Annotated in this window: 55 protein-coding genes and 2 tRNA genes (1 of these 57 cut by a window edge); 42 read left to right on the forward strand and 15 right to left on the reverse strand. The window is 68.4% G+C overall.

Translation table 11 applies throughout. The features are described 5' to 3' along the window. The 17 genes from glnT to murD form a co-directional block, all read left to right on the forward strand. Positions 1 to 60: the end of a type III glutamate--ammonia ligase gene (glnT, locus tag KUV62_RS11575; RefSeq protein WP_222603845.1), read on the forward strand. The gene continues 1,257 nt to the left of window position 1, outside the view; the window shows 60 of its 1,317 coding nt (coding positions 1,258–1,317); its start codon lies off the left edge, out of view; the stop codon is at positions 58 to 60. 116 nt (positions 61 to 176) lie between these two features. Further along, complete coding sequence (locus KUV62_RS11580) at positions 177 to 1,427, forward strand: sarcosine oxidase subunit beta family protein (protein ID WP_222603846.1); 1,251 nt, start codon at positions 177 to 179, stop codon at positions 1,425 to 1,427. 8 nt (positions 1,428 to 1,435) lie between these two features. Further along, a complete protein-coding gene (locus KUV62_RS11585) occupies positions 1,436 to 1,717 on the forward strand; it encodes a sarcosine oxidase subunit delta (protein ID WP_222603847.1) in 282 nt (93 codons plus the stop codon). Next, positions 1,714 to 4,656 (forward strand): sarcosine oxidase subunit alpha family protein, encoded by a 2,943-nt coding sequence (locus KUV62_RS11590; protein ID WP_222603848.1) that lies wholly within the window; start codon positions 1,714 to 1,716, stop codon positions 4,654 to 4,656. Before KUV62_RS11585 ends, KUV62_RS11590 begins: the two co-directional genes overlap by 4 nt. Further along, positions 4,649 to 5,206 carry a sarcosine oxidase subunit gamma gene (locus tag KUV62_RS11595; protein WP_222603849.1) on the forward strand — a complete coding sequence of 186 codons (558 nt, stop codon included), beginning with the start codon at positions 4,649 to 4,651 and terminating at the stop codon, positions 5,204 to 5,206. Before KUV62_RS11590 ends, KUV62_RS11595 begins: the two co-directional genes overlap by 8 nt. Before the next feature lie 2 nt (positions 5,207 to 5,208). After that, positions 5,209 to 6,093 (forward strand): formyltetrahydrofolate deformylase, encoded by an 885-nt coding sequence (gene purU, locus KUV62_RS11600; RefSeq protein ID WP_222603850.1) that lies wholly within the window; start codon positions 5,209 to 5,211, stop codon positions 6,091 to 6,093. Positions 6,094 to 6,346: 253 nt separating this feature from the next. Then, positions 6,347 to 6,589, forward strand: a complete 243-nt coding sequence (locus KUV62_RS11605; RefSeq protein WP_222603851.1) for an acylphosphatase — start codon at positions 6,347 to 6,349, stop codon at positions 6,587 to 6,589. Between the two features lie 159 nt (positions 6,590 to 6,748). Then, positions 6,749 to 7,369: a Rieske 2Fe-2S domain-containing protein gene (locus tag KUV62_RS11610; RefSeq protein ID WP_222603852.1), complete on the forward strand. Its 621-nt coding sequence runs from the start codon at positions 6,749 to 6,751 to the stop codon at positions 7,367 to 7,369. Next, a complete protein-coding gene (locus KUV62_RS11615; protein WP_222603853.1) occupies positions 7,366 to 8,211 on the forward strand; it encodes an aromatic ring-hydroxylating oxygenase subunit alpha in 846 nt (281 codons plus the stop codon). Before KUV62_RS11610 ends, KUV62_RS11615 begins: the two co-directional genes overlap by 4 nt. Continuing rightward, positions 8,208 to 8,882, forward strand: coding sequence for a glutathione S-transferase family protein (locus KUV62_RS11620; RefSeq protein WP_222603854.1), 675 nt, complete (start codon positions 8,208 to 8,210; stop codon positions 8,880 to 8,882). The genes KUV62_RS11615 and KUV62_RS11620 overlap by 4 nt, the downstream gene beginning before the upstream one ends. 1 nt (position 8,883) lies before the next feature. Next, positions 8,884 to 10,239, forward strand: a complete 1,356-nt coding sequence (locus KUV62_RS11625) for an amidohydrolase (protein WP_222603855.1) — start codon at positions 8,884 to 8,886, stop codon at positions 10,237 to 10,239. 19 nt (positions 10,240 to 10,258) lie between these two features. Continuing rightward, complete coding sequence (locus tag KUV62_RS11630; protein WP_222603856.1) at positions 10,259 to 11,356, forward strand: BMP family ABC transporter substrate-binding protein; 1,098 nt, start codon at positions 10,259 to 10,261, stop codon at positions 11,354 to 11,356. Between the two features lie 7 nt (positions 11,357 to 11,363). Continuing rightward, positions 11,364 to 12,875: an ABC transporter ATP-binding protein gene (locus tag KUV62_RS11635; protein ID WP_222603857.1), complete on the forward strand. Its 1,512-nt coding sequence runs from the start codon at positions 11,364 to 11,366 to the stop codon at positions 12,873 to 12,875. Then, a complete protein-coding gene (locus KUV62_RS11640; protein WP_222603924.1) occupies positions 12,875 to 13,948 on the forward strand; it encodes an ABC transporter permease in 1,074 nt (357 codons plus the stop codon). Before KUV62_RS11635 ends, KUV62_RS11640 begins: the two co-directional genes overlap by 1 nt. Continuing rightward, positions 13,945 to 14,856: an ABC transporter permease gene (locus KUV62_RS11645; RefSeq protein ID WP_222603858.1), complete on the forward strand. Its 912-nt coding sequence runs from the start codon at positions 13,945 to 13,947 to the stop codon at positions 14,854 to 14,856. The genes KUV62_RS11640 and KUV62_RS11645 overlap by 4 nt, the downstream gene beginning before the upstream one ends. A 77-nt stretch (positions 14,857 to 14,933) precedes the next feature. Next, complete coding sequence (locus KUV62_RS11650; RefSeq protein WP_222603859.1) at positions 14,934 to 15,854, forward strand: PHP domain-containing protein; 921 nt, start codon at positions 14,934 to 14,936, stop codon at positions 15,852 to 15,854. 256 nt (positions 15,855 to 16,110) lie between these two features. Continuing rightward, positions 16,111 to 17,514, forward strand: coding sequence for a UDP-N-acetylmuramoyl-L-alanine--D-glutamate ligase (gene murD / locus KUV62_RS11655; protein ID WP_222603860.1), 1,404 nt, complete (start codon positions 16,111 to 16,113; stop codon positions 17,512 to 17,514). 4 nt (positions 17,515 to 17,518) lie between these two features. On the opposite strand, the gene KUV62_RS11660 is transcribed toward murD, so the two are convergent. Both KUV62_RS11660 and KUV62_RS11665 read right to left on the reverse strand, forming a co-directional pair. Beyond that, entirely contained in the window at positions 17,519 to 18,226 is a 708-nt protein-coding gene (locus KUV62_RS11660) for a hypothetical protein (protein WP_222603861.1), read from the reverse strand. Positions 18,227 to 18,280: 54 nt separating this feature from the next. Then, complete coding sequence (locus tag KUV62_RS11665) at positions 18,281 to 19,471, reverse strand: NAD(P)/FAD-dependent oxidoreductase (RefSeq protein ID WP_222603862.1); 1,191 nt, start codon at positions 19,469 to 19,471, stop codon at positions 18,281 to 18,283. Between the two features lie 214 nt (positions 19,472 to 19,685). On the opposite strand from KUV62_RS11665, the gene KUV62_RS11670 reads away from it, so the two are divergent. The 5 genes from KUV62_RS11670 to KUV62_RS11690 all read left to right on the forward strand — a co-directional run bounded on the left by KUV62_RS11670 (position 19,686) and on the right by KUV62_RS11690 (position 24,528). Continuing rightward, positions 19,686 to 20,852, forward strand: a complete 1,167-nt coding sequence (locus KUV62_RS11670) for a putative peptidoglycan glycosyltransferase FtsW (RefSeq protein WP_222603863.1) — start codon at positions 19,686 to 19,688, stop codon at positions 20,850 to 20,852. Between the two features lie 129 nt (positions 20,853 to 20,981). Beyond that, positions 20,982 to 22,115, forward strand: coding sequence for a UDP-N-acetylglucosamine--N-acetylmuramyl-(pentapeptide) pyrophosphoryl-undecaprenol N-acetylglucosamine transferase (locus tag KUV62_RS11675; protein WP_222603864.1), 1,134 nt, complete (start codon positions 20,982 to 20,984; stop codon positions 22,113 to 22,115). Positions 22,116 to 22,144: 29 nt separating this feature from the next. Beyond that, the gene (gene murC / locus KUV62_RS11680) at positions 22,145 to 23,548 is read left to right on the forward strand and encodes a UDP-N-acetylmuramate--L-alanine ligase (RefSeq protein ID WP_222603925.1); all 1,404 of its coding nucleotides are present in this window, start codon (positions 22,145 to 22,147) and stop codon (positions 23,546 to 23,548) included. A 144-nt stretch (positions 23,549 to 23,692) separates the two neighbouring features. After that, positions 23,693 to 23,947, forward strand: coding sequence for a DUF2484 family protein (locus KUV62_RS11685; protein WP_222603865.1), 255 nt, complete (start codon positions 23,693 to 23,695; stop codon positions 23,945 to 23,947). Positions 23,948 to 24,042: 95 nt separating this feature from the next. Beyond that, on the forward strand, positions 24,043 to 24,528 hold the full coding sequence (locus KUV62_RS11690) for a transcriptional repressor (protein ID WP_222603866.1): 486 nt from the start codon (positions 24,043 to 24,045) through the stop codon (positions 24,526 to 24,528). Between the two features lie 118 nt (positions 24,529 to 24,646). Here the strand turns inward: KUV62_RS11690 and KUV62_RS11695 are convergent. Together KUV62_RS11695 and KUV62_RS11700 are read right to left on the reverse strand one after the other, a co-directional pair. Then, a tRNA-His gene (locus tag KUV62_RS11695) sits at positions 24,647 to 24,723 on the reverse strand. Positions 24,724 to 24,789: 66 nt separating this feature from the next. Continuing rightward, positions 24,790 to 25,272: a GNAT family N-acetyltransferase gene (locus tag KUV62_RS11700; RefSeq protein WP_222603867.1), complete on the reverse strand. Its 483-nt coding sequence runs from the start codon at positions 25,270 to 25,272 to the stop codon at positions 24,790 to 24,792. A 99-nt stretch (positions 25,273 to 25,371) separates the two neighbouring features. On the opposite strand from KUV62_RS11700, the gene KUV62_RS11705 reads away from it, so the two are divergent. Beyond that, positions 25,372 to 25,566: a DUF6324 family protein gene (locus KUV62_RS11705; protein ID WP_222603868.1), complete on the forward strand. Its 195-nt coding sequence runs from the start codon at positions 25,372 to 25,374 to the stop codon at positions 25,564 to 25,566. 167 nt (positions 25,567 to 25,733) lie between these two features. Here KUV62_RS11705 and KUV62_RS11710 read toward each other — a convergent pair whose 3' ends face one another. Then, complete coding sequence (locus KUV62_RS11710) at positions 25,734 to 26,201, reverse strand: MmcB family DNA repair protein (RefSeq protein WP_222603869.1); 468 nt, start codon at positions 26,199 to 26,201, stop codon at positions 25,734 to 25,736. Positions 26,202 to 26,311: 110 nt separating this feature from the next. Between KUV62_RS11710 and KUV62_RS11715 the strand changes: the two genes are divergently transcribed. Next, positions 26,312 to 27,715 (forward strand): hypothetical protein, encoded by a 1,404-nt coding sequence (locus tag KUV62_RS11715; protein WP_410000852.1) that lies wholly within the window; start codon positions 26,312 to 26,314, stop codon positions 27,713 to 27,715. Beyond that, positions 27,715 to 28,464 (forward strand): hypothetical protein, encoded by a 750-nt coding sequence (locus KUV62_RS11720; protein WP_222603870.1) that lies wholly within the window; start codon positions 27,715 to 27,717, stop codon positions 28,462 to 28,464. The genes KUV62_RS11715 and KUV62_RS11720 overlap by 1 nt, the downstream gene beginning before the upstream one ends. A gap of 389 nt (positions 28,465 to 28,853) precedes the next feature. Here the strand turns inward: KUV62_RS11720 and KUV62_RS11725 are convergent, their stop codons facing one another. Both KUV62_RS11725 and KUV62_RS11730 read right to left on the reverse strand, forming a co-directional pair. Then, positions 28,854 to 29,108 (reverse strand): hypothetical protein, encoded by a 255-nt coding sequence (locus tag KUV62_RS11725; RefSeq protein ID WP_222603871.1) that lies wholly within the window; start codon positions 29,106 to 29,108, stop codon positions 28,854 to 28,856. 215 nt (positions 29,109 to 29,323) lie between these two features. Then, positions 29,324 to 29,653 carry a hypothetical protein gene (locus KUV62_RS11730; protein ID WP_222603872.1) on the reverse strand — a complete coding sequence of 110 codons (330 nt, stop codon included), beginning with the start codon at positions 29,651 to 29,653 and terminating at the stop codon, positions 29,324 to 29,326. Positions 29,654 to 29,946: 293 nt separating this feature from the next. On the opposite strand from KUV62_RS11730, the gene KUV62_RS11735 reads away from it, so the two are divergent. The 3 genes from KUV62_RS11735 to KUV62_RS11745 are packed head-to-tail and all read left to right on the forward strand — an operon-like array spanning position 29,947 to position 35,589. Further along, entirely contained in the window at positions 29,947 to 31,095 is a 1,149-nt protein-coding gene (locus KUV62_RS11735; protein WP_261395579.1) for an efflux RND transporter periplasmic adaptor subunit, read from the forward strand. A 4-nt stretch (positions 31,096 to 31,099) separates the two neighbouring features. Further along, a complete protein-coding gene (locus KUV62_RS11740; protein WP_222603873.1) occupies positions 31,100 to 34,213 on the forward strand; it encodes an efflux RND transporter permease subunit in 3,114 nt (1,037 codons plus the stop codon). Then, the gene (locus KUV62_RS11745; protein ID WP_222603874.1) at positions 34,210 to 35,589 is read left to right on the forward strand and encodes an efflux transporter outer membrane subunit; all 1,380 of its coding nucleotides are present in this window, start codon (positions 34,210 to 34,212) and stop codon (positions 35,587 to 35,589) included. Before KUV62_RS11740 ends, KUV62_RS11745 begins: the two co-directional genes overlap by 4 nt. A gap of 116 nt (positions 35,590 to 35,705) precedes the next feature. Here the strand turns inward: KUV62_RS11745 and KUV62_RS11750 are convergent, their stop codons facing one another. Continuing rightward, the gene (locus KUV62_RS11750; RefSeq protein ID WP_222603875.1) at positions 35,706 to 36,305 is read right to left on the reverse strand and encodes an outer membrane protein; all 600 of its coding nucleotides are present in this window, start codon (positions 36,303 to 36,305) and stop codon (positions 35,706 to 35,708) included. Between the two features lie 487 nt (positions 36,306 to 36,792). On the opposite strand from KUV62_RS11750, the gene KUV62_RS11755 reads away from it, so the two are divergent. Continuing rightward, a complete protein-coding gene (locus KUV62_RS11755; RefSeq protein WP_222603876.1) occupies positions 36,793 to 37,245 on the forward strand; it encodes a DUF4168 domain-containing protein in 453 nt (150 codons plus the stop codon). 1,053 nt (positions 37,246 to 38,298) lie between these two features. Here the strand turns inward: KUV62_RS11755 and lepA are convergent. Continuing rightward, positions 38,299 to 40,101, reverse strand: coding sequence for a translation elongation factor 4 (gene lepA / locus KUV62_RS11760; RefSeq protein ID WP_222603877.1), 1,803 nt, complete (start codon positions 40,099 to 40,101; stop codon positions 38,299 to 38,301). Positions 40,102 to 40,345: 244 nt separating this feature from the next. Between lepA and KUV62_RS11765 the strand changes: the two genes are divergently transcribed. Beyond that, the gene (locus KUV62_RS11765) at positions 40,346 to 40,690 is read left to right on the forward strand and encodes a hypothetical protein (protein ID WP_222603878.1); all 345 of its coding nucleotides are present in this window, start codon (positions 40,346 to 40,348) and stop codon (positions 40,688 to 40,690) included. A gap of 164 nt (positions 40,691 to 40,854) precedes the next feature. Here KUV62_RS11765 and hisD read toward each other — a convergent pair whose 3' ends face one another. Then, a complete protein-coding gene (gene hisD, locus KUV62_RS11770) occupies positions 40,855 to 42,168 on the reverse strand; it encodes a histidinol dehydrogenase (RefSeq protein WP_222603879.1) in 1,314 nt (437 codons plus the stop codon). Positions 42,169 to 42,258: 90 nt separating this feature from the next. On the opposite strand from hisD, the gene KUV62_RS11775 reads away from it, so the two are divergent. Beyond that, positions 42,259 to 43,227, forward strand: coding sequence for a LysR family transcriptional regulator (locus KUV62_RS11775; RefSeq protein ID WP_222603880.1), 969 nt, complete (start codon positions 42,259 to 42,261; stop codon positions 43,225 to 43,227). Between the two features lie 130 nt (positions 43,228 to 43,357). Here KUV62_RS11775 and KUV62_RS11780 read toward each other — a convergent pair whose 3' ends face one another. Next, positions 43,358 to 44,125, reverse strand: a complete 768-nt coding sequence (locus KUV62_RS11780) for an alpha/beta fold hydrolase (RefSeq protein WP_222603881.1) — start codon at positions 44,123 to 44,125, stop codon at positions 43,358 to 43,360. Positions 44,126 to 44,247: 122 nt separating this feature from the next. Here KUV62_RS11780 and KUV62_RS11785 point away from each other — a divergent pair, with 122 nt between their 5' ends. Continuing rightward, a complete protein-coding gene (locus KUV62_RS11785) occupies positions 44,248 to 44,628 on the forward strand; it encodes a hypothetical protein (RefSeq protein WP_222603882.1) in 381 nt (126 codons plus the stop codon). Positions 44,629 to 44,654: 26 nt separating this feature from the next. Here the strand turns inward: KUV62_RS11785 and KUV62_RS11790 are convergent, their stop codons facing one another. The 3 genes from KUV62_RS11790 to KUV62_RS11800 form a co-directional block, all read right to left on the reverse strand. Beyond that, on the reverse strand, positions 44,655 to 45,347 hold the full coding sequence (locus tag KUV62_RS11790) for an NUDIX hydrolase (protein WP_222603883.1): 693 nt from the start codon (positions 45,345 to 45,347) through the stop codon (positions 44,655 to 44,657). A gap of 37 nt (positions 45,348 to 45,384) precedes the next feature. Continuing rightward, on the reverse strand, positions 45,385 to 45,855 hold the full coding sequence (locus tag KUV62_RS11795) for a DUF983 domain-containing protein (protein ID WP_222603884.1): 471 nt from the start codon (positions 45,853 to 45,855) through the stop codon (positions 45,385 to 45,387). Between the two features lie 219 nt (positions 45,856 to 46,074). Beyond that, entirely contained in the window at positions 46,075 to 46,554 is a 480-nt protein-coding gene (locus KUV62_RS11800; RefSeq protein ID WP_222603885.1) for a fasciclin domain-containing protein, read from the reverse strand. A gap of 148 nt (positions 46,555 to 46,702) precedes the next feature. Between KUV62_RS11800 and KUV62_RS11805 the strand changes: the two genes are divergently transcribed. The 5 genes from KUV62_RS11805 (at position 46,703) to KUV62_RS11825 (ending at position 49,994) form a co-directional block, all read left to right on the forward strand. Beyond that, positions 46,703 to 47,605, forward strand: coding sequence for a LysR family transcriptional regulator (locus KUV62_RS11805; protein ID WP_222603886.1), 903 nt, complete (start codon positions 46,703 to 46,705; stop codon positions 47,603 to 47,605). A gap of 146 nt (positions 47,606 to 47,751) precedes the next feature. Next, positions 47,752 to 48,441 carry an EF-hand domain-containing protein gene (locus tag KUV62_RS11810; protein WP_222603887.1) on the forward strand — a complete coding sequence of 230 codons (690 nt, stop codon included), beginning with the start codon at positions 47,752 to 47,754 and terminating at the stop codon, positions 48,439 to 48,441. Positions 48,442 to 48,523: 82 nt separating this feature from the next. After that, positions 48,524 to 49,108: an RNA polymerase sigma factor gene (locus KUV62_RS11815; protein ID WP_222603888.1), complete on the forward strand. Its 585-nt coding sequence runs from the start codon at positions 48,524 to 48,526 to the stop codon at positions 49,106 to 49,108. Next, a complete protein-coding gene (locus KUV62_RS11820) occupies positions 49,101 to 49,472 on the forward strand; it encodes a hypothetical protein (protein ID WP_261395580.1) in 372 nt (123 codons plus the stop codon). Before KUV62_RS11815 ends, KUV62_RS11820 begins: the two co-directional genes overlap by 8 nt. A 3-nt stretch (positions 49,473 to 49,475) precedes the next feature. Next, positions 49,476 to 49,994 (forward strand): periplasmic heavy metal sensor, encoded by a 519-nt coding sequence (locus tag KUV62_RS11825; protein ID WP_222603890.1) that lies wholly within the window; start codon positions 49,476 to 49,478, stop codon positions 49,992 to 49,994. Positions 49,995 to 50,020: 26 nt separating this feature from the next. On the opposite strand, the gene KUV62_RS11830 is transcribed toward KUV62_RS11825, so the two are convergent. Next, positions 50,021 to 51,430 (reverse strand): diguanylate cyclase, encoded by a 1,410-nt coding sequence (locus tag KUV62_RS11830; protein ID WP_222603891.1) that lies wholly within the window; start codon positions 51,428 to 51,430, stop codon positions 50,021 to 50,023. A gap of 108 nt (positions 51,431 to 51,538) precedes the next feature. Between KUV62_RS11830 and KUV62_RS11835 the strand changes: the two genes are divergently transcribed. The 5 genes from KUV62_RS11835 (at position 51,539) to KUV62_RS11855 (ending at position 54,562) form a co-directional block, all read left to right on the forward strand. After that, entirely contained in the window at positions 51,539 to 51,823 is a 285-nt protein-coding gene (locus KUV62_RS11835) for a DUF3572 domain-containing protein (protein WP_222603892.1), read from the forward strand. Next, the gene (locus KUV62_RS11840; protein ID WP_222603893.1) at positions 51,820 to 52,518 is read left to right on the forward strand and encodes an HAD family hydrolase; all 699 of its coding nucleotides are present in this window, start codon (positions 51,820 to 51,822) and stop codon (positions 52,516 to 52,518) included. Before KUV62_RS11835 ends, KUV62_RS11840 begins: the two co-directional genes overlap by 4 nt. 283 nt (positions 52,519 to 52,801) lie before the next feature. Next, positions 52,802 to 53,419, forward strand: a complete 618-nt coding sequence (locus tag KUV62_RS11845; RefSeq protein WP_222603894.1) for a heme NO-binding domain-containing protein — start codon at positions 52,802 to 52,804, stop codon at positions 53,417 to 53,419. After that, positions 53,416 to 54,393, forward strand: a complete 978-nt coding sequence (locus KUV62_RS11850) for a GGDEF domain-containing protein (RefSeq protein WP_222603895.1) — start codon at positions 53,416 to 53,418, stop codon at positions 54,391 to 54,393. Before KUV62_RS11845 ends, KUV62_RS11850 begins: the two co-directional genes overlap by 4 nt. Before the next feature lie 94 nt (positions 54,394 to 54,487). Continuing rightward, a tRNA-Gln gene (locus tag KUV62_RS11855) sits at positions 54,488 to 54,562 on the forward strand. Positions 54,563 to 54,664: the final 102 nt, after the last annotated feature.

Consider the following 54,664-nt stretch of genomic DNA (forward strand, 5'->3'; position numbering starts at 1 on the left):
TGGGACAGTTTCGTGTCGCATTTCTCCCGCTGGGAACGCGAGCACACGCTCGACATCTGACCGGGCAAATTTCTTCGCAGAAGAAATTGTCTCCACCGGCCGGCGCGGGGGGCGCCAAAATTCTTCTCGAAGAATTTTGCCCCGCGCCGGCCAGACTCCAGGAAACAGGGTGCCACATGCAGTTCAACGGCCTTCGGGTGTTGTGGGAAGGGCTCACCGGCCACAGGGGCTGGAAGCCGCTCTGGCGCGATCCCGAGCCCCAGCCCGAGTATGACATCATCGTGGTGGGTGGCGGCGGCCACGGGCTCGCCACCGCCTATTACCTCGCCAACACCTTCGGCGAGGCGCGCGTCGCGGTGCTCGAGAAGGGCTGGCTCGGCTCGGGCAATATCGGCCGCAACACCACGATCATTCGCTCCAACTACCTGCTGCCCGGCAACGAGCCGTTCTACGAGTTCTCGATGAAGCTCTGGGAGGGGCTGGAGCAGGAATTCAACTTCAACGCCATGGTCAGCCAGCGCGGGATTCTCAACCTCTGCCACAGCGACGGCCAGCGCGATGCCTTCCGCCGCCGCGGCAACGCCATGCTGCTGGCCGGTGCCGATGCCGAGCTGCTCGACCAGGACGGCGTCCGGGCGATGTACCCGTTCCTCAATTTCGACAACGCCCGCTTCCCGATCAAGGGCGGGTTGCTGCAGCGCCGCGCCGGCACCGCGCGCCATGACGGCGTGGCCTGGGGCTATGCGAGGGGCGCCGACCGCAAGGGCGTCGACCTGATCCAGAACTGCGAGGTTACCGGCTTCCGCATCGAGGGCGGCGCGATCCGCGGCGTCGAGACCACGCGCGGCTATATCGGCGCGAAAAAGGTCGGCGTCGCCGTGGCGGGCTCGACGGGGCGGGTGATGGAGAAGGCCGGCATGCGCCTGCCGATCGAGAGCCACGTGCTGCAGGCCTTCGTCTCGGAAGGGCTCAAGCCGTGCATCGACGGGGTCATCACCTTCGGCGCCGGGCATTTCTACGTCAGCCAGTCCGACAAGGGCGGGCTGGTCTTCGGCGGCGATATCGACGGCTACAACTCCTACGCCCAACGCGGCAACCTGCCGGTGGTCGAAGACGTGGTCGAGGGCGGCATGGCGCTGATGCCGATGATCGGCCGGGCGCGGCTCCTGCGCAGCTGGGGCGGCATCATGGACATGTCGATGGACGGCTCTCCGATCATCGATGCCACCCATGTGGACGGGCTCTATCTCAACGCGGGCTGGTGCTACGGCGGCTTCAAGGCGACGCCCGCCAGCGGCTACGCCTTCGCCCACCTGCTGGCCACCGGCCGCCCGCACGAGACCGCGACGGCCTTCCGGCTCGACCGCTTCCAGCGCGGTGCGCTGATCGACGAAAAGGGCGTTGGCGCCCAACCCAACCTGCACTGAGGCGCGACATGCTGATCCCGCACCCTCTCCTCGGCCCGCGCGACGCGCAGGAGTTCACCTATCTCGGCGACGCCGCGCTGCTGAACCGCCCCGACGGCATGGCCCAAGGCGCCGAGGCCGCCTTTTTCGACTACACCTACCTGCGCGACAACCCCGCCGGGCTGCATCGCGAGCTCTGGTTCCATGAACAGGGCGACCGCTCCTGGCTTGTGGTCACCCGCGACACCGTCACCCACGAGATCGTCTCGGCCGAGCTCGCCTCGGACGTCAAGCGAAGGGGCGGCGCATGACCCGGCTGAAGGGCGGCCTCATCGACCGCAGCAAGACCCTTTCCTTCCGCTTCGACGGCAGGATCTACCAGGGCCATCCGGGCGACACGCTGGCCTCGGCGCTGCTCGCCAACGGCGTGCGGCTGGTCGGGCGCAGCTTCAAGTATCACCGCCCGCGCGGCATCTTCAGCGCCGGTTCCGAAGAGCCCAACGCGCTCGTCACCCTGCGCAGTGGCGCCCGCGCCGAGCCCAACACCCGCGCCACCTGCGTCGAGCTCTATGACGGGCTCGAAGCCAGCAGCCAGAACCGCTGGCCGTCGCTCGCCTTCGACGCGCTGGCGGTCAACGATGCGCTGTCGCCGTTCTTCGCCGCCGGGTTCTACTACAAGACCTTCATGCAGCCCGCCGCCTTCTGGGAGAAGGTCTACGAGCCGATGATCCGCCGCGCCGCGGGTCTCGGCAAACTCGCCTCCGAACCCGATCCCGACGCCTATGACCACGGCTTCCTGCATTGCGACCTGCTGGTGATCGGTGGCGGCGCGGCGGGGCTTGCGGCGGCGCTGACCGCCGGTCGCGCCGGCGCCAGCGTCATCCTCGCCGACGAGGATTTCCGCCTCGGCGGGCGGCTGCTTTTCGAGCGCCATACGCTCGACGATGCCCCGGCATCCGACTGGGTGGCCCGCGCCGAGGCCGAGCTCGAGAGCCTGCCCAACGTGCGCATCCTGCGCCGCACCACGGTCTTCGGAGCCTACGATCACGGCATTTTTGGCGCGGTCGAGCGGGTTGGCGATCACCTGCCGGTGCCGCAGACCGTGCGCCAGACGCTCTGGCGCATCACTGCCTCGCGCAGCCTGCTCGCCGCCGGTGCCACCGAGCGCCACATCCCCTTCGCCGGTAACGACCGCCCCGGCATCATGCTCGGCGGCGCGCTGCGCGCCTATGCCAACCGCTGGGCGGTGTCGCCGCAGGCGAAAGCCTCCGACCGTGTGGCGATCTTCACCAGCAATGACGACGGCCACCGCACCGCGCTGGACCTGCTGGCCCATGGCGTCCCGGTGCTGGCGGTGATCGACCCGCGCAAGGACGCGCCGCGCCTCGGCGAGTACCAGCTCTATGCCGGCGCACAGGTCACCGGCGCGCAGGGGCGGCGAGCGCTGTCCTCGATCCAGATCAGCCAGAATGGCCGCTCTGAATGGCTCGAATGCGCCGTGCTCGGGGTCTCGGGCGGCTGGAACCCCAATATCCACCTCGCCTCGCACCACCGTGGCCGCCCGGCCTGGAGCGACGCGCATCAGGCCTTCCTGCCCCCCGCCGACATGCCCCCTGGCATGCGCGTCGCCGGGGCTGCGGCGGGGCAGGGCACGACCCATGCGGCGCTCTGCTCGGGGGCGGAGACCGCGCAGGCGGCGCTCACCGATCTGGGGCTGACCGCCACGCTGCCCGATCTGCCGCAGGCCGAGGATGCCCCCGTCGCGCAGGCGGCAGTCTGGCACGTGCCGGGACAGGGCCGCGCCTGGGTCGATTTCCAGAATGACGTGACGGTCAAGGATATCGCGCTGGCGCACAAGGAGAACATGCGCCCCGTCGAGCACCTCAAGCGCTGGACCACGCTCGGCATGGCCACCGATCAGGGCAAGACCGCCAACGTCACCGCGCTCGCGGTCATGGCCGAGCTCACCGGCAAGGCGATCCCCGAGACCGGCACCACCATCTTCCGCCCGCCCTACACGCCGGTCGCGCTGAGCGTGCTCGGCGGTGGCGACACCGGCGCCCATTTCCGCCCGCGCCGCCTCACGCCCACGCACAGCTTCGCGCAAGAGCACGGCGCGGAATTCGTCGAGGTCGGGCAATGGATGCGGGCGCAGTATTTCCCGCGAGACGGCGAGAGCCACTGGCGCGAGAGCGTCGACCGCGAGGTGCTGGCGGTGCGCAAGGGCGTGGGGCTCTGCGACGTCACGACGCTCGGCAAGGTCGACGTGCAGGGCGCCGATGCGAGCGAATTCCTGCACCGGATCTACGCCAACATGATGGGCACGCTGAAGGTCGGCAAGGTACGTTACGGGCTGATGCTGCGCGAGGACGGCATCCTCTACGATGACGGCACCTGCGCCCGGCTGGCCGAGGATCACTACGTGGTCACAACCACCACCGCGAACGCAGGCCTCGTCTATCGCCAGATGGAGTTTGCCCGGCAATGCCTCTGGCCCGAGCTCGACGTGCAACTCATCTCGACCACCGACGCCTGGGCGCAGATCGCCGTGGCGGGGCCGAAATCGCGCGAATTGCTGTCGCGCATCGTCGACGAGGCCGATTTGTCGAACGAGGCCTTCCCCTTCATGGCCTGCGCCGAGCTGACGATCTGCGGCGGGCTTCGGGCGCGTCTCTTCCGGATCTCGTTCTCCGGCGAGCTTGCCTACGAGATCGCGGTGCCGGCGCGCTATGGCAACGCGCTGATGGCGCGGCTGATGGAGCAGGGGGCCGATCTCGGCGTGACGCCGTATGGCACCGAGGCGCTGGCAGTGCTGCGCATCGAGAAGGGCCATGCGGCCGGCGCCGAGCTCAACGGCCAGACCACCGCCGCGATGCTTGGGCTTGGCCAGATGGTGTCGAAGAAGAAGGACAGCATCGGCGCGGTGATGTCGCGGCGCGCTGCGCTCGAGGCGGACACGCGCCGTCTGGTGGGGCTGATGCCGCTCGATCCCGCGCAGAAGATTCCTGCCGGCGCGCATCTCTTTTTGCCCGGTGCCGCGCGCGACACCGCCAGCGATCAGGGCTGGGTGACCTCGGCCTGCTACTCGCCGCATCTCGAAAGCCACATCGCGCTCGGCTTCCTCGAAGACGGCGCGGCGCGCATCGGCTCCGAGATCGTCGCGGCCAACCCGCTCGAGGGCGACGAGTGCCTCGTGACCGTCGTCAGCCCGCATTTCATCGACCCGGAAGGAGAGCGTCTGCGTGACTGATCTCGCCCCCCTCACCGCGCTCGGCCAGTCCGAGCCGCGCCACGCGCGCTTCGGCGCGCTGACGCTCGCCGAGCGCCCCGACATCGGGCTGGCCTCGCTGGCGCTCCGCCGCGGCACCGCCGCGCCGCAGCCCTTCGGGCTGACGCTGCCGGACCCCGGCTGCATGGCGTCGGTGCAGGGCGTCGAGGCGTTCTGGACCGGCCCCGACCAGTGGATGATCGCCGCTCAGGGCCGCGCCGCGGAAGATTTCGCCGCCGCCGTCCGGCAACAGGCGCCCGGCTGCTCGGTCACCGAGCAGACCGACGCTTGGGTGGTGGTCGAGATCGTCTCGGAGGCGGGCGGGGCGGCGCTGCTGGCGCTGGCTGAAAAGCTGGTCAACCTGCCGCCGGCGTCGCTTTCGCCCGGTCGCGCGACGCGCACGGGCTTGCATCACATGAGCGTCTTCGTCATTCGTTCCGGCGACACCCGGCTGGCGGTGCTGGGCATGCGCTCGGCGGCGGAAAGCCTCTGGCACGCGCTGGCCGCGGCCGCCCATCGAACGGAGATTTGAGCATGAGCAAATTCGCCCTCACCGTGACCTGCCCGTCGACCCGCGGGATTGTCGCGGCGATCGCCGCCTTCCTCGCCGAGCAGGGCTGCAACATCACCGACAGCTCGCAGTTCGACGATTTCGAGACCGGCAATTTCTTCATGCGCGTCAGCGTCATGTCCGAGCAGGGCGCGACGCTCGAGGAGCTGCGCGAGCGCTTTGCCGAGACCGCGAAGAGCCTCAAGATGGACTTCGAGTTCCACGACGAGGCCGAGAAGATGAAGGTCATCATCATGGTCTCGCGCTTCGGGCACTGCCTCAACGACCTGCTTTACCGCTGGCGCATTGGGGCGCTGCCGATCGACATCGTGGCGGTGATCTCGAACCACATGGATTACCAGAAGGTGGTGGTGAACCACGACATCCCGTTTCATTGCATCCGGGTGACCAAGGAAAACAAGCCGCAGGCCGAGGCGCGGATCATGGAGGTGGTCGAGGAGACCGGCGCCGAGCTCGTGGTGCTGGCGCGCTACATGCAGATCCTCTCGGACGAGATGTGCCGGGTGATGTCGGGGCGGATCATCAACATCCACCACTCCTTCCTGCCGTCCTTCAAGGGCGCGAACCCCTACAAACAGGCCTTCGAGCGCGGCGTGAAGCTGATCGGGGCGACCTCGCACTACGTCACCGCGGATCTCGATGAAGGTCCGATCATCGAGCAGGACACGGTGCGCGTCACGCATGCGCAATCGCCGGAGGATTACGTCTCGCTTGGCCGCGATGTCGAGGCGCAGGTGCTGGCGCGCGCGATCCACGCCCACATCCACCGCCGGGTCTTCCTCAATGGCAACAAGACGGTGGTGTTCCCGGCCTCTCCGGGCAGCTACGCCTCCGAACGCATGGGCTGAGCCCCGCCGTCTCAGGTTGGGGGCGCTGCCCCCGCCCGCGCAAGCGCGGACTCCCCCGAGGTATTTGGAAACCAGAGAAGGCAGGAGCGTTGCGCCCCTGTCTTCTCTTCGTCAAAAATACTCCCGCCGGAGGCGTCCGGCAGGGCCGTGCGCGCAAGGCCGGTGAGCCGGGCACGCGGGCCGGTGCAGGGATTGACGCTTGCCGGGAAAGCGCGTTTGCTCGGCCTGTTGGCGACGGATCGGCAGGACGGGCATGACGCGGGAAGAATTCACCATCGAAGGCGCGCTCGGCACGCCGCTCTTCCTGCCTTGGGTCGAGCGCCACGCGGCGCGTCTCGGGCTCGGGATGCGGCTTCGCGACTGCACGCCGGGGCGGCTGGCAGTGGAGTTCGAGGGCGCGCCGGCGCTGCTCGACGCGATGGAGATGGGCTGTCTGCTGGGGCCCATCGATGCCTGGGTCGAGTCGATTGTGCGCAAACGGATTTCCGTGACGTAAAAACGCTTCGATTTTTTGCCCGCTTTTCGGGCGTTCCGCCAAAACGCTGTGCGATTTCTGCAGCCGATCTCTGGTCTCCGGGGGGCGGCATCGCCATGATGAGCGCGGCGGGCTCGGATCGAAACCCGGCCCGCGCCCACACGCAAGACCGGAGACACCGTGCCCACCGACTGGACCCCCGCCGCGCTTTCCGACGACATCCCCGCGGCCTCCGCCGCGCCGGGGCAGCTCGGGCCGCATGACCTCGCGATCTGGCGCAGCGCCTCCGGGCGCATCGCCGCCTGGGCCGACCGCTGCCCGCATCGCGGCATGCGGCTGTCGCACGGTTACGTGCGCGGCGAGCGGCTGTCCTGCATCTATCACGGCTGGGGCTATGGCGAGGGCGGGCAATGCGTACGCATCCCGGCCCATCCCGAGCTGACCCCGCCCGAGGCGATCAAGGTGCCGGTGTTCCGGGCGGTCGAGGCGAGCGGGGTGATCTGGGTGGCCGTGGAGGCGCCGGAGGCGCCGCCGCCGGAGTTTCCGGGGTTCGAGGCGTTTCGCTCGCTGCAGGTGAAGGCCGCGCCGGAGGCGCTGGCCGGCGCGCTTGGCGGCAGCGGGCTGGTGGTCGAAGCCGCGCTTGGCGGCGCCACGGTGGTGGCGCTGATCCAGCCGCTGCGCGATGGCGCGGTGGGGCTGCATCTGCTGGCGCCGGAGGCGCTGGGGGCTGCGGAGCTCGATGCGCTCTCGGTGGCGGCGGAGGCGCTGCGGCGGCGGGTGGAAGAGGGGGTGACGGCATGAGCGAGACGGGCGCGATGCGCGATCACTGGTACCCGGTGGGGATGACCAAACAACTCACCGAAGCAGGCCGCGACACGCTGCTGATGGGCGAGCCGATCCGGGTCTTCCGCGACGGCGGCCAGCCGCAGGTCAGCGACGGCGCTGGCCGCGCGCTGCCGGTCATCGACCGCTTCGGCCATGTCTGGACCTCGCTGGGCACGCCCGCGAAGGATCTCTTCACCATCCCCGAGGCCGATCAGCCCGGGCGGCGGCTTGTCGATGTCGGCGTCTGCCGGGTGCGCTGCTCGCCGCTGCGCGCGGTGGAGAACTTCCTCGACATCGCGCATTTCCCCTTCGTGCACACCGACATCCTCGGCTCCGAGCCGCACACCGAGGTCGAGCGCTACGAGGTCGAGATCCGCGATGATGTCGACGAGGTCTGGGCCACCAAGGTGAAGTTCTTCCAGCCGCAGGCGGCGAAATCCGCCGAGGGCGGCATCACCACCGATTACATGTACCGCGTCTGCGCCCCGACCTGTTCGGTGCTCTACAAGACCTGCCCGCCGAAGCCCGGCGAGTGGGACGTCATCGCGCTTTTCGTGCAGCCGCTGACCGAGACGCTTTGCGATGTCTGGCCGTGGATGGCGCTCTACGATGACGACGCCGAGATGACCGACCTGATCCATTTCCAGCAGATGATCTTCGTGCAGGACCGCTCGGTGCTGGAAAACCAGCTCCCCGCGCTGCTGCCGCTCGATCCCGGGATGGAGATCCCGACCCGGGCCGACATGACCTCGATCGCCTATCGCCGCTGGCTCAAGCGGCATGGCTTCACCTACGGCGCGCAACTGGTGGCGGCATGATCCTCTACGACTATATCCTCTCACCTTCGTGCTACCGCGTGCGGCTGATGGCGGCGCTGATCGGGCGCCGGCTCGATCTGCGCCCCGTGGATTTCCACCCCGGGCAGGAGCATCTCTCCGAGCCGATGCTGGCGCTAAACCCGGCGGGGACCATCCCGGTGCTGCAGGACGATGGCCTGGTGCTGACCGAGAGCACCGCGATCCTGACCTATCTGGCCGCCCATGACGCGCCGGCCTGGCTTGGCGAGGACACGCCCGCCATGCGCGCCCGCGTCGCCCAGTGGCTGGCTTTCGCGCAGAGGCTGACCGACAGTGCGGGTGCTGCGCGCGCGCATGACATGCTGCTGGCGGAGGGCGAGATCGCGGCGCTGCGCGGGCAGGCCACTCAGGCGCTGCGCGAGCTCGAGGCGGCGCTCTCGGCGGCGCGGCGGCGAGGCGAGGGCTTCCTTGCAGGCAACCGACCGACGATTGCCGACATCGCCTGCTTCCCGCACGTGGCGCTGGCGCCCGATGGCGGGCTGCCGCTCGATCCGTACCCCTCGATCCGGCTCTGGATGCGGGCGATCCGGGCGCTGGACGGCTTCATCGAGATGCCCGGCATTCACCGCCTGCACGAACTGAAGCCCGAGCCCGGGCCGATGCCCGAGGTGATCCGGAAGGAGAAGGCCTGACATGTCCGGATACCTGCTGAAGGGCTGCGCCGCCGTGGTGACCGGCAACGAGGTGCTGCGCGATGTCGACCTGCTGACCGAGGGCCCGGCGATCAAGGCGATCGGGCCGGGGCTCAGCGCACCGGGGGCGGAGGTGATCGACGCGGCCGGCTGGTTCGTCTACCCGGGCCTCGTCAACACGCATCATCATTTCTTCCAGTGCTTCGTGCGCAACCGCGTGGAACTCGACTGGACCAAGCTCTCGGTGATCGAGTGGCTCGACCGGATCTACCCGATCTTTGCCCAGCTCACCGAGGAGAGCTTCTATCACAGCTCTCTGACGGCGATGGCGGAGCTCGCCAAGCATGGCTGCACCACAGCCTTCGACCACCAGTACTGCTTTCCGCGCAAGGCCGGGAAGAATATCGTCGACCGCCAGTTCGAGGCCGCCGAGAAGATCGGCCTCCGCTTCCATGCCGGTCGCGGCACCAACACGCTGCCCAAGTCCGAGGGCTCGACGATCCCCGACGAGATGCTCGAGACTACCGATGAATTCCTTGCCGATTGCGAGCGGCTGATCGACGCCTATCACGATGCCGGGCCGTTCTCGATGCGGCAGGTCTCGCTGGCGCCGTGCCAGCCGGTGAACTGCTACCGCGAGACCTTTGTCGAGAGCATCCGGCTTGCGCGCGACAAAGGCGCGATCCTGCACAGCCATGTGGGCGAGGGCGAGAGCGAGGTGATCCGCGCCCGCCACGGCATGCGCACGGTCGATTATCTCGAGGAGATGGGCTTCTGCGGGCCCGACACCTTCTATGCCCATTGCTGGGAGCTGACCGAGGACGAGCTGCGCCAGTTGGCGGCGAGCGGCACCGGCGTGTCGCATTGCCCCGAGCCGGTCTACCTCGTGGGCGCCGAGGTCACGCCGATCCCGGCGATGGAGGCGCTTGGCGTGCGGGTGGGGCTGGGCTGCGACGGAGCGGCGAGCAACGACAATTCCAATCTCATGCACTGCCTGCACTCGGCCTACATGCTGCAATGCCTCGTCGCCTCGAGCCGCAGCCACAAGGTGCCCGAGCCCGCGGCCTTCCTGCGCTACGGCACCTCGGGCGGCGCCTCGCTGCTGGGCCGGACGGATATCGGCCAGCTGGTGCCCGGCATGGCCGCCGATCTCTTCGCCATCGACAGCCGCCGCATGGACTATGTCGGGACCCGCCACGACCCCGAGAGCCTGATCCCGCGCGTGGGCATCGGCATGGCCACCGACATGACCATGGTCAACGGCAAGATCGTCTGGGCCGACGGGGCATTCCCCGGGCTCGACGAGCGCGAGATGGTCGCCGACGCCGAAGCCGCACTTGCCAAGATAGATATATAAAACAGGGAGTAACCAAGACATGACGAAGCCTCTCAACCGCCGCCGGTTCCTTCAGACCTCGGCCGCCACCGGCCTCGCCGCCGGCATCGCGCCCTCCATCGCACACGCGCAGGATCCGCTCGGCATCGCGCTGGTCGTGCCCTCGCCGGTGGGCGAGGTCGGCTGGTCGCACGCGCTGGCCATGGGGCTCGAGCCGATCAAGGCCGAGTACGGCGACAGCGTGAATATCACCATCCTCGAGAATATCCCCGAGGGCCCCGATGCCGACCGCATCATGAACAAGGTCGTCGCGGACGGCGCCAAGTTCCTGCTCGCCGGCAGCTTCGGCTACCAGAACGGCGCCATGCAGATCGCCCGCCGCAACCCCGATGTCACCGTGTTGCACGCCTCGGGCTTCATGGTCGCGCCGAACTTCTCGCCCTTCGCCGCGAAGTATTTCCAGGGCACCTACCTGATGGGCATGGCCGCCGCGGCGCTGTCGAAGACCGGCAAGCTGGGCTCGGTCTCGGCCTTCGCGATCCCCGAACTCATCACCTCGATCAACGCCTTCACGCTGGGCGCGCAATCGGTGAACCCGGATATCGAGGTCTCGGTGGTCTGGGTGAACTCGTGGTTCGACCCGGCTCAGGAGCAGGACGCCGCCAAGGCCCTTTTGGCGCAGGATTGCGACGTGATCTTCTCCAACGCGCAGGATACGCCCTCGGTGGTATCGGTCTGCGAAGAGGCAGGCGCCTACGTGTTCAACCTCAACTCGTCGATGAAGAAAAACGCGCCGACCAAGTATCTCGGCTGCGTCGAGACCGACTGGTCGCCGTTCTTCATGGAGTCGGTGAAAGGCCATCTCGACGGCACGTTCGAGGGCCGCAACGCCTTCCTCGGCGTCGAGGACAACGTGGTGAAGGTGGTCGACTGGAACCCCGACATCCCCGCCGAGACCAAGGCCAAGATCGACGAGGTCGAGGCGGCGATTGCCGATGGCTCGTTCCACCCGTTCACCGGCCGCATCGTCAAGCAGGACGAGACGGTAGGTGTCGAGGACGGCGAGACGCTGCCCGACGAGGCGATCGTCTCGATGGACTGGCACGTCGCCGGCGTGACCACGCCGCTGCCGAACTGACCTGACGATGCCGGCGCCGCTGCTCTCTCTTCGGGGCCTCTCGAAGAGCTACGGGACCGTGCGGGCCAACCGCGACATCGATCTCGATGTCGCGGAGGGCTCGATCCACGCCATCCTCGGCGAGAACGGCGCCGGCAAATCGACGCTGATGAAGCTGATCTACGGCGTCGAAAGCCCGGACGCGGGCGAGATGCGCTGGCGGGGCAACCTCGTCTCGCCAAGCTCTCCCAACGAGGCAAGGTCGCAGGGCATCGGTATGGTGTTCCAGCATTTTTCGCTCTTCGAGACTCTGACCGTTGTCGAGAATATCTCGCTCATCGTGCCGGGGAAGAAGCGCGCGCTGGTGGCCCGCATCCGCCAGCTGGGCCAGGATTACGGGCTCGAGGTCGACCCGCTGGCGCATGTCCACGCGCTCTCGGTCGGCGAGCGGCAGCGGGTCGAGATCATCCGCTGCCTGATGACCAATCCCAAGCTCCTGATCCTCGACGAGCCGACCTCGGTGCTGCCGCCGCAATCGGTCAAGACGCTGTTCGAGACCCTGCTGAAGCTGCGCGACCGGGGCGTCTCGATCCTGTTCATCTCGCACAAGCTCGAGGAGATCCGCTCGATCTGCGACCACGCCACCATCCTGCGCGACGGCGCGGTGACCGGCAACGTGGACCCGCGCGAGCATGACGCGCATGACCTCGCGCAGATGATGATCGGGCGTGACATGCCCGAGGCTCGCGCCTTCGCGGCGCGCGAGCCGGGGCCAGTCCTGCTTGAACTGGCGGGGCTCGACTACCAGCCCGACGACCCGTTCCAGATGTCGCTCAAGGCGGTGAGCCTGAAGCTGCACGCGGGCGAGATCCTCGGCATCGCCGGCGTCTCGGGCAACGGGCAGGGCGAGCTGGCGCGTCTGATCTCGGGCGAGACCCGCCGCCATGCCGAGGCCCGCGACGAGGTGATGATGTTCGGTCAGCCGGTGGGCGATCTCGGCGCCGCCGCGCGCCGCAAGCTGGGCTTTGCCTTCGTCCCCGAAGAGCGGCTGGGCCGGGGCGCGGTGCCGGAGATGTCGCTCTCGGACAACAGCCTGCTGACCGCCCACGGGCTCGGCCTCGTCAGGCGCGGCCTGATCGACCGGGGTGCCGAAGACGCGTTCACCCGCCGCTGCATCGCCGATTACGACGTGCGTACGCCGGGCCCGCAGGCCGAGGCCGGGGCGCTTTCGGGCGGCAACCTGCAGAAATTCATCGTCGGGCGCGAGATGGAGCTGGCCCCGAATCTCTTCTTTGTCTCGCAGCCCACATGGGGCGTCGATATCGGCGCCGCCACCGAGATCCGCCGCCGCCTCGTCGACATGCGCAACGCCGGTGTCGCGGTGCTGGTGATCTCCGAGGAGATCGAAGAGCTGTTCGAGATCTGCGACCGCATCCAGGTGATCCGCGAGGGGCGGCTGTCGCCGTCTCTTACGGTCTCGAAGACGCGGGTCGAGGAGGTTGGCCGCTACATGATCGGCGCAGAAGAGGGGGCCGCGTGATGGGCATCCGGATGATCCGCCGCACCACCGCCTCGCGGCGCATGGCGGTGCTCGCGCCGATGGGCGCTCTGGCGCTCGCCATCGTGCTGAACTTCCTGCTCTACATCGTCATGGGCAACGACCCGGCGGCGGTGTTCTATGCGCTGCTGCTCGAGCCCTTCGTATCGTGGTCGTCGTTTTCGGAGGTGCTCCTGAAGATGACGCCGCTGCTGCTCATCGCGCAGGGGCTCGCCATCGGCTTCCGCGCCAAGGTGATCAATATCGGCGCCGAGGGGCAGTTCATCCTCGGTGCGATCTTCGCCAGCGCCATCCCGGTCTGGTTCCCGCAGGCGACGGGCGGCTGGATCTGGCCGCTGATGCTGCTGCTGGGCGGCGTGGGCGGCGCGCTCTGGGCGGCGCTTCCGGCATTCTGGCGGGTGCGGCTCAACGCCTCCGAGATTCTTGTCACGCTGATGATGAGCCTGATCGCGGGGCAGCTTCTGGCCTATCTGCTGGTGGGGCCGTGGAAGGATCCGATGGGGTTCAACTTCCCGCAGACGGTGATGTTCCAGTGGGATGCGATGGTGCCGACCCTGATCCCCGGGACCCGGGTCAACGTGGCGCTGATCCTGGCGCTGCTCTGGACGGCGCTGGCCTATGTCTACATGCAGAAGAGCTTTCAGGGCTACCAGCTGGTGGTCGGCGGGCTGGCGCCGCACGCCACCGCCTATGCTGGCTTTTCCGAAGGGCGCGCGGTCTGGCTGTCGCTGCTGATCGGCGGCTTCGCGGCGGGGCTCGCGGGCGCCGCCGAGGTGGCGGGGCCGATGGGGCAGCTGCAGCGCGGCATCGCCTCGGGCTACGGCTACGCGGCGATCATCGTGGCCTACCTGGGCGGTCTGCACCCGGTGGGCATCCTGTTCTCCTCGCTGTTCATGGCAGCGCTCTATATCGGCGGCGACAATGCCATGGTCTCGGCCGGGCTGCCGGTGGCCGCGGTGCGGGTGTTCCAGGGCTCGCTGCTCTGCTGCTACCTCGCGGCCATCGTTCTCGTGCGCTACCGGCTGGTGCGTGACGGGCAGGAGGTGACGGCATGAGCGCGCTCTCCTTCATCATCGCCGGCATGCTGGCCGCCGCCATGCCGTTCCTGCTTGCCGCCCTGGGCGAGCTGGTGGCCGAGCGTTCGGGGGTTCTGAACCTCGGCATCGAGGGCATGATGGCGCTCGGCGCGGTGGTGGCCTTCATCGTGGTGCGCCAGAGCGGCGGCCACGCGATGGGCTTTGTCGCCGCGGGGCTGGCGAGCGCGGCGCTCGCGACGGTCTTCGCCTGGCTGGCGCTGGCGGTGCGGGCCAACCAGGTCGCCGCCGGGCTTGCCATCGGCATCCTCGGGCAGGGGCTTTCGGCGCTGTTCGGCAAGCGCTACGAGAGCCTGACCGTGCCCGGCCTGCCCAAGCTCTCGATCCCGGGCCTGTCGGAGTTGCCGCTGCTGGGCGGGCTGTTTTCGCAGGATGCGGTGGTCTGGCTGGGCCTGCTGGCGACGCTGGCGATCTGGGCCACGCTGCGGTTTTCCAAGCTCGGGCTGGTGATCCGCGCGGTGGGCGAGAACCCCCACGCGGCGCGCGCTTTGGGCTACAACGTCATCGCCATCCGCTACGGCGCGGTGGCGTTCGGCGGGCTGATGGCGGGCTTTGCCGGGGCCTACGCGGCGACGGTCTACACCCCGCTCTGGGCCGAGGGCATGATCGCCGGGCGCGGCTGGATCGCGCTGGCGCTGGTGGTCTTTGCCACGTGGATGACCGGCCGGGTGGTGTTTGGCGCGGTGCTCTTCGGGGCGGTGTCGCTGTCGCAGCTCGCCGCGCAGGCCGGCGGCGTGGCGCTGAACTCGCAACTGCTGGCAAGCCTGCCCTATATCGTCACCATCCTCGTGCTGGGCGCGATCTCGGCCAACAAGCGGCTGCTGAAGATCAACGGCGTGGCCTCGCTGGGCGAACCCTTCGGGCGCTGAGCCCCGCGCGGGGGACTTGTCACGAAACCGTCGCGCCGCCACGCTATCGCCTGTCGGACCCAGAGAGGAGACAGGCGATGACGCTTTCCGCCTTCAGCGCACCGGGCCGGTTCTGGCGCGGCAACCTGCACACCCATTCGGACCGCTCCGATGGTGGCCTGACGCCGGCGGAGGTCTGCCGCCGCTACCGTGCCGAGGGCTACGATTTCCTCGCCCTGACCGACCATTTCATCGGCGCCTACGGCTACCCGATCACCGACACGCGGCCCTTCCGCGAGGCCGGCTTCACCACCATTCTCGGCGCCGAGATCCACTCCGGCGCCATGGCCAACGGCGAGCTCTGGCACATCCTCGCCGTGGGCCTGCCGACGGAGTTCGCGCCGCCCCACGCGCCGGGCTTCGCGCCGGTCGAGGGGCAGGAAACCGGCTCCGAACTCGCCGCCCGCGCCCGTGATGCCGGCGCCTTCGTCGCCATCGCCCACCCGCAATGGTCGGGGCTCACGCTCGCTGACGCGCGCGGCCTCGCCGCGGCCCACGCGGTCGAGATCTACAACCACGGCTGCGCCACCGGCTGCGACCGCGCCGACGGTGCCGCCATTGCCGACCTGCTGCTCTCCGAAGGCCGCCGCCTGAGCCTCGTCGCCACCGATGACGCGCATTTCACCGAGCCCGACCATTTCGGCGGCTGGGTCATGGTCAAGGCCGAGGAAAATGCCCCCGACGCGCTGCTCGCGGCACTGAAACGCGGCGATTTCTACTCCAGCCAGGGCCCGGAGCTGCACGCCGTCCGGCTGAGCGAGACCGGCGTCGAGGTCGAGAGTTCGGCGGTCCAGACGGTGATCGTGCAGGGCCAGGGCTCGGCGGCGACCGCGGTGCACGGCCAATCGCTGACCTCGGCCACGGTGCCGCTGGAGCGCTTCCGCAACAGCCCGTGGCTGCGGGTCACGGTGATCGACCGGGCCGGCAAACGCGCCTGGTCGAACCCGGTCTGGCGCTGAGGCACCGCCCGCCCGGCCTCTGCTCCGGCGGGGGCGGTCGGACGCCTCCGGCGGGAGTATTTTTGACGAAGAGAAGACAGGGGCGCGGCGCTCCTGTCTTCTCTGGTTTCAAAATACCTCGGGGGTGAATTGGCGCAGAGCGCCAAGAGGGGGCAGCGCCCCCCGCTTCTGCGCCTGCAACACGCGGAGCGCTCTGGTCATGGCGCGGTGCTTGCGGTAGCGCTGGGGCAAACGCAAAGAAGCGAGGGCAGGGCGGATGATTCCGGTAACCGGGTTCGAAGGTCAGACGGTGGCTGTTCTGGGGCTGGGGCGCTCGGGCCTCTCGGCGGCGCGGGCGCTGCGCGAGGGCGGGGCGCGGGCGCTGTGCTGGGACGACAATCCGGCGGCCAGGGACGCGGCCGAGGCGGAGGGCTTCGAGACCCGCGAGCTGGCGCGGGCCGGTGGCTTCGACGGTGTCGCCTGGCTGGTGGTGTCGCCCGGTATCCCGCATCTCTACCCGGCGCCCAACCCGGTGATCGCCGCCGCCTGGGACGCGGGCATCCCGGTCGACAACGACATCGGCCTGTTCTTCCGTAGCTTCGGCAGCGGCGACTGGGAGATGTTCGACCAGCCGCCCAAGGTGGTGGCGGTGACCGGCTCGAACGGCAAGTCGACCACCTCGGCGCTGATCCATCACATCCTGCAAAGCGCCGGGCGCGACAGCCAGCTGGCGGGCAATATCGGTCGCGGCGTGCTCGACATCACGCCGCCCGAGGAGGGCGGCGTGGTGGTGCTCGAGCTTTCCAGCTACCAGACCGATCTCGCCCGCGCGCTGACCCCGGACGTCGCCGTCTTCACCAACCTCACGCCGGATCATCTCGACCGCCATGCCGGCATGGGCGGCTACTTCGCCGCCAAGCGCCGGCTCTTCGCCGAGGGCGGGCCGGATCGCTGCATCATCGGCGTGGACGAGGACGAGGGCCGCTACCTCGCCAACCAGCTCGCCGAGGGCGCGGTGGATGACCGGCTGATCCGTGTCTCCTCCGGGCGCAAGCTCTCGGGGCCGGGTTGGGATGTCTATGCCCGGAAGGGCTTTCTCACCGAGTGGCGCAAGGGCCGCCAGGTGGCCTCGATCGACCTGCGCCAGGTGCGCGGGCTGCCCGGCGCCCATAACCATCAGAACGCCTGCGCCGCCTACGCCGCGGCGCGCGCGCTCGGGGTCGCTCCGCGGGTGATCGAGGCGGCGTTCCATTCCTTCGAGGGGCTGCCGCATCGCAGCCAGATCGTCGCCGAGGCGGCGGGCGTGGCCTATGTCAACGACAGCAAGGCCACCAATGTGGACGCGGCGCTGAAGGCGCTGCAGGCCTTCCCGCGCATCCGCTGGATCTGTGGCGGGCTGATGAAGGAGGGCGGGCTCGAGGCGCTGGCGCCGGGGCTGGCGCATGTCGCCAAGGCCTATGTCATCGGCCGCGAGGCGGCCGGCTTCGCGCTGGGGCTGCCGGGGATCGAGGCCGAGGTCTGCACCGACATGGAGACCGCCGTGGCCCGGGCCATGGCGGAGGCCGAGCCCGGCGAGGTAGTGCTGCTGGCGCCGGCGGCGGCGAGCTTCGACCAATACGACAATTTCGAGCAGCGTGGCGACGATTTCGCCGCGAAAGTGCGGGCGCGGCTGGCGGGCTGAGGCCTCAGGCCCGTGCGTAGGCGTCGCGGCCGAGCCGAGATCGCCGCAGCGGCGCGTAGAGCCCCTTCATCAGCGCCTCGGGATGCACCACGCCGACCTGCGCCGGGATCTCGGGCAGCTCGAGGATTTGCGCGATGGCGAGCCGGTGCATGCCGCCACCGGCGCGCAACGGCTGGCCGTCGCGGTCGATATGCACGAGGATGCCGCCGTGCTCGCGGCGGAAATAGCAGGGCAGTTCCGACTGCGTGAGCAGGCGGCCGCGGCGGCGGGTCTCGTCGTAGATCCGGTCGAGCGTCTCGTACCGGTCGAGCACGTCCTCGCGGCTGTTGCAGCCATCCGGGCGGCGGCCCTCGGCGACATGGCGCATCATGCGCGCGAAGAGCGGCGTGTCTTCCCACGGCACCCCGTCGAGATAGTGCATCCGGCAGCTCTCGGCCTTGATGTTGGCGGCGAAGGGGGTGCGGCAGCGATCCCAGTCGCCGCCCACGATTTTGCCGCTCTGCTGGCGGCGCAGGCGCTTGCCACCGGTGGCGCTGTCGTAGGAATCGCGAACCGCGAGTGGATCGAGAAACACCGGCTCGTCGGAGAGCGGCGCGCCGGGGCCGTAGCGGAACCGGTTCCACACGTCGCGCGCAAGCTTGCGCGGCACCTGCGCCTCGATGTCTCGAAGCCAGTTGACCGGGTGCAGCGTGGGATGATCGGCGAACGCCATGGACTCGTCTCCGTAACGGGCAGGTGACGAAAATGTAACGTTCCGGTTGCGGTTTCAAGACACGGAGCGGCGGGCGGCGATCTCCTGTCCGCAAACGGTGCCGGAAGACCACGCCCACTGGAAGTTGTAGCCGCCGAGCCAGCCGGTTACGTCGACCGCCTCGCCGATGGCGAAGAGGCCGGGCACCGTCTTGGCCTCCATCGTCTTCGATGACAGCGCGGCGGTCGAGATTCCGCCCAGCGTGACCTCGGCGGTGCGCCATCCCTCGGTGCCCTGCGGGCGCAGGCGCCAGCCCTGCAGCGCCTCGGCAAGCTCGGCGATGCGCAGGTCGGAGAGATCGGCGAGGTTGCCCGCGAGGGGCAGGCTCTCGGCGAGATGCGCCACCAGCTTCGGCGGCAGCAGCTGCCCCAACGCCGTGGTCACCGAGCGGCGGCCGGACTCGCTGCGGGCGGCTTTCAGCGCGGCGGCCAGGTCCTGCCCCGGTAGCAGGTCGACGGCGATGTCCTCGCCCTCGCGCCAGTAGCTCGAGACCTGCAGGATCGCCGGGCCCGAGAGGCCGCGATGGGTGAAGAGCATGGCTTCGTCGAACCCGGCACGTTCGGTGCTGGCGCGCACCGGCAGCGACAGGCCCGAGAGCGCCGAGAACCGCCCGTCGGGGAAGGTGAAGGGTACCAGCCCGGCGCGGGTCGGCACCAGGGGCAGGCCGAACTGCGCGGCGATGTCATAGGCCAGCCCGGTGGCGCCCATCTTGGGGATCGACTTGCCGCCCGTGGCCAGCACGACGTTGCGCGCCGAGACCGACACGTTGCGGCCCTCGCGGGTCAGGCGCGCGGTGAAGCGGCTGCCGTCATGGCCCAGCTCGGCCAGCCCGGTGGAAAGCCAGAGCTCGGCGCCGGCGGCCTCCATCTCGGCGCGCAGCATGGCGACGATCTGCGTCGCCTTGTCGTCGCAGAACAGCTGCCCGAGGGTCTTTTCATGCCACGCGATGCCGTGACGGCTGACCAGCTCGATGAAATCCCACTGGGTGTAGCGGGCGAGGGCGGATTTGCAGAAATGCGGGTTCTCGGAGAGGAAACGCGCGGGCTCGACCTCGAGATTGGTGAAGTTGCAGCGGCCGCCGCCGGAAATGCGGATCTTCTCGCCCGGGGCGCGGGCGTGGTCGATGACAAGCGTGCCGGGCCCGGCCTGGGCGGCACACATCATGCCGGCGGCACCGGCGCCGAGGATGAGGGTTTCGATCTGCATGCGTGCTCAGGAGCACGGATCGGCGCGCCGCGCAAGGGGAGGCGCCTTCGGCGCGCGGCAAAGCCGCCCGCATCGCCCGCCCGCTCCTTCGCGGCGCAACCAGCGCTTCCCAAGCGCGGCGGGCTTTGCTAAGCTTTTTCCACAAGATCCGGGACAACCCGGACGGTACAGGCAAGCTGCCGGCTTCAGGCCGGCCATCACGAGCGGTGATCCCATGACGGAAATGGTTTACGGCACGGTTTCCGTGCGCGAGGGCGAACCCGTTCTGCCCAAATGGTGGCGGACGGTCGACCGCTGGACGTTGTCCTGCATCTTCGTGCTCTTCGGGATGGGCATCCTGCTCGGGCTCGCGGCCTCGCCGCCGCTGGCCGAGCGCAACGGTTTCGGCCATTTCCACTACGTCCAGCGGCAGGCCTTCTTCGGTGGGCTGGCGCTCAGCGCGATGATGCTGACCTCGATGATGTCGCCGGTTCAGGTGCGCCGGATCGCAGTGATCGGCTTCCTCGGCGCCTTCATCGCGCTCTTGGGGCTGCCCTTTCTCGGCACCGACTTCGGCAAGGGCGCCGTGCGCTGGTACTCGCTGGGCTTTGCCAGCGTGCAGCCCTCGGAATTTCTCAAGCCGCTCTTCGTCATCGTGGTGGCCTGGCTGATGGCCGCGAGCCAGGAGATCGGCGGCCCTCCGGGCAAGCTCTGGTCCTTCGGGCTCACGGTGACCATCGTGCTGACGCTGGCGCTGCAGCCGGATTTCGGACAGGCCTGCCTGGTGCTCTTCGGCTGGGGCGTGATGTGGTTCGTGGCAGGCGCGCCGATGCTCCTGCTTGTGGCGCTGGCGGGGCTCGTGGTGCTGGGCGGCATGGTCGCCTATAACGGCTCCGAGCACTTCGCCCGCCGCATCGACGGCTTCCTCACTCCCGAGGTCGATCCCACCACCCAGCTCGGCTATGCCACCAACGCCATCCAGGAGGGCGGCTTCTTCGGCGTGGGTGTCGGGGAGGGCACGGTCAAATGGTCGCTGCCTGACGCGCATACCGACTTCATCATCGCGGTGGCGGCCGAGGAATACGGCCTCATCCTCGTGCTGGTGATCATCGCGCTTTACGCCACGGTCGTGGTGCGCTCGCTGATGCGGCTGGTGCGCGAGCGCGATCCCTTCATCCGCCTCGCCGGCACCGGCCTCGCGGCGATGTTCGGCGTGCAGGCGATGATCAACATGGGCGTCGCGGTGCGGCTGCTGCCTGCCAAAGGCATGACGCTGCCCTTCGTGAGCTATGGCGGCTCGTCGCTGATCGCGGGCGGCATCGCGCTCGGCATGCTGCTGGCCTTCACCCGGACCCGCCCGCAGGGCGAGATCGGCGAAATCCTGCGCGGGCGCGCCCGCTAGGCTGGGTTTTCCCCGCCGCCTGTGCTCTGAGGCGGCGTCGGGCCGCCTGAGAGGCCCGCAGGCAACAGACACAGGCCGGCGCGGCGCGGAGCCGCGGATCGGCGCATCAGAACGGGAGATCACGGGGTCATGGCAGAGCAGTTCCGGCGCCCTCTACTGGTCATCGCGGCGGGCGGCACCGGCGGACACATGTTCCCGGCGCAGGCGCTGGCGGAGATCATGCTGCGGCGCGGCTGGCGGGTGAAACTCTCCACCGATGCGCGCGGCGCGCGCTATACCGGCGGCTTTCCACACAGCACCGAGATCGAACAGGTCAATTCGGCCACCTTCGCCCGCGGCGGCGCGCTCGCAAAGCTCGGCGTGCCGTTCCGCATCGCCGGCGGTGTGCTGTCGATGATGCGCCGCTTCCGGCGCGACCGGCCCGACGTCGTCGTGGGCTTCGGCGGCTATCCCTCGATCCCGGCGCTGGGGGCGGCGCACCTGATGAAGCTGCCGCGGATGATCCACGAGCAGAACGGCGTGCTGGGCCGGGTCAACGAGATCTTCGCCAAGAAGGTCGATTGCGTCTGCTGCGGCACCTGGCCCACCAAGCTGCCCGAGGGCGTCGAAGGCGTGCATACCGGAAACCCGGTGCGCATGGCCGTGAAGGAGCGCGGCGGCGCGGGCTATATCGTTCCCGGCGACTACCCGATGTCGCTGCTGGTGATCGGCGGCAGCCAGGGCGCGCGCATCCTGTCGGACATCGTGCCGCCCGCCATCGAGCGCCTGCCGATGGAGATCCTGCGCCACCTCCGCGTCAGCCACCAGGCGCGCGACGAAGATGGCGCGCGGGTCGCGGAGTTCTACCACCAGCACGGCATCGATGCCGATGTGCAACCCTTCTTCACCGACATTCCCTCGCGCATGTCGGAGGCGCAGCTGGTGATCTCGCGCTCGGGCGCCTCGTCGGTGGCCGATATCTCGGTGATCGGGCGGCCCTCGATCCTTGTGCCCTACGCGGTGGCGGCGGGCGATCACCAGACGGTGAACGCGCAAGGCCTCGTGGATGCGGGCGCAGCGATCCGCATGCCGGAGAGCAAGCTCAGCGTCGAGAGCATGTCGGAGGCCATCGCGGCGGTGCTGGGCAATCCCGAGGGCGCCATGCAGATGGCGCGCGCGGCGCTCTCGGTGGCGAAGCCGAACGCGGCGGAGCATCTCGCGGCCCTCGTCGAACATCTCGCGGGCATGGGTCAGGAACAGGCAGCAGAGGACGGGCAGGCATGAAACACGAACGCAAAGATGCAGGGGGCATGATGAACGCCGCAACCAAACTTCCCGGCGATGTCGGGGCGATCCACTTCGTCGGCATCGGCGGCATCGGCATGTCGGGCATCGCCGAGGTGCTGCTCAATCATGGCTATACCGTGCAGGGCTCGGACCTGAAGGCTTCGAAGATCACCGAGCGGCTGGAGAGCCTCGGCGCGCATGTGTTCGAGGGCCAGCGGGCGGAGAATCTCGAGGCCGCCGAGGTGGTGGTGATCTCCTCTGCGATCAAGCCGGGCAACCCCGAGCTCGACGAGGCGCGGCGGCGCGGCCTGCCGGTGGTGCGCCGGGCCGAGATGCTGGCCGAGCTGATGCGGCTGAAATCCAACGTGGCGGTGGCTGGCACCCACGGCAAGACCACCACGACGACGATGGTGGCGACGCTGCTCGATGCCGGCCAGCTCGATCCCACGGTGATCAACGGCGGCATCATCCACGCCTATGGCTCGAACGCCCGCGTGGGCCTTGGCGAGTGGATGGTGGTCGAGGCCGACGAGAGCGACGGCACCTTCAACCGCCTGCCGGCGACCATCGCCATCGTCACCAATATCGACCCCGAGCACATGGAGCACTGGGGCTCGATCGAGAACCTGCGCGACGGCTTCTACCAGTTCGTCTCAAACATCCCGTTTTACGGCCTTGCGGTGTGCTGCACCGATCATGCCGAGGTGCAGGCGCTGGTCGGCCGGGTCAGCGACCGCCGGGTGACCACCTACGGCTTCAACGCGCAGGCGGACGTGCGCGCGGTGAACCTGCGCTACGAGAAGGGCATCGCCCATTTCGACATTCTGCTGCAGGCGGAAGACAGCAAGATCGAGGATTGCACTCTGCCGATGCCCGGCGATCACAACGTCTCGAACGCGCTGGCCGCCGTCGCCGTCGCCCGTCATCTTGGCATGACGCGCGACGAGATCCGCGCCGCGCTGGCGGCTTTCGGCGGCGTCAACCGGCGCTTCACCCGGGTGGGCGAGGTCAACGGTGTCACGGTGATCGACGATTACGGTCACCACCCTGTGGAGATCGCGGCGGTGCTCAAGGCGGCGCGTCAGGCCAGCGAGGGCCGGGTCATCGCGGTGCACCAGCCGCACCGCTACTCGCGGCTGCATTCGCTCTTCGATGATTTCTGCGCCTGCTTCAACGAGGCTGACGTGGTCGCCATCGGGGATGTCTACGCCGCCGGCGAGGATCCGATCGAGGGTGCCAGCCGCGACGATCTCGTCGCCGGTCTGATCCGCCACGGCCACCGTCACGCCCGCGCCATCCGCGACGAGGACGATCTCGAGCGGCTGGTGCGCGAGCAGGCGCGACCGGGCGACATGGTGGTCTGCCTCGGCGCCGGCACGATCTCGACCTGGGCCAACAATCTGCCTGAGCGGCTGAGCCGCGAGGCCTGAGCCGGCAAAGATCTTTCGTCCGGAAATCTTGCTTTGCGGGGCGCGTTGCCGGACGTTTCGGACGAAAATTCCTCGGTCCGCCGCTTGCGGGGCACGGTCCGGCGGGGCAGGCTGGCCGGGATATCACTGCAGGAGGACTGCCCCATGCCCGTCTCGCTGATGCTTGCCTGCGCCTGGGGCATCGTCGCCAATCTCGCCGCCATGCTGCCCTCGCGCGATCATCACTGGACCCGTGCATACCTGCTGATCGCCACCGGCCTGCCGATTCTTGTCTACGTGGTCTGGGAAAGCGGGCCTTGGCTGGGACTGGTGGTGCTGCTGGCGATGATGAGCGTGCTGCGCTGGCCGGTGCTCTATCTCTGGCGCTGGCTGCGCGCGCGGCTCCGCCCCGGAAGCTGAGCGGCACCAGAGACGGTTGGAAGGCGCGTTATATCGTAACGGCACGGCCTTGAAGGCGCCGCTGCGGGCGCTTATGACTCTGACAGGGAGGCCGCATGGACGCGCTGGGATTCACCGAACACGACCATCAGCATTGCATCTCCGAGGCCCTGCGGACCGCGGAGCAGACCTGTGCCGATCAGGGCCTGCAACTGACCGCGCAGCGCCGCCGGGTGCTCGAGATCCTGCTTGGCGAACACCGCGCCATGGGCGCCTACGAGGTGCTCGACGTGCTGCGCGCGGAGGGGCTGGCGGCGCAGCCGCCGACGGTCTACCGGGCGTTGGATTTCCTCGTCGGCAATGGCTTCGCGCACAAGATCGAGCGTCTCAACGCCTTTGTCGCCTGCGCCCATCCCGGCGAGCGCCATGCCCCGGCTTTCCTGATCTGCTCGGATTGCGGCACCGTGGCCGAGATGCCCTCGCGCGAGATCGCGCAGGCGGTGCGCGGGGCGGCGGCGACGCTGGAGTTCGACGTTGCGCGCATGGTGATCGAGGCCGAGGGCTGCTGTCCGGAGTGCCGAGCGGCGCGCGCCGCGGGCTGATCGGGCAGGGCGCGGCGGCTGCGAATCGAGCGTCCGCGCGGCAGCAGACCGCGCCACATCGCAACAAGACCCACGTTCAAACCCGTGAGGGGGTGCGAAAATCTCTGAAGGGGGAGGGTGGTACCGCCTTCCCGGTTCGAACGGGAGACCTCTTGATCCACAATCAAGCGCTCTAACCTACTGAGCTAAGGCGGCACGTTGGGGGGAGATACCGTCGGCTCCAGAGGATTGCAAGTCAAAATCCGGGGCTTCTTGCGGCGATCAGAGCGCCCGTTCCCAGACCTGCTCCACCAGCGCCTGGCCGTAATTGGTGATCGGTGTCGAGCGCGTGCAGGCAAAGCCGTTGCGGGCGTAGAGCGCGCAGGCGGCGCGGTGGCTCTCATGGGTGCCGAGCACCATGCGGCGGTATCCGTGATCGCGGGCAAAGCCCATGCAGGTCTCGAGCAGGCGTCGGCCCTGGCCACTGCCGCGCGCCTCCGGCTCGAGCAGGAACAGGCGCAGCCGGGCGGTGCTGTCATCCTCGCGCACGCAGAAGATGCTGCCGAGCCGCCGCGCGCCATCCCGCAGGATCCAGCCGCGCTCGCAGGCGGGATCGTGATCCGCCTCGAAGCTGCGCAGCACCGAGTCGACCACCACCGGGAAGCTGGCGTCGAAGCAGTTTTCGGCGGCGTAGAGCCGGCCATGCGCCGCGACCAGCCAGTCGTGATCGTTGGCGGTATAGAGGGTGGGGTGGGGTGTCGTCATGGCGACAGGCTTCCACCGCCCGGCTTGCAAATCAAGCCCGCCGGGTCTACTTCGACAGGATTGCCGCCGCCATCCGGGCGGCCAGACGAGGGCGAGACCATGGGTATCAACACCGAACGCGACATCGAAGCAAACCTGCAGATCGGCCCCACCGATCAGGCGATGGTGCGAATCTTCGTCGCCGCGGGCGAGTTCGAGATCCCGATGGATTTCGAACCCGAGGAGGCCGAGGAGATCGCCGAAGAGATCCGCGCCGCCGCCGCCGCCGCCCGCAAGATGAAGGGCCGCCGCTAAGGCTCTGCAAACAGGCCGGTCCAGCCGATCCGCCCGTCCAGCATCGCGCCGGGATATCGCAGTGCCTGCAGCCGCCATGCCGCATGGATCGTGACGCAATGGATTCGCGTCGCCGCCGCCGCCCGCAAGATGAAGGGCCTACGCCAAGCCGCTGAAAACGGGTCGGTCTAGCCGATCCGTCCATCCAGAATCGCGCCGGGATCGCGCAGAGCCTGCAGCCGCCGCGCGGCATGGATCGCGAAGCGCCGGATCAGCGCGTTGCGCCGCGCCCCCGCAAGCTTGCTCTCCGGCCCCATCCGCAGGATCTCCGCGTCATAGGCATCGGCGATGATCAGCCCGGTGCCCTCGGGTAGAAGGTCGGTCGGGAAGGCCTCGTCCACCGCCCAGAAATAGCGGTCGCACCAGTCGAGATATCCCTGCCACTTCCCGTCCGACATGAAATCGGCGCGGCTGCTCTTGCACTCGATCACCCAGATCTCGCCCTTCGGCCCCAGCGCCATCACGTCGACCCGCTTGCCGCGCTCCGGCACGAACTCCTCGACCACCGCAAAGCCATGCGCGCCCGAGAGGTGACGGCACACGCCGCGCGCCAGAAGCTGGCCGGGCATCAGGAGGGGATCGGTCTGCAGGGTCATGATGCAACTATGAACAATCCGTGAACAAAGGCAACCACCCGCCGCCTCACTCTTCCTTGAGCGCGGGAAGCCCCTAACTTGAGTGAAATGTGTTTACGGGAGACCCGCGGATGAGTGACCAGAGGATGGACGACGAGAGCGGCATGCCCCGCCATCAGGCGCGGCGCGTGCGCCATGCCCGCGAATTGCAGGATCATCTCAACTGGCTAGACACCTTCTCGGGCACCGCGCTCGGCGTGCTGGCGGTGGCCTCGGGGATCTATACCTATCTCGGTGTCTCGTCGCTGCTCGACGACAATGGCGCGATGACGGTGTTTGCCGCCATCGCCTATTCGGTCGCGGTCTCGGTGGGGATCTTTGTGTTCTGGTCCTACCTGATGCGGCTGTTCCCGGCAGTGCGCACGGCGCGGGCGCGGATCGGTCTTTTGGGCGCGATGGGCCTCGGCAGCCTCGCCATCGTCGCGATGTCGTCCTGGCTCAACGCGGCGGCGCTGGCGGGCTCGGCGGCGATCGAGCAGCACCTCGCCAAGACGGTGCAGGATTACCAGGCCTCGCTCGAACGCACCCACGAGATCGCGCTCTCGGCGCAGGCGCTGGAGCGCGACGTGTCGCGGGTCCGGCAGAGCTTCGAGGATCTCTCCGAGCAGGAGGCGCAGGGCACGCTTTCCGGCCTCGCGGGCCGCGGCGCGGTGTTCCGGGTGTTGCGGCAGAAGGCGGCGGAGCTCTCGGCGCTCGAGACCCAGATCGCCGGGCAGACGCCGCTGGTGCAGCAGGCCTTCAGCGAGGGCAACGCGATCCTGTCGCAGATGCGGGCGCTGACGGTGGAGCCGGGCCCGGTCGAGGCGCGCTCGGTGGAGTTCTCCGAGGCGGCGGTGCAGTTGCAGGGGCTGATCGCGCAGCTGCGGCAGCTTTCGGTGGCGCCGCTGGTGGAGCGTGCGGCGCAGGATCTGGCGGCCTCGGTGGTGCTGCCCGAGCTCGACGGCAGCACCGAGGAGATCCGGGGCAACCAGACGGCCACCATCACCTCGGTGCTCGAGGCGCTGGCCAGCCGCGCGGCGACGCTGGAGCAGGCGGCGCGCGAGGTCATGGCGATGACGCCGGCGGCGGAGGTGACCTACACGCCGGTCTCGGCGGCGGATGCGGTGATCCTCTACGCCCGCAACTTCGTGCCGTCCTGGGCCGGGGCCATCGCCATCGACCTGCTGCCGGCGGTGCTGGTGCTGATCCTGGCGGTGACGCAGGCGGCGATCCGCGAGAACCGCGAGGATGCGGCCATCGAGGACACCATGACGCTCAGCGAGCTGCGCTCGGCGCTGGCGGCGCTGCGCGACGTCGAGACCGACATGTCGCGGATGCCGGAGGTGCGCAACAGCCCGGCCGAGGCTCCCGACGCGCCACCCGAGAGCACCGCGCGCCCGGTCTCGCCCACCGAGCTGGAGCCGGAGGCCGCGCCCGAGCCGTCGACCCCGCTGCCCGAGGCGGATGTCGCGCGGATCAAGGGCGCGGGCAGCTGATGCGGGGGATCACCGTCGGGCGGGTGCTGACCGGCATCCTCGCCTTCCAGATCACCATCGGGGCGTTTCTTGTCGTCGGCGACATGCGCGCCAACGGCTTCCGCCTGCCCAGCATGGCCCCCGCCGCGCCGCGCCTCTCGGAGCCGGTGCGCCCGGGCGACCAGCGCCGGGTCTTCGAGCCCTCGCGCCAGCGCCCGCCGCTCAACCCGGCGCGCGATGCCGGTGATCTGCCCGAGCGTCTGACGCTGACGGAAACCGGGGCCGCCGGTGAATGGCGGCTCGAGGGGGCGATCGCGGAGGGCGACGGGGACCGGCTGATCGGGCTGATCGAGGCGGCCGATCCGGCGGTCGAGACGCTGGTGCTGCAAAGTCCCGGCGGCTCCGTGGGCGATGCGCTCGAGCTTGGCCGGCATCTGCGCGAGGCGGGCATCGGCACCAAGATGCTGCGCGGCGAGATCTGCTACTCGGCCTGTCCCTACCTTCTGGCGGGCGGCGCGACCCGCGAGATCGAGGAGGGCGCCTCGGTGGGCGTGCACCAGCATTACTTCGGCAAGAGCACCATCCTGCCGGCCTTCGTCGCGGTCGAGGATATCCAGCGCGGACAGGGCGAGGTGATGATCTATCTTGAGGAGATGGGCATCGACCCGCTGGTGATGAGCCACGCGCTCACCACGCCGTCGAGCGAGATCTACCTGCTGCTGCCGGAGGAACTGCAGCGTTACAATTTCGTGACGACCGAGGAGGGCTGATTTCGCCGTAGGCCCTTGCCGAAACCCGGCCGCGCCACTATCTCGCGGTCAGGCGGGTTCTGCCCTTCTCGTGCATGGTTGCATTCCGGTGGCCTTAAGCAATTCCGAGGGAGTTGGCTCTGTCCGGGCCCTGGTTCGGTTACCTGACGCCCACCTGTATATACAGGTCCTCGGGAATGAGATAACCCCACGGTTGGTGTGGTTCCCGCCACTTTCCCCCGAAAAAAAATCGCGCTGGCAAGACGTTGTGTGCAACGCCTGCCGGTCTGTCGCAGGCGCGGGCGCGTTCGAGGGTGCTCCGCCGCGACGCCGCGCGCGGCGCGTGACCGGCCGTCGCCCGGATCTAGGTCTGTCAGGTGGTGGCCCGTGCCGGGGCCGGGATCCCGCGATCAGCTCTTTTCGTCGTCGGACGACCGGCTTTTCTCGGGGTCGTTGTAATCGTTGGGATCGTAGTGCTGCGGGTCATAGGCTTCCTCGTGCTCGGGGATGCCGGTGACATGGGTGGTGCCGGTCTCTTCGTTGTAGACCAGCCCGTAGCTGGCCCGGCCCTCGGTGCGATACCGTAGATACTCGTGAATGCAGGCGTACAGAAAAGCGAGTGCGAAGGGCACAATGATCAGGAAGGCGATCGTCTGAGCTTGCAAGAAGGCGGTCCTCTTCGTTGTGGTCGGTCGGTTTTGCGGCAGCGGGCGCCGCGCGGTGCGGGCCCTGGCCGGTTGCATCGGGAGACCTGTTCACCGGCGCCTCAGGGAAAAACGTTCTGCGGTACCGATCGTTCCTGTTTACTCCCGAGAGGTGGGTCCCAGAACGAACAAAAGCGCCCAAAGGGGCGCTTTTTCCGTCGCAATCGAAACAGCTGTCAGCGGCGGCGACGCGCCAGCTGGTTGCGCGGGGCCTGATCGACCGGCACGCGGACCGGCTGATAATCGAGCACCATGTCGCGCTTGCCGCCCGAGGGGGGCGTGTCATTGTCCTGCATGCGCATCACCGAGATGGCGAATTGCACACCGGCAAAGACCAGCCCGTTGAACAGCCAGAGCAGGAACACGGCCAGCAGGCCGGCCTCGGTATGTGTGACGAGATGGTAGAGATTCGCGACGTTCTGCCAGAGCAGGATGCCGACAAACACGGTCGACAGGCCGAAGCCGGCAAGGATCTGCTGGATGTACAGGCGGATCAAACGGGGCATTGCGAAGTCTCCTTCCTCTCAGGGCAAGGTATCTCACAACGGTCCGATGGCAAGCGCAAAGCGCCCCACGAAACCGTTATATCTGTAATGTGGAATGCATTCGCCGGTTTTGCAAGCGGCGTGCGGTCGCAGCGGAGCCAGTCTCTGCAGCGCCGAGAAACTTTTCAAAACATGCGACGGAAACTGGCCTTTGGGGCGTATCAGTCCAATTGAGCAGGACTCGATACGATCGAACGAGAGGTTTCATGCACAGAGGTTGCGTCTATCGCCCGTCATGGCTTGCAGGGCTCGCCATGGTGACAGTCATCTTGTCGTCTTGGGGAGGAGACAGCAGCGCACAACAGGCCGGGGGGCCGCCGGAAGGAGGCCGCGCCACCGAGGTCGGCATCATCACGCTCGAGAACGAGGCGGTGCCCTTCACCACCACCGTGCCGGGCCGTGCCGTGGCCTATCAGCAGGTCGATATCCGGCCCCGGGTCGGCGGCATGATCTCGGAAATCGTCTACGAATCGGGCCGTCCGGTCGCTGCGGGCGACGTGCTCTTCCGCATCGAGGACGACACCTACCGAGCCGATGTCGCCTCGGCGCAGGCCGCCGTGGATCTGGCGCAGGCCTCGGTCGATGCCGCGCAGGAGACGGTGACACGCTACGAGAACCTGCTCGGCACCGGCGTCACCGCGGAGGACATGGCCACCGCGCGAGTCGCGCTGAAGCAGGCCGAGGCCGATCGCAGCTCGGCGGAAGCCGCGCTGGAAGTGGCCGAGCTCGATCTCGCACGCACCGAGATCACCTCGCCGATCTCGGGCTTTGCCACCGTGCCGAGTGTTTCCGTGGGGGCGCTGGTCACCGAGAACCAGACCGACGCGCTGACCACGGTGACCCGGCTCGATCCGATCTATGTCGACGTGGCCGAGTCGAGCCGCCGGGTCGGCGAGATCCGCAACCGTTTCGACACCGGCGCGCTGCAGCGTGGCGACCGGCTGGAGATCGATCTCGAGCTCGAGACCGGCGAGACCTATTCCGGCGAGGGCGAGATGGTCTCGCCCGGCACCACCGTCTCGACCACCACCGGCACCACCGAGATGCGCCTGCGCTTCGACAATGCCGAGCGCCGGATCATGCCGGGGCAGTACCTCCGCGTCGACATCACGCTCGGCACGATCCAGGCGGTGCTGGTGCCGCAGGGCGCCACCTCGCGGGCCTCGAACGGCGAGCTGACGGCCTTCGTCGCCGTCGACGGCACGGCCGAGCAGCGGGTGCTGACCGATCAGGGCAGCTACCGGAACGCCTGGGTGGTGACCGAGGGCGTGGCGGCGGGCGAGAGCCTGATCGTCGACGGTCTCAGCAATCTTCAGGACGGTGCGGCGGTCACGACCGTGCCGGTGACGATCTCGGAAGACGGGGTCGTGACCGAGGCGCAGACCGGCACGGACGAGGGCTGAGACAGTGGGAAGCTTCTTCATTCGCCGCCCGGTCTTCGCCTGGGTGCTGGCGCTGATGACCATGCTCGCCGGAGCGTGGTCTTTCGTCTCCCTGCCGGTGTCGCAATATCCCGACATCGCCCCCACCACCGTGCGCATCTCCGCGAGCTATCCCGGCGCCACCGCCGAGGCGGTCGAGAACTCGGTGACCCGGGTCATCGAGGATTCGATGACCGGGCTCGAGGGCATGATCTACATGACGGCGCAATCCTCGCAGGGCTCGGCCTCGCTGTCGCTGACCTTCGATGACAGCGTCGATCCGATTGACGCGCAGAACGAGGTGCAGACCAAGGTCAGCCAGGTCGAGAGCCAGCTGCCTTTGTCGGTGCAGAGCCAGGGCGTCAGCATCCGTCGCTCGACATCGTCGATCCTGATGGTGGGGGCGCTGGTCTCCACCGATGGCACGCAGTCGACGCTGCAACTGGGCGATATCCTTTCGGAGACAGTCGAGGGTCCGATCGAGCGCACCGAGGGTGTGGGCGGGATCAACGTCTTCGGCTCGGGCTACGCCATGCGCATCTGGCTCAAGCCGCTGGCGCTGGCGCGCTACCAGCTCACGCCGACCGACGTCGTCTCGGCGGTGCAGAACCAGAACACCACCGTGTCGGTCGGCTCGCTGGGCGAACAGCCCACGGTGCAGGGTCAGCAATTCACTGCCACCATCACCGCGCAGAGCCAGCTCACCGGCGTCGAGCAGTTCGAGCGCATCCTGCTCAAGACCGAGGAGGATGGCGGCGCGGTGCGTCTGGCCGACGTGGCCGATGTCGAGATCGGGCAGGAGAGCTATGGTGGCGACTCGCGCTTCAACGGGCTCAACGCCGCGGGCTTCGGGGTCAATCTCGAGACCGGCGCCAATGCCGTCGACACCGCCAACGCGGTCAAGGCGACGATGGCGCGGCTCGAGAACACCCTTCCCGAGGGCGTCGAGTTCCGCATCGCCTACGACACCTCGCCCTTCGTCGAGCTCTCCATCGAACAGGTCTATCACACGCTGATCGAGGCGGTGGTGCTGGTCTTCCTCGTGCTCATCGTCTTCCTGCAGAGCTGGCGCGCCACGCTGATCCCGCTGATCGCGGTGCCGGTGGTGCTCGCGGGCACGTTCGCGGTGCTCTATGCCACCGGCTTCACCATCAACACGCTGACCATGTTCGCCATGGTGCTGGCCATCGGCCTGCTGGTCGACGACGCCATCGTGGTGGTGGAAAACGTCGAGCGTCTCATGGACGAGGAGGGGCTGTCGGCGCGCGAGGCCACCAAGAAGAGCATGGGGCAGATCACCTCGGCGCTTCTGGGCATCAACGTGGTGCTGGCGGCGGTGTTCCTGCCGATGGCCTTCTTCGGCGGCTCGACCGGCGTGATCTACCGACAGTTCTCGATCACCATGGTGACGGCGATGACCCTGTCGCTCTGCGTGGCGATCATCCTGTCGCCGCCGATGTCGGCGCGGCTCCTGCGCCCGCGCGACGAGATGATCCGCTTCGCCCCGGCGCGCTGGTTCAACCGCGGGCTCGACCGGGTGACCAACGGCTACGGCGCCGGCGTCAAGGCGAGCCTGCGCGCGCCGGTATTGGTGCTCGGCCTGCTGGCGCTGGTGCTGGGCGGCGCGTGGTGGGTCAATGAGCGGCTCGAAAGTTCGTTCATCCCGACCGAGGACCAGGGCGTGCTGATGACCATGGTGTCGCTTTCGGAAGGCGCCACCTCGCAGCAGACGCTGGAGACGGTGAAGGAGGTCGAGACCTACCTGCTCGAGGAGGAGGGCGACGCGGTCGAGGCGACCTTCGCGGCGCTCGGCTTCGGCTTCGGCGGCTCCGGCCAGAACAGCGCCATGATCTTCGTGAAGCTGCGCGATTTCGAGGCGCGCGAGGGCGATCCCGCGCTCTCGGCGGCCAATGTCTCGGCCCGCGCCAACGCGCGCTTCGCCGGGCACAGGGCAGGGCGGGTGATGATCATGCAGCCGCCCGCGATCCCCGGCCTCGGCAATACCGGCGGCTTCTCGATGTATCTCATCGACCAGGCCGGCAACGGCGCGGAGGCGCTCAAGGCGGCAGCCGAGGACCTGGTGACGCTTGGCGACGACAACGCGCTGGTCACCAACGTCGATGCCCGCGGCACCGAGGATGACAGCGCGCTGCGCATCGACATCGACCAGGAGAAGGCCGAGAGCTTCGGCGTCTCGCTCTCGGCGGTCAACAGCATGCTGTCGGTGATCTTCGCCGGCTCCGAGGTCAACGATTTCGTGCTCGGCGCCTCGCTGCGCCCGGTGATCGTCCAGGCCGCGCCCGAGCACCGGATGCAGCCCGAGGACATCATGAAATGGTACGCGATCAACGACAGCGGCGAAATGGTGCCGTTCTCGGCCTTCATGACAACCGACTGGGAGCCTGTCGCGCCCTCGCTGCAACGTTATGGCGGCACTTCGGCGCTGGAGATCTCCGGCTCCGCGGCCAACGGAGTCAGCTCCGGCGCGGCGATGAATGCGATGGAGGAGATGGTCGCCAGCCTCGACGGCGGCTACGGCAGCGCCTGGACCGGCATCAGCTACCAGGAGCGCCAGTCGGGCGATCAGGCCCCCTATCTCTACGCCATCTCGGCGTTGGTGATTTTCCTCGCACTCGCAGCGCTTTACGAGAGCTGGTCGATCCCGTTCTCGGTCATGCTGGCGGTGCCGGTGGGCGTTTTGGGGGCGTTTCTCGCGGCCTGGGCCTTCGGCCAGTCCAACGATGTCTACTTCAAGGTGGGCATGCTGACGACCATCGGCCTGGCGGCGCGGAATGCCATCCTGATCGTCGAGTTCGCCGAGGATCTGCGCCGTGAGGGCCGCAGCATTGCCGAGGCCGCGGTCGAAGCCGCAAGGCTGCGCCTGCGCCCGATCCTGATGACCGCGCTGACCTTCATTCTCGGCGTCTTTCCGCTCGCAACCGCCAGCGGGGCAGGGGCCGCGGCCCAAAATGCCATCGGGACGGGCGTGATTGGTGGCATGATTGCCTCAACTTTCGTTGGGATTTTCATGGTCCCTGCCCTTTACGCTTTAATCATGCAAATACTGTCCGCAAAGCGTTCAAGAGTATCGAGCAGATGATCCCGAAAAAAACAGCCCTACTTTCCCTGACCCTGGGACTCGCGGCCTGCACCGTCGGGCCCGATTACCAAGCTCCCAGCGAAACCCTCGCCGTGTCCTTCGCGGATGGCGGCGCCCAGCCGATCGGGCAGGCGACCGAGCAATATTGGTGGCGTGCCTTCAATGACGCGATGCTGAACGAGCTGGTGCAGACCGGTCTCGATCAGAACCTCAGCATTCAGGGGGCGATCACCCGGGTCGCCGAAGCGCAGGCCGCGGCCCGCGCCACCGGTCTTCCCGGCCTGATCAGCGGCAACCTGACCGCGCAGAGCATCAACAGCGGCAACGAGAACACCACCAACACCAACACCGACTCGGGCTCGTTCAGCCCGGCCATCGTGCTGGATCTGTTCGGCGGTGAGCGGCGCTCGCGCGAGGCGGCCCTCGCGGCGCTGCAATCGGCCGAGCTCAGCGTCGGCACCGCGCGGCTGGCCTATCTCTCCGCGCTGGTGACCAACTATATCGACATGCGCTACTTCCAGAACGCGCTCGCGATCAACCGCCAGACGCTGCAGACCCGTCGCGAGACGCTGTCGCTGGTGCAGAGCCAGCGCGAGGCCGGTGCCGCAACGGCGCTCGACGAGGCGCAGGCGCAGGCCAGCCTCGATGCCGATCTCGCATCGCTGCCGGCGCTGGAAACCGGCTTCTACTCGGCCACCTACGCGATCGCCACGCTGCTGGCGCAGCCGGTGCAGACCATCGAGGCCCGGCTCGAGCGCGGTGCGGCCCAGCCGCGCCCGTCCTCCGGTGCCGAGGTCGGCGTCCCGGCCGACCTGCTGCGCAACCGTCCCGACGTGCGCGGCGCCGAGCGCGATCTCGCAACGGCAACCGCGGAAATCGGCATCGCCGAAGCGGCGCTTTACCCGTCGGTCACGCTGGGCGGCACCATCACCCGCACCGAGGGCTTCAACTCCTGGAGCTTCGGCCCGTCGCTGTCGTTGCCAATCCTGAGCCAGCCAGCGCTGCGCTCGGCCCGCGATCAGCAGATCGCGCAGGCGGAGCGTGCCGAGCTGACCTGGCGCTCCACCGTGCTCAGCGCGGTCGAGGAGGTGCAGACCGCCCAGACCAGCTACCTGCGCAACCGTCGCGCCGTTGCGGCCTACCAGCGCAGCGTTGCCTCGAACGAGCGTGTGGTCGAGCTGTCGCGCGAGACCTATCGCGGCGGCACCACGACCCTGCTCGACCTGCTGACCGTGCAGCGCTCGCTCTCGAGTGCGCGCCTGACGCTGGCGTCGAGCGTGCGTGACCTCGCCACCAGCTGGGCCTCGCTGCAGGTCGCCGCTGGCAAGGGCTGGTCGGTTCCGACCGCGACCCCGACCGTCGCCGGCGACAGCTGAGCGGCACCTGTCCCGGCGCTCGATGCCGGGGGGCGCCCGGAGGCTGAAACAGATTGGGCCGCGCCCGGAGATCCCGGACGCGGCCCTTTTCATGTTCTGTCGAGGCGCGTGCGCGCTCAGAAGCGGTAGTTCAGACCGACGGTCGCGGTGGTTGCGCCGATCTCGAGGTCGTCATCGTCGAAATCGCTGAACTCGTTGTACTTCACGTCGCCGCTCAGGGTGACGTTCTCGGCGACGTAGGTCTCGGCACCGACGCCAACGTAGTAGCCGTTGGAGTCACCGGCATCGAGGCTGCCGCCATCGGTCGAGGCGTGGGCATAGCCGCCCTGGCCGTAGACCATGGTCTTGCCGAGGTCATAGCCGACACGGCCGCCGACGCGCGCCATGCTGTCGAGATCACCGGCTTCGCCGAGATCGATATCCGCGCCTTCATACTCGACGCCGGCACCGGCGATCCAGTTGCCGAAATCGTGGTCGTAATAGGCGTTGAGGCCGTAGACCGCGCCGTCGGAAGTCTCTTCTTCGGGGCCGTCCGGATCGGCATAGCCATACCCCAGCTGCACACCGACCGAGGGGCCGGTCCAGTCGCCGGTGACCGGCGAGGCGATCGGGGTGACGGGCGCCACCGGTGCGGGCTCGACCGGGGTCTGGTCGAGCGAACCCGCGAAGGCCGGGGTGGCGAGGAAGGGGACGAGGATGAGCGGTTTGAAGGTCATGTCTTCTGCTCCATTGCTTTTGTTTCTCGCACCGCGGCGGGGGAGGTCCGCTGCGGCGACTGGGGACATAACCACGGGACCGGCGATCCGCTCCACACGGACCGGTCACATCATTTTGCTGTTGCGGAACAGCGACGGATTTGCGGGTTTCTCGCCATGTTTGCAGGAACATGCCGGTGCGTGAGCCGGGCTTGGCAAGGATTGGCTCAGCTCACGCGACGTCAATGGAACCTTTCCTTGCGGCGCCGCTCCGCCGGGCCGGTTTCGCGCCGTCTCGCGCGTTGTGCGGCGGGGAGAAACGTCAAGCCGGGTGCGCGGGGCACTGCCAGCGCGAACGCCCGGTTCCGGCAAGTCCCCGCTGCCCAGCGTGGCGGAGGCCGGTGCCCCCTTTGAAGCGGCGGGGTGGGCTGCATAGCTCTCGGGGGACGGCGCGGGATGCCCCCGTGCCCGACGACACAGACAACCGGAGACCCCGGAAGGAGACGTCATGAAACTGAACGGCAAACTGCTGAAGTCCACCGTGATCGCCGCCCTCATCGCCGCGCCCGTCGCGCCGGTGATGGCCCAGACCGCGCAGGACGATCCTGCCGCCGCCGAAGCGCCGGTGCAGGCCGCCCCCGAGACCCTGCCCGAGACCCCCTCGGCCGGATTCAGCGAGGAGACGCTGACCTCCTTCGTCGACGCGGCGATGCAGGTGCAGGCGGTGCAGCAGGACTACATGACCCGCATCGAGGCAGCGCCCGAGGATGCCGAGAAGCAGGCCCTGGTGCAGGAAGCGCAGACCGAGATGGCCAGCGCGGTCGAGGAGACCGAGGGCATGGACGTGCAGACCTACAACGAGATTGGACAGGCCGCCCAGACCAACCCCGAGCTCAACGAGCGCATCCTGGCGATGCTGCAGACCCGCCAGCAGGGCGGCGCGGAGACCATGACGGAATGATCCGGGCGTAACAGTCCGATCAACGGGAAAGCCGCCCTTCGGGGCGGCTTTTTCTTTGGCTGAATAGGTCGAAACTCGGCTATCCATAGAGGGCGAGCGGTGCGTCGCTGGGACGAGCAGCGGGGTTTAGAGTTCAGCCTTTTGAAGGTTGTGACGTCGATTTCTGAAAAACCCGCTGAATTTCGCCTCAGAGCTGGCAAAGGTTCTGTGAGTACAGTCGGAAATCTCTCTCCGCAGATTTCTATTTCGGATGGGCTTCGCTATCAATTGGTCCCGAAGAACTGAAAAGCGACGAAGCCGATTACCGCAATGGCGAGAAAAGACAGTAAGACCTTCCAAAGTAGTCCGATTGCGATTCCGACGCCGGCGGCAGATGCCAAGATACCTTCAAGGGGAATATCTGTCTCAGGGAGCTTGGAAGCCGCAACTGCTCCCGCGATCGCGCCCAAGACGCCCCAGCCTGTCGACCATTCTATCCAGCGCGTGTCTGGCTTTCCCTTAGAGCGGCTCTGCCGCGTTTCTGTACGAGATCTTGACTGAGCAGTTTCGCGCCGTTGCCTATCGGCGCGCTCTCTCTCTTGCTGCTCGCGTTGACGCGTCAGCTGATCGGAGTAGTCCTGTTCGCGCTGCCGCCGTTGCTCTTCATAATTCGCTGATTTCTCGCGTTCTGAACTCTATAGTCATAAGCTCCGTGCTGGGACGCCAGCCGATCTTCTTCCCTCATATAGGTTCATCCTGAGGATGATCGCCATTTCAAATGGCTACAGGCGATCGTCAGACATGAGGCGCAGCCTCAAATGCATTTTCTAAATAGTATTTAGTATTGAACTGCGGCGGTCGCTTACCCGAGCGCATTGCCGCGTCTTCTAGAATTCGGCCCCCACGGGCATGAGGTCAATTCTTTCTCGTGTCCGCTGAACTCAATCGCGATAGCACGGACAGGAATCCTAAATTTCGGGCGTTATAGTTCGAGTGCTAGCATCACTGGAAGGCAAAAGAAAAAAGGGCGCCCTTCGGGCGCCCCTTCGCAAATCCAAACCGGGCCCTGAGACCTCAGCTGTCCATCTTCAGCGCCGAGATAAAGGCTTCCTGCGGGATCTCGACCTTGCCGAACTGGCGCATCTTCTTCTTGCCGGCCTTCTGCTTCTCGAGCAGCTTCTTCTTCCGGGTGGCGTCGCCGCCGTAGCACTTGGCGGTCACGTCCTTGCGCATCGCCGAGAGCGTCTCGCGGGCGATCACCTTGCCGCCGATGGCCGCCTGGATCGGGATCTTGAACATGTGGCGCGGGATCAGCTCCTTGAGCTTCTCGCACATCGCCCGGCCGCGCATCTCGGCGCGCTCGCGGTGCACCATCATCGCCAGCGCGTCGACCGGCTCGTCGTTTACCAGGATCGACATCTTCACGAGGTTGTCCTCGCGGTAGCCGATCATCTCGTAATCGAAGGAGGCATAGCCCTTGGTCACCGATTTCAGGCGGTCGTAGAAATCGAACACCACCTCGTTGAGCGGCAGGTCATAGACCGTCATGGCGCGGCCGCCGACATAGGTCAGGTCCATCTGGATGCCGCGGCGCTCCTGGCAGAGCTTCAGCACGTCGCCGAGATACTCGTCGGGCACCATGATGGTGGCCTTGATGCGCGGCTCCTCGATATGGTCCACGGTCGACATGTCGGGCATGTCGGCGGGGTTGTGCAGGTCGCGGCGCTCCCCGTCCTTGGTATAGAGGTGATAGATCACCGACGGCGCGGTGGTGATCAGCTCGATATTGTACTCGCGCTCGAGGCGGTCGCGGATCACCTCGAGGTGCAGCAGGCCGAGGAAGCCGCAGCGGAAGCCGAAGCCGAGCGCCGCCGAGGTCTCCATCTCGAAGGTGAAGGAGGCGTCGTTGAGCGCCAGCTTCTCGATGGCGTCGCGCATGTCCTCGAAATCGTTGGCATCGACCGGGAACAGGCCGCAGAACACCACCGGCACCGAAGGCTTGAAGCCGGGCAGCGGCTCGGCGCATTGCTTCTTCTCGTGGGTGATGGTGTCGCCGACGCGGGTGTCGCGGACCTGCTTGATCGAGGCGTTGAGATAGCCGATCTCGCCCGGTCCGAGCTCTTTCACGTTGGTCATCGCCGGGCGGTAGACGCCGACATCGTCGACATCGTAGGTGCCGCCGGTCTTCATCATGCGGATGCGGTCGCCCTTTTTCAGAACGCCGTCGATGATCCGCACGATACAGATCACGCCGAGATACTGATCGTATTTCGAATCCACCAGCATCGCCTTCAGCGGCTTGTTGCGGTCGCCCTCGGAAGGGGCAGGCAGGCGCTTGACGATGGCTTCCAGCACGTCGGGAATGCCGATGCCGGTCTTGGCGGAGATCAGGCAGGCATCCTGGCTGTCGATGCCGATGACGTCCTCGATCTGCTCCTTGACGCGGTCGGGCTCGGCCGCCGGCAGGTCGACCTTGTTGAGCACCGGGACGATCTCGTGATCGGCGTCGATGGCGGTGTAGACATTGGCCAGCGTCTGGGCCTCGACGCCCTGGGTCGCGTCGACCACCAGCAGCGAGCCCTCGACGGCATGCATCGAGCGCGCGACCTCGTAGGCGAAGTCGACGTGGCCGGGCGTGTCGATCAGGTTCAGCACGTAGGTCTCGCCGTCCTGCGCCGGGTATTCGATGCGGACGGTGTTGGCCTTGATGGTGATGCCGCGTTCCCGCTCGATATCCATCGAGTCGAGAAGCTGTTCCTGCATGTCGCGTTCGGCGACGGTGCCGGTGAGCTGGATCAGCCGGTCGGCCAGGGTGGATTTCCCGTGGTCGATATGGGCAACGATGGAGAAGTTACGGATATGCGCGAGATCGGTCATGATTTGCTGGATATGCTGTTGTTTTGCTGGCCGGTCAAGGTGAGTTGTGGGCCTTGGACGGGTCTTTTGCGGGCCGGGCGCCGGTCGGTGGAAGGGCGAGGCCGCGGCGGCCGGTGTCCAGGGCGCATCTGACAGGCTGGTGAATTGAAACCGCATGCGGTTTGGGGCATCTTGCGGCAAAAGCTCCCGTCAGAACAGGGCGACAAGCCCCGAGGGAGCGCCGAGCGGAAAAGGTGACAGGCGGATGAGAGTGATTTCCTGTGTCGTGGCGCTGGCCCTGGTGGCCGGCTGCGGTGGTGGCAACCGGGCCTCCAACGATTACCGGGTGGTACCGACGGCGAGCGGCCCGGTCAGCAGGGCCTGCAACGGATCGCAGCGCAGCGCCCGCAACCCGCAACTCTGCGGCTGCATCCAGGCGGCGGCAGATGTCGAACTGAGCGGCGGCGATCAGCGCCGGATGGTGGGGTTCTACGAAGATCCCCACGAGGCGCAGGAGGTGCGCCAGTCGGACCGCAGGCGCGACGAGGAATTCTGGAAGCGCTACAGCGCCTTCGTGGACCGCGCCGAGCGCATGTGCAAAGGGCTCTGAGTCCGGCCAACCCCGTCGCCGCTGCGGGCGGCTGGCTGGCGGTTCCAGGCCGAGCCGCCGCGCAGAGCTTGGCTCGAGGCGATCTCCCGGAGCGCCTGCACCGCCCAGCCCGTCTTTGGCTCGCGCCGCAGAGCATGCGGCCCTGCGGGGTGCTCCTCTGAGTGCTACGCCCCTGCAGCCGCGCGCCGCGGGCGCGTGTCCCTTGACGGCAGCCGTGCCTCGGCGGCGCGGGCGTGGCCTTCCATGCCCTCGGCCCGCGCGATGCCGGCGCTGGCGCGGGCGAGATCCGGAAGCGCCGGTGCTTCGACCCGCTGCCAGGTCACGCATTTCAGGAATTTGTGAACCGAGAGCCCGCCGGTATAGCGCGCCGCGCGTCCGGTCGGCAGCACATGGTTCGGCCCCGCCGCCTTGTCGCCGAAGGCCACCGTGGTCTCGGTGCCGAGAAACAGCGAGCCATAGGCGCTGAGCCGCCCGCGCCACCACTGGAGATCGGCGGCCTGCACGTGCAGGTGCTCGGGGGCGTAGAGATCCGCCTGTACCGCCATCGCCTCGCGGCTTTCCGCCAGCATGACCTCTCCGAGCGCGTCCCAGGCCTCGGCGGCGGCGCTGCGGTTGGGCTCGGGCAGGGTGGCGATGATGCGGGGCACCTCGCGCAGCACCGCCTCGGCCAGCGGCCTGTGGGTGGTGACGAGCCAGACCGGGGAAGTGCCGCCATGCTCGGCCTGGCTGACCAGATCGAGCGCCACGGTGCGCGGCGAGGCGGTGGCGTCGGCAAGGATCATCGAATCCGTCGGGCCCGCCACCATGTCGATGCCGATGGGCCCGAAGAGCTGGCGCTTGGCCTCGGCCACGTAGGCATTGCCGGGGCCCACAAGGATATCGGCCTCGGGCAGGCCGAAGAGCCCCAGCGCCATCGCCGCCACCCCTTGCACCCCGCCCATCGCCAGCACCCGGCCCGCGCCGGCCACGTGCATGGCATGCAGGATCGCCGGGTGCGGACCCTCCGGCCCGGGCGGCGTGCAGGCGATGACGTGCTCGACCCCGGCGGCGCGGGCGGTGGTGATGCTCATCAGCGCCGAGGCGATATGGGCGTAGCGCCCGCCCGGCACGTAGGCCCCGGCGCAGCCCAGCGGGATCAGCCGCTGCCCGGCAAAGAGGCCGGGGCGGAGCTCGGTCTCGAACTCGGTGACCGACGCGCGCTGCGCCTCGGCGAAGGCGCGGATGTTGGCGTGGGCATAAGCGATATCCTCGACCAGCGTCAGCGGCAGGCGACGCTGCGCGGTGACCAGCGCCTCCGGCGTGATCTCGGGCGCGCCATCATGGCCATCGAGCCGGCTGGCATAGTCGCGCGCCGCCTCCTCGCGCCCCGCGCGCAGCCGCGCGAGCATGATCGCCACGGTGTCGGAAATTTCGGCGGCGCTTTGCGGCGGCAGGCCGGGGGCGGGCTTCAAGTGCTGTATCGGAGAGGCTTGGGGCATGGCGGCAACGCTTGACCTTGAGGGGAGGGAGTTTCACAAAAGGTGAATATCTGGGGCGCGGTGCTTCCGCGCCGGGCTGGGAGAGAACCGATGGTGATGAAGGGCGTGACGCTGCGCGGGCTCGAGGTGTTCGAGGCGCTGGCGGCGACTGGCTCGGTGGCGCAGGCGGCCGAGATGACCGGGCTGAGCCAGCCCGCGGTCAGCCAGCAGATGCGCAACCTCGAAAGCGCGCTCGGCGCCGAGCTGGTCGACCACGGCCGCCGCCCGATGCGGCTGACCCAGGCCGGGCGATCGTTCCTTCTGCGCACCCAGTCGGTGCTGAGCCAGCTGCGGCTGGCGCAGAACGAGCTGACGGTGATGGACCTGACCCATCTCAGCACCCTGAGCCTCGGGGTGATCGACGATTTCGACAATGACCTCACGCCCAAGCTCGTGACCATTCTCGCCGAGAGCATGACCCGCTGCCGCTTCAAGCTGATCACCGCGCCGAGCCACGAGATCGGCGCCGCGATGAGCGAGCGCAAGCTGCACATCGCCATCGCCGCCAGCGCTGGCGGGGTCACCGAGGGGGTGGTCGAATACCCGCTGGTGCGCGATCCGTTCATTCTGGTCTGTGCCCGCGGGGCGCTGGCCGAGGCAGGGGGCGCGGAGGCGCTGATGAGCGGCTTGCCGATGCTGCGCTACGATCGCGACCAGCTCATCGGGCGCCAGATCGAGGCCCATCTCAAACGCCAGAAGCTCGACTTCCCCGAGCGCTTCGAGATCGGCGCGCACCTGTCGCTGATGACGCTCGCGGCGCGCGGGGTCGGCTGGGCGATCACCACGCCGCTGGGCTACATGCGGGCGGGGCGGTTCCACGACCAGATGGAGGCGCACCCGCTGCCCTTCAGCCCGTTCGCGCGCACCATCTCGCTCTTCGCCGCCGCCGACTGGAGCGACCGGGTGCCGCGCGACGTGGCGCGCACCATGCGGAAGCTGGTCTCGGAGCTGGTGATCGAACCGGCGCAGCGGCAGCTGCCCTGGCTCGACGACGATTTGCGCGTCCTGGTCGGGGAGTAGCGGGGCGGAGATCGGCGCGGGCGGCATCGGGCGTCCTTTCTCCGGCGAGAAAGGGCGCATTTGCCGAACCGATCAAGCCTGCGCCGCGTCCTTTTCGGAAACGGCCCGCGCAGTTTCGGTTTTCGTGAAACTATTGCCCGGTGGCTGCCAGATAAGCGCGCACCGCCGCCTCGAATTCGCGCGGCTTCTCGGCATGCAGCCAATGGCCTGCGCCGGGGATCTTGGCGAAACGCGCCTCGGGGAACAGCGTCTTGATGCGGGAGCGGTACTCGGGCTTCACGTAGTCGCTCTCGCCACCCGCGAGGAACAGGGTGGGGCCGTCGAACTGTCCGCCGATCTCGGGGAAGCCGATGATCTTGGGCATCTCCTCGGCCAGCAGGTCGAGGTTGAGCTTCCAGCGCTTCTCCTTGATGTCGAGCGACTGGGTGAAGAACGAGCGCAGCGTCGGCTCGGGCACGTGCCGGGCGAGCTGGTCATTGGCATCCGAGCGCTTCTCGACCGCATCGAGATCCACCGCCCGCATCGCCTCGATATACTGGATCTGGCTGTGGTCGTAGGCCACCGGCGCGATGTCGGCGAGGATCAGGCGGTTGACCAGCTCGGGCCGGGTCAGCGCCAGCACCATCGCCGCCTTGCCGCCCATCGAGTGGCCGAGCACATCGGCCTTGCCGCCATGCGCCTCGATCACCTCGGCCAGATCGCCCGCCATGTCCTCGTAGCCATGGCTCTCGGTCCAGGGCGAGTCTCCGTGGTTGCGCTGGTCGACGGCGATCACCTGTCGCTCGTCCGAGAGACGCTTGGCGATGACGCCCCAGTTGCGGCCCGAGCCGTAGAGTCCGTGAACGATGAGAAGCGGCGGTTGCGCACCCTGGGTGCCGTGCAGGATCGTGTTCAGCATGGCCCGTTTCTAGGAGAGGGGCGGGGCAAAGGGAATGCCCCTGTTGCCGATCCGCGCGGTTTGCCCGGCGCCGTGGCAACGCCCCCTTGCGCCGCGCTGCGGTTTCGGGAGATCTGTGGCCCATGTCGATGGATGGCGCACAGGAAACCAAGGCCGCGGTGGCGCGGCTCGACCGGCTCTTCGAGAGCCGGCTCAAGCTCACGCGCGGCGATTTCGGCGCCCGCGCTGCCAAGGCGCGGCGGCGGCTGCCGCACAAGCTGCGCAAGGACCTGGCCCGGATCCTCGAGGCGCGGCGCTTTGCCGATCACCCCAAGCTCGCGCGCACCCTCGACGCGCCGTCGATCCGCGCCGCGGCAGGGCGGCTCGAACGCCATCTACAGGCCGTCGACCTGGCCGCGCAGCGCCGGGCGCGGCTGCTCAACCTCCTCGCCAGCGTGATGGCCGGGATCCTCGTGGTGGTTGCGCTGGTGGTGATGGTGCTGCGCTGGCGCGGCTTCGTCTGATCCCGCGCGCCTGGCCGGGCGGTTGATCAGTCGGGGAGCGCGGTGCCGTTGAGCCGCAGGAACAGGCTTTCCTCGTCATCGTTGCGGAAGAACGGCACCGAGGCCGGCGGGCCGTCCTCATGGGCGCGGGCGGCGACCTCGGCCAGCACCACTTCGGTGATGAACGGCATGTCGAAATCGCGCAGCGCGTCGAGCGCGATCCACTGCAGGTGGCTGAGCTCGTCCGAGGCGGCGGAGAAATCGTCGGGATCGGTGGCCAGCGCCTCGGCATCGACGAGGAAGAACCGCGCGTCGAAGCGCCGGGGCCGACCCGGGGGCGTGATGGCGCGGAACACGAATTGCAGGCCGGAGGCGTCGGGCACGTGGCCGGTGGCCGCGAAGCTGCGCCAGTCGGCGGGCGGCTCGGCCCAGTCTCCGCGGGCGCCGAGAATCAGCCCGGTCTCTTCCCAGAGCTCGCGAATCGCGGCAACGGCGAGCGGATGTGCGAGCCCCGCGACGCTGTCTTCGCCGAGCCGTGTCTCGCAGAGCGCGGGCAGGGGGCGGCTCAACGGCACCTGCGCATCCTCGGCATCCACCGCGCCGCCGGGGAACACGAACTTGTTGGGCATGAAGGCCGCCTTGGCGCCGCGCTGCCCCATCAGGATGCGCGGGGCGGTGGCGCGGTCGCGCATCACGATCACCGTCGCCGCGTTGCGGATCGCCGTCTTGTCTTGGGTCATCTCGTCTCCTGCCGGTCTTGCGGGCCGCGGCGCGGATCTAGAACCCGTGCATCCGGCGGGCCCATTGGAAGCCCACGATCGCCCCTTTCAGTCTTGGCAGAAGATAGAGAGACAAGCCGATGCAGCCAACGGAGAATATGGTGATCAGGGTCAGCGGCTCCGGACGCCAGGTGGTGAAGACGATGTGCAGCGCCGGCGCCATGATGTGGCCGACGATCAGGATCGTCAGGTAGGCCGGGCCGTCATCGGCACGGTTGTGGTAGAGCTCCTCGCGGCAGACCGGGCAATGATCGCGCACCTTGAGATAGCTGCGCAGCAGCGGGCCGGAGCCGCAATTCGGGCAGCGCCCGCGATAGCCGCGCCAGATCGCGGGCCAGGTCTCGCGCTGCTCCGCGGTATCGCCTGCGGGGGCGGGGGCGCCGTCGAGCGGCGCGGCGGCAGGGTCGGCACTCCGGGTCTCTTGATCGGCCTGCGCGGGCTCTTCTCCGGGCTGGGTCATGTCTTGCATCGGTCTCCTCGATCCTCCCCCGAAACGTGACGAAGCATCCACGCTAACAGAACTGCGCAGATTGTCGTTGCGGCGCCATGTCGCAAAGCAGTGTGGCGCGTGCACCTTTGCTCGGCAAGCCGCGCCGTGGCGTCGGATGGCAGAGGGGCGGCACGGAAAAACGCCCGGTCGAGGTATCGACCGGACGCATTTCGATGGTCTTGCGGGGAAGGTCGGCGATCAGCCTTCGGGCATCAGCACCGTGTCGATGGCGTGGATCACGCCATTGGAAGCTTCCACATCCGGCATCACGATGGTGGCGTCGTTGACCATCGGGTCGCTCGAGAGATCGAATTTCACTTCGCCGCCCTGAATCGTGGTCGCGGTCATGCCGTCGTCGAGATCGCTCGACATCACCGCGCCCTCGATGACGTGGTAGGTCAGGATGTCGACCAGCTTGTCCTTGTTCTCGGGCATCAGCAGTTCGTCGAGCGTGCCCTCGGGCAGCGCCTCGAAGGCGGCGTCGGTCGGCGCGAGGACGGTGAACGGGCCCTCACCGGAGAGCGTCTCGCCGAGCTCGGCTGCCTCGACCGCGGCCAGCAGCGTGGTGAAGTTGCCGGCCTCTTCGGCGACGGCGGGAATGGTCTCCATGTGGTGGTCGGCGAGCACCGGGCTTGCGAGGGCTGCGGCGGTGGCGGTTGCGGCGAAGAACATTTTCATCGTGAGGTTCCTTTCGGTTGCGCCCGGCGGGGACCATCCCCGGGGCTTGCCAAAAGAACTAGTCGCCACAGACTTTCGACTACGACGGATTGTGAAATGCTCCATTGCAGCAGGAAACGTGAATTTTATGGAACCGTGAGGGAGCGGTATGGACAGCACGGAACTGAGGATCTTCATAGCCACGGCCGAGGAGGGCAGCTTTGCCGGTGCCGGCCGCAGGCTCAAGGTCTCGCCCGCGTCGGTGACCCGCGCGATCGCGGCGCTCGAGGCGCGGCTCGAGGTCAGACTCTTCACCCGCACCACGCGGCAATGCCGCCTGACGCTCGATGGCGAACGCTTTCTCGAACGCTGCGCGCCGCTGGTGCGTGAACTCGAAGATGCGGAGGATGAGATCCGCACCGGCAACCTCGGCCCGAACGGGGCTCTCCGGGTGGCGGCGCCGCTGTCCTTCGGGCGGCGTCAGATCGCACCGCTGATCCGGGCCTTCCGACAGAAATTCCCTCAGATCTCGGTGCAGCTCTTCCTCTCGGACGAGAGCGACGACCTGCTCTGGCGCGAGTTCGACTGCGCGCTGCGGGTCGGGCGCCCGACAAAGGGCGAGTTCATCACCCGGCGGCTGCTGAAGGCACGGCGCGTGGTCTGCGCCGCGCCGCGCTATCTCGAAGACCGGCCCGCGCCGCGCGTGCCTGAAGACCTGGCCGAGCATCGCGGGATCGTGCTGATCCGCGATGGTCAGTTGCTCGACCAATGGATGTTCGAGGACGAGAGCGGCATGCGCTCTGTCAGCATTCCGACAACTCTCGCGAGCAACAGCGGCGAGGTTACGCATTGCTGGGCGCTGGAGGGTGAGGGGGTGGTGCTGAAATCGCTCTGGGATGTGCAGGAGGATCTTGCCGAGGGGCGACTGGTCGAGCTTCTGTCTGAATATAGCGCCGACAATGCCGACATCTACCTGGTTTATCCGGCGCGCCGCTACGTGCCGTCCCGGACCCGGAGCTTCATTGATTTCCTTGCGGATTCCTTTGCCGGGGCGGCCGGCCGCATCGGCTGACTCTGGGCAGGCGACGACAGTGCCGCCCGGTTGCGCAAAAAAAATCTGCGACGGGAATGAGCCGCCCCCGCGTGGAAGGAACAGATCGGCGGCCGCAGGGGCGCCGGCATCCAGCGATAAACAGGAGATCGCAGCAAATGACACGCATGAGCAAGCTTCTTACCGGTGCCGCCCTTGCGGTGATGGGCTCCGCAAGCCTGGCGATGGCCTTCCAGGGCCAGCCCGGTCAGCAGGGCGGCCCGCGCGAAGGCCGGGCGCCGATGATGCTCGAGATGTTCCAGGAACTCGACGCCGATGGCGACGGGGTGGTGACCGCCGAGGAACTGTCGGCGGCCGGCCCGGGAGCCGCCTTCGCCGAGGCCGATGCCAATGGTGACGGCGTTCTCGAGGGCGACGAGCTGACCGCCTTCCGCGCCGCGCAGGAGCGCCTCCGCGAGGAGCGCCGCCAGCAACGCATGGTCGAGCGGCTCGACAGCGATGGCGACGGCAAGCTGAGCCTCGAGGAGATCGAGGCGGGCAACAAGCGCGGTCCGCAGCAGATGTTCGACCGTCTCGATGCCGACGGCAATGGCGAGGTGAGCCTCGAGGAACTGGCCGCGGCGCAAGAGCGGATGCTGCAGAGAATGCAGGAGCGCCGCTCCGAGATGGGCGAGCGCGGCGGCCGTGACGGCCGCGATGGCAAGCACCAGATGCGCGCCGGCGGCTATGGCGGGCATGGTGGCAAGCACCAGATGGGCGGACGCGGTGGCCCCGACGGCCAGCCGCAGATGCGCCCCGGTGCCCAGACCCCGCCGCCGGCGCAGATGCCCGAGTCGGCGCCCGAGGCGCAGGACTGAAACGGCGGGCGGCGGCACTCTGCCGCCGCCTCGCACCGTTGCGTTGTGGCCCCGCTCGGGCTAGCGCAACTGGATGGACCGGATGCCATATGACGCAATGAGCGACAGCAGTGACGAGGACCTGCTCGCGGCCTATGCGGCCGGCGAGCCCGCCGCGGCGCGGGCGCTCACCCAGCGTCTGGGCCCGAAGGCCTTCGGCGTGGCGATGCGCATGCTCAAGGACCGGGCCGAGGCCGAGGACGTGGCGCAGGAGGCGCTGCTGCGGTTGTGGCGCGCGGCGCCGGGCTGGCGCGCCGGCGAAGCCAAGGTCTCGACCTGGCTCTACCGGGTGGTGTCGAACCTGTGCATCGACCGGATCCGCAAGGCGCGCGGCGGCCATGTCGATCTCGACGCGGTGGCCGAGCCGCCCGATCCGGCACGCTCGGCGGAACAGGATCTGCAGGAGACCGCGCGCGGCGCGGCGCTGCAGGCGGCGCTCGACACGCTGCCCGAGCGGCAGAAACAGGCGGTGATCCTGCGTCATCTCGAAGGGCTCTCGAACCCCGAGATCGCCGAGATCATGGACATAGGCGTGCGCGCGGTCGAAAGTCTGACCGCGCGGGGCCGCAAGGCGCTGGAGGGCCTGCTCGGGGCCAGACGCGCAGAGCTGGGATATGACGATGACTGACAAGCGCAAGGCAGAGGAAGCGGGGCTGGGCCCCTGGTTCGACGCGGGACGCGCCGAGGCGCCGGCGCCTTCGGGCGACTGGCTGGCGCGCATGGAGGCGATGGCGCTGGAGGAACAGCGAGCGCCCGCGGTCGCGGTCATGCCCGAGCGGGAGAGCCGCGGCGTGCGGCTGCGCGACCTGCTGCGCGTGCTCGGCGGCTGGCCGGCGGTGGCGGGGCTGGCAGCGGCCTGCGCGGCCGGGGTCTGGTTCGGCGCCGTCTCGCCCGCGACCTTCTCCGACTGGACCTCCGTCGCCACGGTGTCGGACAGTTACACCACCTTCGAGCCGGCCAGCGGCTTCGATGTCGCGATGCTGGGATACTGAGCCATGAGCGAAGACATGACGACCGCCAAGACCCCGAAAATGACCACCGGCCTGCGCGTCCTGCTGTTCGCCTCGCTGGCCGCGAATCTCGCGGTGGCGGGCGTGGTCGCAGGGCTGTTTCTCACTCGCCCCGACATCGATCGCGACGGCCCGCCGCGCGGGCGCGACTTCGTGTTTCCCTACACCCACGCGCTGAAGGAAGAGCAGCGGCGCGAACTCGGCCGCACCCTGCGCGGCCAGGTCGAGCGCCAGCGCGACACGCCGGGGGATTTCCTCGACGAGTACCGCACCGCCATCGAGATCCTGCGCGCCGAGCCCTTCGATCCCGCCGCCTTCGCTGCGACGCTGGACCGGCAGGGCGAGCGCGCCGAGAACCGTCAGGCCAAGGGTCAGCGCCTGCTGGTCGACTATGTCGCGCAGCTCACGCCGGAGGAGCGCGCGGCCTACGCGCAGCGCCTCGAGGACCGGATCCGCGAGGTCTCCGAGAAGATCCGCAAGGGCCCGCGCCCCGATCGCGACTGAGCCCGGCGCGCGGTGCCGCGGGGGGCTCAGCCGCTGGCGCTGAGCACGCGTGGCCCGGGCCGCAGGTCCGACCAGGCGAGCACCCGGTCGCGGCCGCGATCCTTGGCGGCGTAGAGCGCCCGGTCGGCCCGGTCGAGCAGGACGTCGGAGGCAATGCGCTCGCCGTCGGCGCAGGCGGCGAGCCCGATGCTGACGGTGGCGGAGGCGCAGGCGCCGCCGCCGGGCAGCACGAAGGGGCCGGCGGCCAGCGCCGTGCGCAGGCGCTCGGCGCTGCTGCGGGCGGCAGCCTCGTCGCTGTCGGGCAGGATCACCAGGAATTCCTCGCCGCCGAACCGCGCCACGAGATCCGAAAGCCGCACTTCCCCGCACATCCGTCGCGCCACCTCGCAGAGCACGGCGTCGCCCGCGGCGTGGCCGTGGCGATCGTTGATGCGCTTGAAGTGATCGAGATCCGCCAGCAGCAGCGAGAAGCCGCGCCCGCGCTCGACCGCGCGCTCGCAGAGGCGGGAAAGATGCGGCAGCGCGTAGCGGCGATTGTGCAGCCCGGTAAGCGGATCGGTGATCGCCGCGTGCAGCCCGTGGCGCATGTTGGCGCGCAGGCTGTCGCGGCGGCGCTTGCGGGCGATCTGGCGCGGCAGCCGGAGCGCCAGCTCCGCGGCGTCGAATCCACGGGTGAGCAGGTCGTCGGCGCCGAGATCGAGCGCCCCGGTCGCCTGTTTCGGGTGCGCCGCGTCGCAGACGTAGAGCAGGGCGGCGCGCTGATGTCTCGGGCTGGCGCGAAGCTGGGTCAGGAGCGCCAGCCCGCCGCGCGCCGGCGCGCCGGTCTCGACGACGACGAAGGCCTCGGGGGGCGTTGCGCTCGGGCGCAGCGCCTGTTCCGCTGTCATCCGCTCGATCCGGTCAGACAGCCGCGCCTGCAGGCAGGCGATGGCCCGGTCGATCTCGGGCCCGGCGCTGACCGCGATCAGCGCGACCCGCGCCGGCGGCTGGAACGGGGCCCCGGCGGCGTCCGCGAGGCCGAGGGCGCGCCGGGTATCGTCGCGCAGGGTCAGCTCGGCATCGGCGGCGCGGGCGCGCAGCCGGTTGCGCAGCCGCGCCAGCAGCAGGCCGCGATCGACGGGTTGATCGAGCACGTCATCGGCCCCGGCGGCGAGCAGCGCGTGGCGTTCGGCCCGGTCCTGACCCTCGCCAAGCAGAAGGATCGGCGTGTCGCCCCGGTCGGCCATCACCTGCGCCCGGGTGCAGAACACCCGCGCCTTCATGTCGGGCAGCGCGGTCGAGGCGATCACCACGTCGGGACGCTGCCGGTGCAGGGCGCGCAGCGCCTCGGCCCCGGAGGCCACGGGAATGACTTCGTAGAACGCCCGGCCGAGCGCCGCCGCGAGGGCGATGCGATTGTTTGCCACAGCATCCGCGATAAGCACCCGTCCCGTCATTGCAGCCTTTTCCACCATGCGCTACGCAGACCACGGGGGCTGCGTGTCCTCTGGCGGGCAGTGTTCGCCGAGAATGGTTAATAATCTCTTTCGGATTTTAGGCACCCAATGGCGATCTCCCGTGACAGCGCTGAACTGATCGGACTGCAGGCCGTGGCCTGGCTGGCCACCAACGACGAGCTTCTGCCGGTGTTTCTCGGCGCCACCGGCGCTTCCGAGCAGGATTTCCGCGTCGCGCTGGAGGATCCGGTCTTCCAGGGCGCGGTGCTGGATTTCATCCTGATGGACGACGCCTGGATCGGCAGCTTCTGCGACGCGCAGGGGCTCGATTACGAGACGCCGCGGATGGCCCGCGCCATGCTGCCGGGCGGCGGCGAGGTCAACTGGACATGAGCCTGCGTGCCGATGCCGTGCTGTTCGACAAGGACGGCACCCTGTTCGAGTTCGGAGCGACCTGGAATGCCTGGGGCCAGCAGGCCCTGCGGCATCTCTCGGACGGCTGCGAGGCCACGCTTCTGGCGTTGGCCGAGGCGGCGCGGTTCGATCTCGAGACCGAAAGCTTCCACGCCGACAGCCCGGTGGTGGCCGGTACCAACCGCGAAGCGGCGGCCTGTCTCGCCTCGGCGCTGCCGGGGCGCGAGGCGGGGGAGATCGAATCCTATCTTGAACGCACCGGTGCCGAGGCGCCGCTGAAGCCCGCCGCCCCGCTGGTGCCGCTGATGGCGCAGCTGGAGGCGATGGGGCTGCCGCTGGGCGTCATGACCAACGATGCCGAGAGCGTGGCCCATGCGCATCTCGGCTACGCCGGGATTCGCGGCGTCTTCGATTTCATCGCCGGGTTCGACAGCGGCTTTGGCGCCAAGCCCGATCCGGCGCCGCTGCTGGCCTTCGCCGAGCGCGTGGCGATCGCGCCGGGGCGCATCGTGATGGTGGGCGACAGCCCGCACGATCTCAGCGCCGGGCGCGCCGCCGGGATGCAGACCGTGGCGGTGCTCACCGGCCCGATCGGGGCCGACCGGCTGGCGCCGCTGGCCGATGCGGTGCTGCCCGATATCGGCCACCTGCCGGGCTGGCTGCTCGGCGCCTGATACCTGTCGGCCTGCCTGCGGGATGGGCCCGGTGACGGGCGTCGGCGCGGGGGAATCTGCCTAAAATCCACTTCGTTCGTCGGATCTTAAGCGCCTGCCGCCAATGGTCTTGCCGTGACAGACAGGCGGGCCCGGCCGGCATCCGGGGCCGCGGGGCAAACGGATCAGGCGGTGCGCCATCCGGCAGCGATCTGGCGCGCGCAGAGCGGAGCCTCGTGGCGTCGTGCGCTGGGCGCGGCCAGGCTGGCTGCAGGCGGGGCCACCAGGCGAACGGAAGAGGCAGATGCACGGGCTGGTGGCACGGACACTTCAGTGTTTCCTGCAGGATACGTATGGGCAGGTTTTCTGGGCCGAGATCGCGCGCCGCGCCGAGCTCGACAGCCCGGAATTCGAGGCCATGCTTGATTACGAGCCCGAGATCGTCGACCGGGTTCTGAGGGCGGCGGTCGCCCGGCTCGCGAAGCCCGGCGAGGCGATCCTCGAGGATATCGGCACCTATCTCATCACCCACCCCAACAACGAGGGCCTGCGCCGGCTGATGCGCTACGGCGGGCTCGACTTCATCGATTTCCTGCATTCGCTCGACGACCTGCCGGGCCGCGCCCGTCTCGCGGTGGCGGATCTCAATCTGCCCGAGCTCGAGCTTCGCGATCGGCCGGGCGGCGCGTTCGAGCTGGTATGCCAGGTGCGGGCGCGCGATCCGCTGGGCTTCGGCCATGTCCTCGTCGGCGTGTTGCGCGCGATGGCGGATGATTACGGCGCGCTGGTGATCCTCGATCACGCCGGCCTGCGCGACGGGCGTGAACGCATCGACATCGCGGTGGTGCAGGCAGATTTCGCCACCGGCCGCAGCTTCGATCTCGGCGGGGCGCCGGGCCCGGGCCAGGGGGGCAGGGCATGAACCTGCCGCCCCGGACGCTCGAAGCGCTGATGCCGCTGCACCTTTCGATCGCCGCCGATGGCCGGGTGCGCGGGCTCGGCCCGACCCTGGCCAAGCTGCTCGGGCCGGGCAGGGGCATCGGGGCGGGCTTCGCGGAGATCGTCGAGGTCTATCGCCCGCGCGCTGTCGCGACCCTGCCTGCCCTGCTCGAGCTGTCCGGGCGCAAGCTGCAGCTGCGGCTGCGCGGCCCCGAGGGCCTGACGATGAAGGGGCTGGCGATGCCCGACGATGCTGGCGGCGCGCTGCTCAATCTTTCCTTCGGCATCGGCGTGGTCGAGGCGGTGCGCCGCCACGCGCTCACCGCCACCGATTTCGCCGCCACCGATCTGGCGATCGACATGCTCTACCTCGTCGAGGCCAAGAGCGCGGCAATGGAATCCTCGCGCACCCTCAATCGCCGCCTGCAGGGCGCGATGCAGGCGGCCGAGCAGCGCGCCTTCACCGATCCGCTGACCGGTCTCGGCAACCGCCGCGCCATGGACCAGCTGCTGCAGCGGCTGATCCGCGGCGGCGAGCGCTTCGCGGTGCTGCATCTCGACCTCGACCATTTCAAGCAGGTGAATGACAGCCGCGGTCACGCCGCCGGCGACAGGGTGTTGCAGGCCGTGGCCCGCCGGATGCTCGATCTGACTCGCAAGAACGACCTCGTGGCCCGTGTCGGTGGCGACGAGTTCCTGATTCTGCCGCTGGGGCTGACCGACGAGGAGCGGCTCTCCGATCTCGCCTCTCAGCTGATCGCGCGGATCGAGGCCCCGGTCGAGATCGATGGCGCGACCTGCGGGGTCTCGGCCAGCATCGGAATCGCGCTGCATCACCCCGAAAAGCCCGCAGCAGACGGTCCCGCGGGGCTGCTCGAACGGGCGGATGCGGCGCTCTATACCGCCAAGCGCGCCGGTCGCAGCCAGCACGTCTTTCACCGTGCCGAACAGGTTTGAAAGCTGTCTCGACGTAAGACGAAAAAGAGATGAATTTTTTGCCGTCGAAGGTCTTGCGCCCCCCGAACCCTTCGCGTAATACCGCCGCCACGGTTGGGGTGTAGCCAAGTGGTAAGGCAACGGTTTTTGGTACCGCGTACCGTAGGTTCGAATCCTACCACCCCAGCCAGTACTTCCTGAGACATCGTTACAAGGCGCGCCTCCGCTCCCTGAGCGCGGTAAATGCCCCTCTTTCTGCCCCCGGTCCTGCGGGCTCTTCTGGCGTGCTTTC

Source organism: Salipiger bermudensis, from assembly GCF_019801965.1.
Classification (GTDB): Bacteria; Pseudomonadota; Alphaproteobacteria; order Rhodobacterales; family Rhodobacteraceae; genus Salipiger; species Salipiger bermudensis_A.

Bases quoted from the DNA above. Each gene is read 5' to 3' on its own strand.
- KUV62_RS11580 (WP_222603846.1), top strand. From the start codon at position 177: ATGCAGTTCAACGGCCTTCGGGTGTTGTGGGAAGGGCTCACCGGCCAC.
- KUV62_RS11585 (WP_222603847.1), top strand. From the start codon at position 1,436: ATGCTGATCCCGCACCCTCTCCTCGGCCCGCGCGACGCGCAGGAGTTC.
- KUV62_RS11590 (WP_222603848.1), top strand. From the start codon at position 1,714: ATGACCCGGCTGAAGGGCGGCCTCATCGACCGCAGCAAGACCCTTTCC.
- purU (WP_222603850.1), top strand. From the start codon at position 5,209: ATGAGCAAATTCGCCCTCACCGTGACCTGCCCGTCGACCCGCGGGATT.
- KUV62_RS11605 (WP_222603851.1), top strand. From the start codon at position 6,347: ATGACGCGGGAAGAATTCACCATCGAAGGCGCGCTCGGCACGCCGCTC.
- KUV62_RS11615 (WP_222603853.1), top strand. From the start codon at position 7,366: ATGAGCGAGACGGGCGCGATGCGCGATCACTGGTACCCGGTGGGGATG.
- KUV62_RS11620 (WP_222603854.1), top strand. From the start codon at position 8,208: ATGATCCTCTACGACTATATCCTCTCACCTTCGTGCTACCGCGTGCGG.
- KUV62_RS11625 (WP_222603855.1), top strand. From the start codon at position 8,884: ATGTCCGGATACCTGCTGAAGGGCTGCGCCGCCGTGGTGACCGGCAAC.
- KUV62_RS11630 (WP_222603856.1), top strand. From the start codon at position 10,259: ATGACGAAGCCTCTCAACCGCCGCCGGTTCCTTCAGACCTCGGCCGCC.
- KUV62_RS11635 (WP_222603857.1), top strand. From the start codon at position 11,364: ATGCCGGCGCCGCTGCTCTCTCTTCGGGGCCTCTCGAAGAGCTACGGG.
- KUV62_RS11640 (WP_222603924.1), top strand. From the start codon at position 12,875: ATGGGCATCCGGATGATCCGCCGCACCACCGCCTCGCGGCGCATGGCG.
- KUV62_RS11645 (WP_222603858.1), top strand. From the start codon at position 13,945: ATGAGCGCGCTCTCCTTCATCATCGCCGGCATGCTGGCCGCCGCCATG.
- KUV62_RS11650 (WP_222603859.1), top strand. From the start codon at position 14,934: ATGACGCTTTCCGCCTTCAGCGCACCGGGCCGGTTCTGGCGCGGCAAC.
- murD (WP_222603860.1), top strand. From the start codon at position 16,111: ATGATTCCGGTAACCGGGTTCGAAGGTCAGACGGTGGCTGTTCTGGGG.
- KUV62_RS11660 (WP_222603861.1), bottom strand. From the start codon at position 18,226: ATGGCGTTCGCCGATCATCCCACGCTGCACCCGGTCAACTGGCTTCGA.
- KUV62_RS11665 (WP_222603862.1), bottom strand. From the start codon at position 19,471: ATGCAGATCGAAACCCTCATCCTCGGCGCCGGTGCCGCCGGCATGATG.
- KUV62_RS11670 (WP_222603863.1), top strand. From the start codon at position 19,686: ATGACGGAAATGGTTTACGGCACGGTTTCCGTGCGCGAGGGCGAACCC.
- KUV62_RS11675 (WP_222603864.1), top strand. From the start codon at position 20,982: ATGGCAGAGCAGTTCCGGCGCCCTCTACTGGTCATCGCGGCGGGCGGC.
- murC (WP_222603925.1), top strand. From the start codon at position 22,145: ATGAACGCCGCAACCAAACTTCCCGGCGATGTCGGGGCGATCCACTTC.
- KUV62_RS11685 (WP_222603865.1), top strand. From the start codon at position 23,693: ATGCCCGTCTCGCTGATGCTTGCCTGCGCCTGGGGCATCGTCGCCAAT.
- KUV62_RS11690 (WP_222603866.1), top strand. From the start codon at position 24,043: ATGGACGCGCTGGGATTCACCGAACACGACCATCAGCATTGCATCTCC.
- KUV62_RS11700 (WP_222603867.1), bottom strand. From the start codon at position 25,272: ATGACGACACCCCACCCCACCCTCTATACCGCCAACGATCACGACTGG.
- KUV62_RS11705 (WP_222603868.1), top strand. From the start codon at position 25,372: ATGGGTATCAACACCGAACGCGACATCGAAGCAAACCTGCAGATCGGC.
- KUV62_RS11710 (WP_222603869.1), bottom strand. From the start codon at position 26,201: ATGACCCTGCAGACCGATCCCCTCCTGATGCCCGGCCAGCTTCTGGCG.
- KUV62_RS11715 (WP_410000852.1), top strand. From the start codon at position 26,312: ATGAGTGACCAGAGGATGGACGACGAGAGCGGCATGCCCCGCCATCAG.
- KUV62_RS11720 (WP_222603870.1), top strand. From the start codon at position 27,715: ATGCGGGGGATCACCGTCGGGCGGGTGCTGACCGGCATCCTCGCCTTC.
- KUV62_RS11730 (WP_222603872.1), bottom strand. From the start codon at position 29,653: ATGCCCCGTTTGATCCGCCTGTACATCCAGCAGATCCTTGCCGGCTTC.
- KUV62_RS11735 (WP_261395579.1), top strand. From the start codon at position 29,947: ATGGTGACAGTCATCTTGTCGTCTTGGGGAGGAGACAGCAGCGCACAA.
- KUV62_RS11745 (WP_222603874.1), top strand. From the start codon at position 34,210: ATGATCCCGAAAAAAACAGCCCTACTTTCCCTGACCCTGGGACTCGCG.
- KUV62_RS11750 (WP_222603875.1), bottom strand. From the start codon at position 36,305: ATGACCTTCAAACCGCTCATCCTCGTCCCCTTCCTCGCCACCCCGGCC.
- KUV62_RS11755 (WP_222603876.1), top strand. From the start codon at position 36,793: ATGAAACTGAACGGCAAACTGCTGAAGTCCACCGTGATCGCCGCCCTC.
- lepA (WP_222603877.1), bottom strand. From the start codon at position 40,101: ATGACCGATCTCGCGCATATCCGTAACTTCTCCATCGTTGCCCATATC.
- KUV62_RS11765 (WP_222603878.1), top strand. From the start codon at position 40,346: ATGAGAGTGATTTCCTGTGTCGTGGCGCTGGCCCTGGTGGCCGGCTGC.
- hisD (WP_222603879.1), bottom strand. From the start codon at position 42,168: ATGCCCCAAGCCTCTCCGATACAGCACTTGAAGCCCGCCCCCGGCCTG.
- KUV62_RS11775 (WP_222603880.1), top strand. From the start codon at position 42,259: ATGGTGATGAAGGGCGTGACGCTGCGCGGGCTCGAGGTGTTCGAGGCG.
- KUV62_RS11780 (WP_222603881.1), bottom strand. From the start codon at position 44,125: ATGCTGAACACGATCCTGCACGGCACCCAGGGTGCGCAACCGCCGCTT.
- KUV62_RS11785 (WP_222603882.1), top strand. From the start codon at position 44,248: ATGTCGATGGATGGCGCACAGGAAACCAAGGCCGCGGTGGCGCGGCTC.
- KUV62_RS11790 (WP_222603883.1), bottom strand. From the start codon at position 45,347: ATGACCCAAGACAAGACGGCGATCCGCAACGCGGCGACGGTGATCGTG.
- KUV62_RS11795 (WP_222603884.1), bottom strand. From the start codon at position 45,855: ATGCAAGACATGACCCAGCCCGGAGAAGAGCCCGCGCAGGCCGATCAA.
- KUV62_RS11800 (WP_222603885.1), bottom strand. From the start codon at position 46,554: ATGAAAATGTTCTTCGCCGCAACCGCCACCGCCGCAGCCCTCGCAAGC.
- KUV62_RS11805 (WP_222603886.1), top strand. From the start codon at position 46,703: ATGGACAGCACGGAACTGAGGATCTTCATAGCCACGGCCGAGGAGGGC.
- KUV62_RS11810 (WP_222603887.1), top strand. From the start codon at position 47,752: ATGAGCAAGCTTCTTACCGGTGCCGCCCTTGCGGTGATGGGCTCCGCA.
- KUV62_RS11815 (WP_222603888.1), top strand. From the start codon at position 48,524: ATGCCATATGACGCAATGAGCGACAGCAGTGACGAGGACCTGCTCGCG.
- KUV62_RS11820 (WP_261395580.1), top strand. From the start codon at position 49,101: ATGACTGACAAGCGCAAGGCAGAGGAAGCGGGGCTGGGCCCCTGGTTC.
- KUV62_RS11825 (WP_222603890.1), top strand. From the start codon at position 49,476: ATGAGCGAAGACATGACGACCGCCAAGACCCCGAAAATGACCACCGGC.
- KUV62_RS11830 (WP_222603891.1), bottom strand. From the start codon at position 51,430: ATGACGGGACGGGTGCTTATCGCGGATGCTGTGGCAAACAATCGCATC.
- KUV62_RS11835 (WP_222603892.1), top strand. From the start codon at position 51,539: ATGGCGATCTCCCGTGACAGCGCTGAACTGATCGGACTGCAGGCCGTG.
- KUV62_RS11840 (WP_222603893.1), top strand. From the start codon at position 51,820: ATGAGCCTGCGTGCCGATGCCGTGCTGTTCGACAAGGACGGCACCCTG.
- KUV62_RS11845 (WP_222603894.1), top strand. From the start codon at position 52,802: ATGCACGGGCTGGTGGCACGGACACTTCAGTGTTTCCTGCAGGATACG.
- KUV62_RS11850 (WP_222603895.1), top strand. From the start codon at position 53,416: ATGAACCTGCCGCCCCGGACGCTCGAAGCGCTGATGCCGCTGCACCTT.